Consider the following 56,971-nt stretch of genomic DNA (forward strand, 5'->3'; position numbering starts at 1 on the left):
GATACTCCAGCAAAGCTGAAACGGTGCATTGAATTAGGTTGTCATTCAGTAGTGGTTGGTGGCGCAATTACGCGACCGCTCGAAATTGCAAGTCGGTTTATTGACGCAATCAAATAATTACCAAAACTTGAAACGTGGCTAAAATTTAGGCGAAAGTGACCCTTAACTAAACGTTCCGGTTATTTTTAAATGGCTGGGAAAAAAATAAAGAAATGCTTTTCAAGGATGAAAAAATTGTTTTGACTTCAATAGCGGCAAAATACGTACCAAAAGCTAAAAGGCTTCCCGAGAACCCACAATTCTTAGGAAGTCTTTTTTAGTTTCCCGACTACTTTCGTCATTCCCGGATAAAAGCGTATAATTAAGGCTATTAGCATAGACCAATGAGGAGGTTCTCAATGAATATTCTTGAGGCGGTAGAACAAAAATATCCTTCGTTATCCAGGCAAGAGCGTAAAATTGCGTTAAAAGTAATCCAGCACCCTTCCCAGGTAAAAAAAATGAGCATCGGCATCCTCGCCAAAAAAGCTGAAGTTAGTACCGCGACGGTGACCCGGTTCGTTAAAAAAATGGGTTGCCAAGATTTTAGTGAATTTAAATTAGGCTTGGCAGAAGCAACGTCTACAATTACTGAGGACGTCGGCAATGCCCCGCTACCTGATCAGGTAACTAATTTTTATAACCAAATGATCACCGGAACCTGGAAAAAAATTAACCAAACTGCTTTAGACGAAGCCGTGCAATTAATCAAAAACGCCCCCCGAATTTTTGTGTTCGGCCTAGGTAGCTCGGGTTACAACGCCCAAGAACTATCCCAGCGGCTCCTGCGCATGGGGATCAACGCCTTTGCCCCAGCCGATAGTCATACGATGTACATCACCAGCAGTATTATGCAAAGTGACGATTTAGTAATCGTGCTTTCAGTTTCTGGAAACTCAGCGGAAGTCAACGAAGCTACTAAGCTAGCTAAAGAACACCAGCTCAAAGTTATTGCGATTACTGCTTTTGATGACAGCCCCCTAGCTACGATGAGCGATTGCAAACTATTTGTCCAGTACAGCGATTTTGTGGATAACACCCGCTTTATTAACTCCCAATTAGGGATTGTCTACGTAATTGACGTCTTGTCGACCATGCTGCTACACGACCCAGACTACAAGCAACATTACCAACAAACCGTAGAAGCAATTTTAAGTCGCAAATTGCGTTAATTAATTCATAACCACAAAAAAGGTAAGGAATTGAATTCGTAAATGAATTCTAGTTCCTTACCTTTTTAAATTTCAGCTAATTTTAATTTTGGCTAACCGTCATACTTCGGTCTACGCGGGAACGACCGGTCGTATAATCAAACCGCACTCCCGGTTGAACGTTCCAAATGAAAACGTTGAAGTTAAGGCTACCGTCCGTCGAAATTGCTTCCGAATGGTAGCCGATTGGCATCAAATCGTTGCCTTTAAATACCGTAGAAACCCGGTAAATCACCCGTTTGTTTTTCGCCAAAGCATCGCGTACCCGTTCTTCAAAAATCTGCATAGTTTGTTGGTTACTGAAGGCGGTCTGCGTAGCTAAGTTCTTGGGGTTGTCTAAGGAGCCTAATTTCCGAGGATTGAAGTTACCATTTTGGTCAAACTTGCCAGTTACCGAATAGGCTAATAAGTGGCCCCGGTTTTGAATTTCAACGCTACGTCCGTTGATTCGAACCCGTTTTTGATGCCAACCGGTAGGATTCCAAGTTTGGCTAGTCCGGGTACTTGATTTTACTAAATTAGCCCGGCTTAGGTATCCGGTTGCCTGAGTCGTCCGGTTCAAACGATCCAAATTACCATAATCAATCCGGTTGGTCTTCCAATCTTTCGGGTTTAACGTACTCCGGTTATGGTTGACATATATGTAAGCTGGATCCCCTGATTTAAACGTTAATTGCGACAACTGGCTGTCAGTCACGCTTTTCGTGGTCTGGGTATTTTGGGGCATTACTTGGTTAAGCAAGTTGTTCGTTACTTGATGAACGTCGTTACCTTTTAGAAACATCCCCAAAATGGCCACAATTAAAATTAACCACCAGTTATTAGAACTTCTTCTTTTCTTTCGTTTACTCATAATTCCCCCATTAATTTTAAAAACAAAAAAAGTTGGGGTTGGACACCTTAATCTTCCAGCCTCAACTTATTTTATTAAATTACTTTTTGGATTACTTTCTGAGCTTCAAGGCCAGCTCAATCGAACGATCCACCAGTACTGATTGGGAATCAACTACTGGATAAGAATGGTCGTGCGCCATTTCTTGAGCGTAAGAAAGTTCCGTGCAACCTAAGATAACTACTTGGGCGCCCCGTTCTTCCGTCATTAGCCGTAAAATCTGGTAGAACAATTGGGCATCCACTTTATTTTGGGCCTTAATATCTTCAAAAATTAACTTGCTTGTTAAGTCTTGAATTTCAGGAGTTGGCTTAACAACTTCGTAGCCTTCCGCAATTAATTCCCGATCGTAAATTCCATCCGTCGTGGTTCCCGGGGTGCCAATAATGCCAATCCGTTTAGCAGCTGGAAACTCTTTTTTAATTTGCTTAACCGTTTCACGCGGCATGTGCACGATTGGAATTTCAGTCGCCTTTTGCAAATCATCATAAAAATAATGAGCCGTGTTGCAAGCAATCACAAAAAAGGCTGGATTTAACCGGCTCTGTTGTTGAATATCTTCCAACAAGTCGGGATACGGGTTGGGCTGCGAGTGGTCCATTAAATAAGTGGAGCGATCCGGAACCGTAGCATGATTAACTAAAATGTAGTTTAAGTAATCTTGGTCCCGGTGCGCCGGCGTGCGGGCGTTCAACAACCGGATGTAGCTTTCGGTTGCGGGCGTGCCCATTCCCCCAATAATTGTGAAAAAGTCCTTCATTCCACTTACCCCTTATTTTCTTTAAAATACTTTCGGAAATTCTTGACGTAGTTATGGTTCATCCACCAAATTAAAAGACTGCGTTTGAAATTCATGTCTTCGTCATAAACGGCGGTAAATCCGTATTGATCGCGGTTAATCAAATCAAGTGCCGCCTTTTTTTCTTCATTATCCTTAGCATATTTCTTGAAGACCTTAACTGGCACACCTAGCCAAAGTTTCCGGTTTTCAATGACGTCGTTAGCATAAACCGGCTCCATATCTGCCAAAGTGTTGTTAACATAATCGTCAACCACCCAACGGGCCAAATTATATCCATTTAAGGTAACAAAGAAGCTACTCCGCCCTTGGCGAATGTTAATTTCAAATAGCTTGAACTTGCCATCACGGTGGTCATACTTCATATCAAAGTTTGCGTACCCAACGTAGTCAATACTTTCCAAGAATTTTTTAACGGTGTCGTAAATTTCTTGGTTAAATTCGGGCAAAATGGCCACGTAATTACCAATTGCGGATGGTGCCGGGTCTTCTAGCAACGGATGACCTAAACACATCATCTTTACCTGGTGATTTTGGTCAACGTAGGCGTTGAGCACCCGCATGTTACTATCGTCCCCCGGAATGAAATCTTGCAAAATCAAATCGGAAGTGTAGCCATTGTCGTAAATTTTAGCAATCACGTCGTCTAACTCGGCTTGGGACTGAATCCGGAAAGCTTTCTTCCGCCCTTCAAAATGAATATCCAACCATTCAACACTGTCGGCCGGTTTCAAAGCTACTGGGAAACCAAATGGTGAAGTGAACGTTTCACCACTTTCGTATTGGGCTTTCGTGATGAACTTGGTTGCCGGGTAAGGCAGATTATATTGATCACAAATTGAATAAAAACGTTCCTTATTGTTCAACTGTTTCAATAGGTCGTAATCAATGTATGGGCAAACAAAGGTCTGCGAAAGTTCTTCTTTATGCTTAGAAATTAATTCCGCGTAACCATCGCCCATTCCTAATAAGATTACTTTTTCATCCGAATCTTGGTACTTTTTAGCAATTTTCCGCATTGATTCGATAAATACCGGATCTTCAGAAAAACCAGGAATAATTTCAACGTTCACAATGTTAGTAAACCGGGTCGGTGCTAGCGTAGCACTAGCATAGGCCTGTACCCGTCTCCCCGTGATTTCATAAAAAGCACGGGTCATTCCGTAGGCGTTAAAGTCACTCCCTAAAAGAATTGGTGTAAAGTTGTTTACTGGTCTTTCCATTAACTGATTCCCCTTTTCACTTCTTGTGCAACGCCCATATCCGTTGGCCAAGGCGTGTCAACTCCCCGTACTTTTTGGTACGGATCTTCACCCTTCCCAGCTAGCACGACGATGTCATGAGGGCCGCTTTCTACAATTGCTTGGCGGATTGCTTCGCGCCGATCCAGCACTTGGTGAACTTCGACCGTTCCAGGTTCAATATGGGCCATAATTTGGGCAATGATGTCTTGTGGATCTTCAAATCCCGGATCATCCGTCGTTAAGTAAGCTACGTCAGCTTGTTCACTAAGGGCTTTTCCAAAGCCAGCCCGGCGTGAAATCCCCTTATCACCAGGACTTCCAACTACCACGATGGCCTTTCCGTCGTGATACTGGTGTTTAACAAATTTGAGTAACGCCCGTAAGCTCGCGTAGTTGTGCGCATAATCAACGAAAACGACGCCGTGTCCTGGAATTGCTAAATATTCCATCCGTCCTGGAATTACAATTTCACTTAACGGTTTTAATGCCGTGTCGCGGTCCGCACCCGCAAGTGCAGCCGCAATAATGGCGGCCGTCGCATTACTTTGGTTATAATCCCCAGCTACATTTAAGTCGTATTCTCCCGTAATTGCTAAAGCCGGCTTGGTGGAACTGGTAGCCGCAATCGTAAACCGATTATTAATTAAATCATCTTCCGCATTTTTGATGGTATAATCCACCCCACCATTGGCAGGATCTGCACTAAATAAGTAAATCTGCTTCGGATCCGTAGTAGCTTTTGCAGCTCCATATACGTCCTCAAAGCGATTAGTATCCGCATCAATAATGCACCTTTTAGAGTTCACCATCAACTGTAATTTGCAGTGGAGGTAATCTTCAAAATCTTTATGCTCATTGCGCCCAATGTGATCCGGCGTAATGTTGAGAAAAATTCCACAATCGTATTTCAAACCATAAACCCGGTCACGTAAGTACGCTTGTGACGATACTTCCATGACAAGGTACTTCATCCCATTATCCACGGCCTGACGCATATCGTGGAATAAATCCATCGATTCTGGCGTCGTTAAGTCTGACTTGAACTGATCCTCCGGTCGGGGACCTACAATCCGGTCAATGGTTGAAAACAGCGCCACTTGTTGCGGATACTGCTGGTTCAAAATTGCGTGGGCAAAGTACGCTGAACTAGTCTTCCCCTTCGTTCCGGTAATCCCAATGATAAACAAGTCATTTTGCGGAAATTCGTAGTAAGTAGCCGAAAGAACCGCCATGGCTCTCGTAACGTTGGTTACAATGATTGCAGTCATGCCGGTTCCTTCAGGATATTCGCGTTCCGCTACGTACGTGGTGGCCCCAGCTTCTCGAGCGGCTTTCAAATATGCTGGTTCAAAGTTTCCCTTACAAAAGAACATATCTCCAGGTCTTACTTTTCGTGAATCATAGGTAATTCCTGAATTGACAGTCGTCGTTGATGATTCAATTTTTTTCAATAGGTGATGTTCCGCAAGTACAGTTCTTACGGTACCTAATTCTAACTTCATCTGCTCATCCCCAACTAACTATTCTTGCGTTTTGTGTACTAATTCCACGGTCTTCGCAGTGGTATCTTCTGGGAAGTAAACTTCATACCAGAGGATGAACGTGTAAATCGTGAAGATCTTTTGCATACTGGATTTACCGTTAACGTGTTCTTCTAAGATGTGCATTAATGCTTCTGGTTTGAAGAACTTCTTCGCAACGTCTGAATTAAAGGCTTCTTCGATCCGCTTACGGTACTTATCTTCCTTAATCCAGTTGGCAATTGGGGATGGGAAGCCAAGTTTTTCCTTCTTTGCAACCCGTTCTGGTAGTTCAGCTTCAGCTGCTCGACGAAGGGAAACCTTGGTTTCATCCTTGTGAATCCGAGTCTTAATTGGCATGGTTGCGGCAAACTTAGCTACTTCCCGGTCAACTAACGGAGTCCGGACTTCAAGCGAGTTCGCCATGCTCATCCGGTCAGCCTTATGCAAGATATCAAATGGTAACCAAGTATTGATATCGAAATATTGCATTTGGGTCATTTCGTCCTTACCGCGCACCTCGTCAAAGATGTGTTGGGTGTAGGCACCTGAATCAACGTTGAGTTCAGGTTTAGCTAAGATTTCACTACGTTCTTGTTGGTTAAAGACGTAGTTAACCCGGTAGTAGCGTTCACTTAATGGTTGTGCCCCCCGCATTAAGAAGCGCCGACCGTGGAAACGTGGTAATCCTGAAACCATCTTAGCCAAGCCCGTCCGAATAAATTGCGGAACTAGTTTTTGATAGCGTTCGAAGGTGAAAGCTTCTAGGTAAGTGTTGTAACCACCAAAGAATTCATCGGCACCTTCCCCAGATAAGGCAACCTTAACGTTTTCCCGGGTTCCCTTGGAAAGGTAGAACAGTTGCATTGCCGATGGGTTAGATAGTGGTTCATCCATGTAGTACATGATGGTTGGTAAGATATCGAAGTAATCGTCGCCATCCATGTACAACGGCGTATTCTTTTGGTGAATTTCCTTCGCAAATTCGGTAGAGTAGCTCAATTCACTGTATTTGGAATCTTTAAACCCTAGCGAGAACGATTGAATTGGTTTCAATTTAGCGGCTTCCGCTAAAACATAACTTGAATCAATTCCGCTGGAAAGGAAGCTTCCCACTTCTACGTCGGCAATCATGTGAGCATCTACCGAATCCTTAACAATTTGCCGAATCTTTTTCGCATCGTCTTCCACCGTTTGGTTTTCGTCAATGTGATCGTAATTGAATTTGAAATAAGTGTGCGTTTCCGTCTTACCATTCTTGTGTAAGAAGTAAGTTCCTGGTAGCAACTTATAAACGTTGCGGAACATGGTTTCTTTTGACGGAATGAATTCAAAACTTAAGTGAATTGGCAACAATTCTTCGTTGAATTCCTTTTTAAAGTTTGGGTGATCCAAAAAGGCCTTGATTTCAGAAGCCCATAGGAAAGCATCCCCGTCATCATAGTAGTAAAGGGGTTTGATCCCAAAATGATCGCGCGCACCAAAAACTTCTTGCTTTTCAGCATCATAAATTACAAAAGCAAACATTCCGCGGAGCTTTTGTAAAAGTTCGGGGCCCCAAGCATCGTAACCATGGATCAATACTTCGGAGTCTACGTCGGTTTTGAACTCATAACCCAAGTCCTTTAGTTCTTGTCGAACCGTCTTGTAGTTATAAATTTCGCCGTTAAAGGTCAATACTTTAGTTTTAGTGTTATTTTGCATTGGTTGACGTCCGTGGGCGAGGTCGATAATTGATAACCGCCGAAAACCCATCGAAACGTGTTCATCTTGAAAATAAGCTTCATCATCCGGACCACGGTGTTTGATCCGGTCCGCCATTGATTTAATTGTGTCTTTATTGACATTAGTTTGGTTAACGTACCCAACAAATCCGCACATTTTGCAATCCCCTTTTATTCTTCAATCTGTCTATGTACTTATTTCCCTGTTTTTACATACACTTAATTTAAAAATGCCCGCATATGGGCGAAATATCATGTTTTCATCATATTCCAGTAATATATAACATTTTAGCAAAAATTGCATACCAATACTACTATCGTTAACTTTTCTTAACCGACTGCCCGGCTTTCTCCGGCACTTTCTTTGTCGCTTGAATTTTTAGTCAAAAAAATAAAGTGCTTTAGCCAGCTTCTACATCGACCAAAACACTTTAATTTAAATTATTTTGCACAAATTTTGTACATCCGTCACTTTAACACCTACCAATAAGGCTTATCTATGCCCGGAACAAGATTCGAACTTGCACATAGTTGCCTATACAGCGACCTGAACGCTGCGCGTCTGCCAATTCCGCCATCCGGGCTCAACAAATTAATTTTACACTAAACAACTATAAAAGTGAATAACTGATTTAAATCAATGAGGGATTATCATTTAATAAGTTTTAAATTATTTTCAACGTGTATATCATTAACAGTTCCAATCACTTTTCATGTATAATACAAATAAGCAAAAAAATAAGGTAGGTAATTGCTTATGGGGGAAATCCATCTTAACTGCATTGTCCGTTGCCGGTGTTCCACGGACTTAAAGCAGCCTTTTGTGGGGAAAGTTATCAAAATGGATGACGATGAGGCCGTTGTAACGATCCTTGAATATGATCCTTGCGAACGCTATGTGGCGTACGAAATCAACTACACTACTCGGGTAAAGCCGTGTGATTTACGCCCCGTGTCCATTAAAGTACACCGCTCGAAGTCAAACTAAATTTGACTCTTGCAAAATTAAAAAGTGAGGCCCATTTCGTTCTTTACGAAATCACCTCACTTTTTAACATTTTATCGGGTTCATTACTTTTACGAGTAGTCACCAATCAATTAACTGTTACTTATCAACTACTACTACCGTCCCGTAAGCATGTACCACCAAAAATTTAGGTGCACCGTTTAGTTCCACCACTTCACTGTTATACTTTAAGCCAATGATGCCATCACCACCACTCAACTCCGCTTTTTTCTTAATTTTCTCCTTGGATTCGTCAAACAATTGATCAAACATATTGTACTTATCAATATCTTCTGAAGACAGCATCAAACTAGCCGTTGCTTCAACCACGTCTTTAATTGTGTAACCAGCATTGATACCTGTTGTGGTAATAAACATTATTGTTCCTCCCGTTTTTTCGCAGCTTCTTTTTTTTGCTCTTCCACAAATTTTTTCATTCGTAATCTAACTTCGATTATGGTGGTAGTAATCATTGAAAATAAGAATCCAACTACCCAACTAATAACCAGTGGTGCGCCACTTAAATGAAAAAACTCGGTTGCAACAACTAAAATTACCGCCACCGCTAACGGCAACGTAATTCTTAATGACTTCATTTTTTTCTCTCCTTGCGTTGTTTACCATCGGTTAGATGCTTGGAAAAGTATTGTACATACCAGGATAAAATTATCCCGACAATCACAATGATAATTAATTTGTTCGTTTGGCTCAAATCAGATAACCAAGTTAAGACCATGATTATCGTTGACAGAATCAACAAAATCAAAGAAGTTCGATAATACGTTTTTTTCGGCATTTTAATCCCCCAAAATAAATTGATGAATGGCTTCCGCAACTCCGCTAGTGAAATCACCTTGGGTAACGTGCTTAGCCACCCGGCGAGCATCCGCAGTAGCATTCGCCACCACAACTGGCAAACCTACCTGGCTTAGCATGGCGATGTCGTTGTTATTATCCCCTAAAGCCATGATTTCATCTTTTTGAATTCCTAACCGTTTTGCTAATGCTAAGGTAGCCTTTCCCTTGTCTACGCCCCCAAGGTTAAATTCTGTATATCGATTTGAAGAAAAGGTGGCGTTCAAATCAAAGTCTACCTGGCCTAACACTTCCTTACGGATTGCTTCCCGCTTTTTTGGATCGTGGTTCATAGTAATAATTTTAACGATGGGTTGGCCCGCCAACGGTTCTAACGTTTTGTACGGGTACTCCTCAACCTTAACGCCTCGCCCGGTCATGTACGCAGTATCCTCAGGATCGGGATTGTATACGTAAACGTGGTTCAAAGTGTAAATGTGGGTAGCGTAGTCTAACCGTTGTTTGACCACGTCAAAAATTTGAGTTGCCTGAGTTGCCGACAATGCGTTAACTTGAAGTACTCGGCAATCTTTATTTTCCACAATCGCTCCGCCATTATAAGAAATTACGTATTCGTCCGGTTGATCGCGCAATCCCAATTGCTCTAGTAATGGCTGAACTGATTGAAATCCGCGTCCCGTGTTAGGCACAAATTTTACTCCTAATGCAGTAGCTTTTTTGATTGCTTGAATATTAACCTCTGAAACGCCAGTGGGGCCCACTAACGTTTCGTCTAAATCACTAACGACTAATTTTATCATAGTTTATCCTTCAATCCATTCGTTTACTTTAGACGCATAAGCATCTAAATAATATTATTTTTGGTTTTGTAGTGCCGCCTTGTCAGCTAATTTTAGTCGGCAGATCTAAGTTAGCTGAGTTGTTTGAGTTTGGCTCTTGAATGCTTAGCCTAAACGGGCTCCTGAACCCAATCTCTTCCGGCTAACCTAATTACGTGATCAATTGCCAAGAGCGCGATTAATCCAGGTTCTATGCCACCTAGTCAAAACGGGCAAAAAGCCTTAGCCTTCTCCGGTTAACCAAGCATGAAGACGAATCTCAAACCCAGATTCATCTTCATGCTCAGTTAATCCTCAAAGACTGCCCAAGGCTTTTCGCCCTCTCCATCATATCCCACCTTGGTAGCGCTTTTCAAACCTTTCTTTAATGGTCGACGGGGTTTATTTTTTACCCGGATCAAAACCAGCAAGCAGTTTTTTTATCAAAATTCAAGGTTGTTTTGCCCCGAAATTCTTTATACAATATGTTGTGGCTATCTGGAAATTTAGGAATATTTAGTACTAGATTTCGGCGGCAAAAAACAAAAAGAGGGGCATTTTATGGTGATAATTACAGCAGGAATGATCGGCGTTGGTAAGACTACTTTGACGGGAAAAATTGCTGAATATTACGGGACACAGGCTTTTTATGAACCGGTTGGCGATAATCCAGTTTTACCGCTCTATTATTCAGACCCAAAAAGTTACGGATTTCTACTCCAAATTTACTTTTTGAACAAACGTTTTCAAATGATTAAGAAGGCGTTGGCTGATGACAATAACGTCTTGGATCGCTCAATTTACGAAGACGCCTTGTTTACTCGCGAAAATAACAAGGAAGGTAACATTACCGACACTGAATTCGAAGTCTACATGAACCTTCTTGATAACATGATGAACGAGTTGCAAGAGCTCCCTAAAAAAGCACCCGATTTAATGGTCTACGCAGAAACCGACTTTGACACCATCCTCTACCGGATCCGTAAGCGCGGTCGTGACTACGAACAATTCGACAATAATCCAGAATTAGAGTCTTACTACTACAAAATGTGGTCAGCTTATAAAGAATGGTATGAAGAATACGATGCAAGTCCTAAGATGAAGATTGATTTACAAAAATATGATTTATCAAACGACGACAACACCAAAATCATTCTTAGTCAAATCGACCGTAAACTAAAAGAAATCCGGGTTGAGGAACCTGTTCATAAGGCAATTTAGTTTAAGTAACCATCTTAATGTATACCATTATTACGTAAAACATTTTATTCAGTTACTAACCAAATTTCCATCAAAAGCTAGAAAGGCATCTAAACTAATTTAGAGCGCTTTTCTAGCTTTTATTTTTACTTCCAAGCATGTGAAATAATTCCTATACCATTTCGCAATCACTTATTGTAAACGCTACCAAATGTGCTTATAATTTAATTGTACTAAAAATCAAAGGAGGAATCACCATGTCTAAACCACGCACCCGCTGGTACACTACCGTTAGCATAGTCGTTATGTTTCTGTTTTCCCTCACCGTCACTTCGGCCAAGGCCCAATCCAACCCCGCCGATCTAGACGGTCAATCTGCCACCACCATTACCAAACAACTCAAAAATCACCAATACGATGAGCAAGCGTTAATGCAGTATACATATCAAAAAATTAACCAGCAAAATCCCAGTCTCAACAACGTCATTTACCAAAATCCTTCCGACGCACTAAAACAACTGCAGTCCCTACAAAAAACTGATCGGCAACAGCCTTTTTACGGCGTCCCGCTTTTAATCAAGGGGTTGGGACAAGCATATCAAGGTTATCCCAACACCGATGGACTGCCTTTCTTAAAAAAGGAAACTTATCCCACCACCAAAGTATTCGTCAAAAAATTGCAAAAAATGGGTTTCGTGATCCTTGGAGAAACTAACTATCCAGAAATGGGCTTAATTAACATCACCAATTCTAATTTAAACGGGGTCGCCCACAACCCATGGAATTTACTATTTAATACCGGCGGTTCTTCCGGTGGTGCAACGGCAAGCGTAGCCGCTAACGAAGTTCCGATTGCGACTGGAAACGATGCCGGTGGCTCTCTACGAATTCCAGCTTCCTGGTCGGGTGTAATTGGTTTGAAACCCACTCAAGGATTGATCGTTGGTGACTCAACCACTCCTTCAGTCGTTAACTTCGCGGACACTCGGGATATCACCGATACCCAAACCCTTTTAAAGGGACTCACGAACCCCAAACAAGCCCAAATGTTACAAAAAGTTCCTAAGAATTTGAAAGATTTAACAATTGCTTACTCACTAAAATCTCCGGTAGGAACTCCGGTTAGTCAAGACGCTATCAATGCGGTACAACAATCGGTCAATTTCTTACGGCAACAAGGATTTAAAGTCGTCCAAAAAGATAGTCCGGTTGACGGAGTAAAAATGATGCAGACCTACTATTTAGGCGCACTTGAAGACGGAGCCAACGCCAGTGAAAAATTAGGCCGACCACTGACTAGTCAAGACGTTAAGGATAAGCTCGTCAGTCCCATGACTTACGCCCTTTACGAAGCAAGTCAGAAAGCTCCTAAGTCTACTACCAATACTTTCATGAAGGAATTAGCTCTCGTTCATCGCCAAATGACTGCGTTCCACAAGCAGTATCCAATTTACTTAACTCCAACAACGGCCACTACTGCGCCACTGAATAGCGATCCAGCTTACCTTCCTAAGTACGTTGATCAAATGATGAATATTAAGGATCTGCCTTTCCAGCAACAAATGCAGTTGATTTACGATTCCTGGCTCCATGGCTTAACTAAGACGCCGTTTACTCAATTAGCTAACCTTGCTGGGGAACCCGCACTCAGTTTGCCAACCTACGTGAGCCCGTCCGGTTTACCATTAGGTGTGCAGTTACAAGGCAGCCAAGGCAGTGATGCCACGTTGCTTGCAATTGGGAAGATTTTTGAAAAGGAACATCAATTTAAATTCTTAAACGCTAACTACCCAACTAGTGATGCGTCATCACAGCAAACCACCACCACTACTAAATCTTCCAATGCTAACTCACTGAAACAGTTGCCTCAAACCGATGAGACCTCAGTAGATTGGCCAATCTACATGGGGCTGATTCTATTAGGGAGTGGAATTATGGTTGGCTACCGGATTTACCGTCCCCGTCGTTAAGTTGATTTTTAAAATTGAATTTTAATGGCTTAGCAGCGAAATTAATGTTCGCTGCTTTTTGCTATGTATAGGGTATTTAACATTCTTAATTTCAATATCTATCGTGATTTAAAGCATACTAAAAAGCAGCGGCGGAAAATCGCTTTTCCATCCCCTGCTTTAATAATTTACTTAATTATTTTTTACAATGACCACGTCTGGTGCAGCATTTTCCACTACGTAGCTAGCAGTAGAACCCAAGATTACTTGAGCAACCGTGCCCATCCCCGTAGCACCTAACACGATCAAATCAACGTCATATTCTTTAGGTAGCGTGTAACTTAACATTGATTTAGGACTCCCCTGTTTAAAGACCACTTCAATGTCTTCTGCAGGCAACCCCTGTTGTTGGGCATCTTGCTTTAATTTTTCGAGGGTGGTTTTCCATTGATCTAACGTATCTTGTAAATCAATTCCTGTTTCAATAACGCCAAAGCCTAATGAAACACTTGCGGTGTTAGCATGTTGCTTTTTCATCACACTTGCAATAATCAGTTTTGCATGGTTTGACTTAGCAATCTCCACCGCTCGATTAAATGCAGCCATTGATTCTGGAGAGCCATCGTAGCCGAATAAAATTTTCTTATAATCCATAATACACACCAACCTTTCAAAGTCTATTATACCAATTTAGCGCTTTCAGCATAGTTTTTTATTTGAGTTTTCCCGAATTATTTATTAAAGACTTTGCGTTATACTAAAACCACGAGGTGATCAAAATGCTTAAAATCAATCGACAAACTTTAAAAAGCCACTGGCCCGTGCGCCAAAAACAGAGCCATAAGGGCACTTATGGTCATTTATTATTAATTGCTGGAAACGCACAATACGGCGGGGCGGGAATTTTAGCCGCCTCCGCTGCCGTTTACGCTGGGGGCGGCTTAGTAACCTTAGCAACCGCTAAAAATAATTTTACCGCGGTCCGCGCAACTTTAGCAGAAATCATGTTGATCGATTTTACCGACTTTGATCAACTTAGCCAATCCTTAGCAAACGCAACTGGCGTCGTGATTGGTCCTGGTTTGGGCACTGATTCTACTAGTCTGGCCGTCCTTAATTTCACCCTGGCCCATATTGCCGAAGGAGTACCGTTAATTATTGACGGATCGGCAATCGATTTAGTAGCCCAACACGATTTGCAAGTTTCCCACCACCCGACAATTTACACGCCTCACCAAATGGAATGGCAACGCCTATCGGGAATTAAAATCGCGGACCAGTCGGTGGAGCGAAACCAAGCCGTGGTAGATCAATTAAACGCCGCCGTCGTTTTGAAGCATTACCACACCGAAATTTACGCGCCCGCCGCGCCGGTTGCCCAAATAATGGCTGGCAACCCCGGGATGGCAACTGGGGGCTCGGGCGATTCCTTAACCGGTATTTTGCTTGCCTTAATTGCTCAAGCTAACTCGGTAAATGAAGGGGTTCGCTTGGGAACTTTCTTGCATAGTTATACGGCGGACCTCATTTACGAACATGAAGCAGTCGTGCTACCCCATCGGTTAATTCGCCGGCTACCTGCCGTTTTAAAACAGCTAACCCAACCATAAGTTTTGCTAAATAAAAATACCAGTGGTCAGGAATCTCTACGCACCCTTTCCAACAATTTTCTCAATTAGTTGGTTTTGCGTTTCGTACCTAACCACTGGTATTTTATTATTCTGTTTTTAATTTTTCAATTTCTTCATCGCTTAGTTCCCGATAGGTTCCCGGTAGCAAGCCTTCTTCTAACTGTAGCGGTCCAAAACTAATTCGTTTTAGGCTAACAACCCGCTCGCCAAGACTGCCAACCATCCGTCGCACCTGATGATACTTACCTTCCTTCAAGGTCACGTGAACGAGGGTTTGCTCATCCAGCGCGGAATAATTTAGGATGGTCAAGTCGGCCGGCTTTAATTGGGTACCGTCTTTCAAAACCATTCCGTCGGCAAACTGCTTAACTGCCGGATCGGTAATTTGGCCGGTCACCACGGCTTCGTACGTCTTTTGAACGTGCCGTTCGGGCGCTAACAGTTGGTGGGCTAAGGGGCCATTGTTGGTAATCAATAATAACCCTTCGGTATCCTTATCAAGGCGGCCTACTGGGAAGAGATCCTTCCGAAAATCAACTTTATTAAATAAATCCATCACCGTCTTTTGCTTGCGGTCTTCCGTGGCAGTCACCACACCAAGGGGTTTATTCATCATAAAGTAGAAGTACTGCTGATAAGTAATCACCTGTTCTCCCAAACGAACTTGGTCAACCACGGGGTCAACCTTCACCCGTCCAGATTTAGCCACCACGTCATTAACAAAAACAGCCCTTTCCTTAATTAATTTCCGAATCTGACTTCGAGTACCTACATTCATATCGTGCAAAAACTTATCAACTCGCACAGGATCCCCCCTACTTAATTTTAAGCATTCTTCGTAAGCCCGCAGCACGTCCGCCGATAATTTCATCAGCTAAGCGACTTTTAAGGACACAAACTACGTAAAAGAGCCCGCCTAACGTAGCCGCCACTAAAATCACGATCAGTGCTTGAACCTTATTAGTCGGATTCATCACTAGATACAACCCGTTGGTCACTACAAACGCAATGAAAAAGGTCCCAAAAGAATAAGTAATAATTTTCCCGATAAAGCCATTGATCTTATCATAATCTAACCCGTATTCACGGTTAATATGGCGTAAGATTAACCAGTTAACTACGGCAAATCCAATTGCGGTCGAAATTAGCGAACCCACTGCCGAGAAAATGGCTACCATCGGAAATTGGAAAATAAATTTAACGAGCATCCCCACCACAAAATACTTCACAGCTAGGACGTTTTCGCCAATTCCTTGCATCACGGCAGAAATTACCGTAAACAATCCCAAGACGATTGCCACGTAGGAGTTGAACTGCAAAATTGCGGTACCTACGTCGCTGAGATGGTAAAACAAAGTGTAGGCCGGTTGGGCAACTGCTGCCATCCCTAAGGCGGACGGAATCATCAAAAAGGCAAATAGTAAAATTGAGTCCGCCACTTGTCGGCTAATTTCCGCCCGGTCCCCCCGGGTCTTGGCTTCCGATAAAATCGGCACTGACGTAACCGCTAGTGCAGATGCCAACGAAATTACAATCATTACTAATTTGTTAGCGTTAAAGGCGAAAATCGCAAACATATTATTTAAAACGGTGGCCGAATAATCACTGACCGACCGCATAATCCGAAAGAAAGTGTATTGGTCAATCAACTGAAAAATTGTGATTGCTGAACCAATAATAATAAACGGAACTGCTTGCGCGATAATTTCTTTGTACAAACTAGTAGTCGATATTGCCAGGCCGTTCACACTATGTTGGGATAAATACCTTAGTCGCCTGCGATACTTAACAAAGTACCCAATCAACACCAGTAAACCGCCCAAGGCACCAATAAAGGCGGCAAACGTGGATTGGGCCACTCCATAAACCCAGTCACCATGGTTTTTGTACATAATTAAGTACGCAGTTACCAACATATAGGCCACCCGCGCTAGTTGCTCAATAAATTGAGAAACCGCCGACGGCCCCATTTCTTGGTATCCCTGGAAAAATCCCCGGGTTAAACTCATCGTGGGAATTACCAAAACGGCCCAAGCTAAGGCGTGGAGCACGGTAGTTACGTTTGGATCCCCGTCGTTTAAAAAGGGTGCTCCAAAGAACAAAATTGCCGCACAAACTACCCCCGTTCCTACCGATAGTAGTAACCCCCGCTTATACAAACGCTGACCTAACGCAAACTCGTTAATGGCGTTATAGTGGGCGACCTGTTTGGAAATTGCGGATGGGATTCCGGCAATTGCCGCGATCAAAAAGAAGCTATAGATATTATAGCCCTTGGTATACAGGGCGTTTGCTTGATCACTATAAACTCCAAACCAAATTACCCACGGGATAATATAAATCGCACCTAAAATTCGCGAAAAAATACTGCCCGCTGTCATCCAAGCCGACCCTTCCAGCATCTTAGCTTTGGAAGAAGAATTACCACTATTCTCCCTTAACGGTTGCGAGCCTAAGTATTGTGATTCCGCGGTATCAAATTCAGATGGTTTATCCATTTTAAAACCTACTTTCACTAGTCAATCTACATTATTTTAATACACTTAGCGACCCCCGACAATTAAATTTCAAAGACAATTACCTTTTGAATAGGAATACAAATCGATCATAGATTTGAAAACTAGTTTTTCTTTAATCGCCAGACTTTTTTAAAAAGACTTTTCAACTAAAAAGGGGTTAGAATCCACCCTGAATTCTAACCCCTAATTTAGTTTTTAACTACGTCGCGAATATAGCTTCGTTTCACACTAAACTTTATTTTGCAACGATGTTAACGATCTTATTCGGGATGACGATCACCTTTTTGATGTCTTTTTCCGCAGTCCATTGTTGGATGCGTTCATCCGCTAAAGCAATTTTTTCTAATTCAGCTTGGTCAAGGTCCTTTTCAACCTCTACCTTACTCCGTACTTTTCCGTTAACTTGTAGAATCACTTGCACGGTGTCTTGTACTAACTTACTTTCATCATAAGTTGGCCAAGTTTCGTAAGTGATGGTTTCGTCATGACCCATGATTTGCCAAATTTCTTCGGCAACGTGTGGAATGATTGGCGAGAGTAACTTCACAAGGTCTTCCATGTATACCATTGGTAATGCGTCCGCCTTGTATGCTTCGTTAACGAAGACCATCATTTGCGAAATGGCAGTGTTAAAGCGCATGTTTTCGTAGTCTTCCGTAACCTTCTTAACCGTTTGGTTGTAAATCAAGTCTAACTTGTGGTCGTTAATCATCGTGATCCGGTCTCGCAAATGATTATTATCGTCAATCATTAGCCGCCAAACCCGCTCGATCCACTTCCGACTACCATTCAAGCCTTCTTCACTCCAAGCCACGGATTCGGTCAACGGACCCATGAACATTTCGTAGAGCCGGAGAGTATCTGCACCAAACCGTTCTACGATGTCGTCCGGGTTAACTACGTTGCCTTTGGACTTAGACATTTTTTCGTGGTTGCTTCCCAAGATCATCCCTTGGTTAACTAGTTTTTGGAACGGTTCCTTAGTTGGCACTACTCCAAGATCATAAAGAACCTTGTGCCAGAACCGCGCGTATAGCAAGTGAAGCACCGCGTGTTCTGCACCACCAACGTACAAGTCTACCGGTAACCATTCCTTGAGCAGATCTTCGTCGGCAATCTTGTTTTGGTTCTTAGGATCCACGTAGCGTAAGAAGTACCAGGAACTCCCTGCCCATTGTGGCATGGTGTTGGTTTCCCGCCGGCCTTTCCGTCCATTTTCGTCAACCACGTTCAACCAATCCTCTAAGTTAGCGAGTGGACTTTCACCCGTACCAGAAGGTTTGATATTGTCCGTAGCAGGTAACCGTAACGGAAGTTCATCTTCAGGAACTAGCGTAGTTTCGCCGTCTTCCCAATGAATTACCGGAATTGGTTCGCCCCAGTAACGTTGGCGAGAGAAGACCCAGTCGCGCAACCGGTAGTTAACCTTTTTATGACCAGCTCCGTGTTCTTCTAACCAATCCAACATTTTATCAATAGCTTCTTGCTTGTTTAAACCATCTAAGAAACCAGAATTAATGTGTGGGCCATCGCCAGTATAAGCTTCTTCATCAAGGTTGCCGCCTTCAATAACCGGCACAATGTCAATCTTGAACTTTTTAGCAAATTCGTAATCGCGAGGGTCGTGAGCCGGAACCGCCATCACCGCTCCGGTACCGTACGAAGCCAATACGTAATCCGCAATCCAAATTGGGATTTTCTTGCCGTTAACGGGGTTAACTGCGTAACTACCAGTGAAGACTCCGGTCTTGTCCTTATTCAAATCGGTCCGTTCCAAGTCTGACTTAGTCGCGACCGCTTGCTTGTATTCTTCAACCGCTGCCTTGCTTTCAAGGGTGGTCAATTGGTCAACTAGCGGATGTTCTGGCGAAATAACTAAGTACGTTGCCCCATACAAAGTGTCGGCACGGGTGGTAAAGATTTCGATCTTTTGGTCACTATCTTCCACATCAAAGAAAACGCTGGCCCCAATCGAACGACCAATCCAATTCTTTTGCATTTCCTTAATGCTGTCAGGCCAATCTACTAAATCTAAGTCATCGATCAACCGGTCTGCGTAAGCAGTGATTTTTAAAATCCATTGTTTCATTGGCTTCCGGTAAACTGGGAAACCACCGCGTTCAGTCTTTCCGTTCACCACTTCTTCGTTAGCCACAACCGTACCACCCATTAAGTCGGGCGCCCAGTTAACCAACGTTTCTTTTTCGTAAGCCAACCCTTTTTTGTAGAGTTGTTCAAAAATCCATTGGGTCCACTTGTAATATTCGGGATCGGTCGTGTTAACTTCCCGTGACCAATCGTATGAAAAACCTAGGGACTGGATTTGACGTTTAAAGTTCTTAATATTGTGCGCAGTAAAGTCCTTCGGGTTGTTCCCCGTCTTCATTGCGTATTGTTCGGCAGGTAATCCAAAGGCATCCCACCCCATTGGATGTAATACCTTGTATCCTTGCATCCGCTTCATCCGGGACATAATATCTGTAGCAGTATAGCCTTCAGGATGGCCCACGTGCAGTCCTTGCCCAGATGGGTATGGGAACATATCTAAAGCATAGTACTTCGGCTTTTGTTCACTTTCAACCGTTTTAAAAGTCTCGTGTTTTTGCCAATAGCGTTGCCACTTAGGTTCAATTTCTTTATGATTGTAAGCCATATTTTCCTCCATTAATTATTTACTGGTTGCTTCCGGATTAATTTAACCGTGTTTGGTAGCCATTGCTAGATGAATTGGCGAATTTTTTAAAATAAAAAAGCCTAAAGACTCTCAAAAAGAATCTTTAGGACGAAAATTTCCGCGGTACCACCTAGTTTTGCTAACGCACACTCAAATCCATAACGCGGAACACGCCATCCCCTACTTAAAGTTCAAGGACAGATTTACAAAGACGAGTTCACTAAAGTTACTCCGGATTCGCACCAACCATCCGTTCTCTGACAGTAAACTTTTAGCTACTACTTCTTTAACCAGTAATATTTAGATAGCATTATCATAACAGTAACCACCAACGATTACAACTAGATATGGTAAAATTAATCTTAATTGTTAAAGGAGAATGAAATGCGATTTAAAAAGTTTGGTTGGTTAATTTTAAACTGGTTACCCCTGCTAGGCCTGCTGACCTTAGTTATCTCGGTCAGTAACCGTTGGAATTGGGTACATACATACGACCGTTATCTACAAAAAATCATTCACGGCTGGCAAAGTCCGGGGCTAACCCCGCTGGTCAAAATTTATACCCAATTGGGGAACGCAAAGCCCTTCATTTTTATCAGCATCGTGATCTTAGGAATGCTGCTATGGCGGGGATATGACCGCTTAGCCGCCTTCTTCCTTGCAAACGTGGTGCTCGGCAACGCGATCAACCACCTGATTAAGCTTTGGATTCGGCGTCCCCGCCCACATTTTCGTTTAATCACGATTGGGGGGTACAGTTTTCCCAGCGGGCATTCAGTGGCGGCAATGCTGCTATTTGGCAGTTTAATTTTCATCACTACCCAAACGGTCCGCTCCCCTAAATGGCGGATTAGCTGGATCTTAACCTGCATAATCCTGATGCTCCTTCTGGGATTATCACGCGTCTACCTAAACGTCCACTATCCCAGCGACGTTACGGCTGGACTACTACTGGATTTGGTAATCTTGCAAACCACCCACTGGATATTTTATCGAAAGAAGGAATCCCAACATGCTTGATAACGCAATGCAGTACAGCCATCGGTTGTTGGCAGAGGTCGTACAACCTGGTGACCACGTTGTTGACGCAACCATGGGCAACGGTCATGACACCCTTTTCTTGGCCAATTTAGTACAATCACAAGGACGAGTGTTCAGTTTTGACATCCAAGCAGCGGCCCTATCCGCGACGGAAGCACGGTTAGAAAAGCAGTTGCCTGATCACCAACACGTGCAACTAATCCAAGATAGTCACGACCAATTAGCACAATACGTGGATACCCCGATTTCCGGTGCCGTTTTTAACCTCGGCTACCTGCCTGGTGGTAACAAGCAAATCATCACCCATTCGGCGTCTACCATTGCGGCAGTACAACAATGCCTGCAACTATTAAAAGTTGGTGGTCGGGTCGTTCTAGTTTGTTATTACGGCCATCCCGGAGGTGCCGCTGAATTAGCTAAATTGCTTGAGTTTACTGCAAATTTAGATCAACACCAATTTACCTGTTTACGCTACGAATTCATTAACCAAGTCCATCAACCGCCAATCCTATTGGCAATTGAACGTCGAAAATAATTCTTTATATAAAAATGGGAAAGCATCCCTTCTGCAACTTTAATATCGTTGCTAGAAGTGGAGGACTTTCCCATTTTTGTTATTTATTTTTTTGAGTACGCGGCCGACTAAACGCATTAATTACGATTGCAACAATAATCAAAATGAAACCGCAAATGTAGATATTGTGTAACGCGCTGTATAAAATGTCGCGCAACGTCGGTAATAAATCAGCCGGTAGCTGTTTAGCAGTTTGTGGATTAATTACCTGATTCATCATCGTCATGTTAATCCGAGGATGGTGGGCAATGCCCATGTTGATCGTGCCGTTCATAATGATGCCAAATACGGACATCATGATGGTCTGACCCAACGTTTTTGCCAAGGTATTAAACGAGGTCGCCACCCCGATTCGATCCTTCGAAACTAGTTGCTGGGAGATTACCAAAGTCGATGTAATCGTAATCCCAAACCCAACTCCTAAAATGGCTGCGATAAAGAAGAAGGCGACGAACGGTGTCGAAGCAGGAATTACTGCTAATAAGAAGCTTCCGATTGCTAAGATAGTTAAGCTGATTCGCAAAATTTGGTTAGCCTTTAGTTTAACTAGCATCTTGCCAGCTAAAAAGGAACCAAAGATCCATAACACGGAGCTAGGCGTTACCGCAAATCCAGCTAACGAAGCGGGTAATCCCAAAATCCCCTGCGTCCAAGTTGGTAAATAGACTTCAAATCCGATCAACAATCCCGATACTAGCATGGTCGCAACGTTTTGAATAACAAACGTCCGGTCGTTGAACAAGTCAAGGAAAATAATCGGATCTTCCGCACGTCGTTCCTGCCGAATAAAGAGCGCGCCAGCCACCACGAAGATGATAAATGACAATCCCAAAATTAATTTAGAAGCGGTGCTTTCTCCTAACAACTGGAAGCCGTACATTAAGCCCAATAGCGACAACATTAGCCATACGCTGCCCCAATAGTCGATCTTTTTGCGGTGAACGCTAACTTCTTCTTTCAGGTAAAGCTGGATTAGGATAATTGTAATAATCCCAATTGGCACGTTAATAAAGAAAATCCAGTGCCAACTAAGGTTATCAACGATAAAGCCCCCTAATAGCGGAGCAATGATTGAGGCAATTCCCCAAGCAGAACCGTTAAGTCCCATTACCTTCGCGCGCTTTTCCAAAGAATAAATATCCGCGATAATCGTGTTGGAAACTGGCATAATTGAACCGGCCCCAATTCCCTGTAAAGCTCGCCAAATAATTAGCGTAGTCATCGAGTGGGCTAACCCACTTAACATTGAACCGATTAAAAAAATGATAATCCCGATTATAAAAACGCGTTTGCGTCCAAAAATATCAGATAATTTTCCGTAGATGGGGGTAAAAATTGCGTTCGTCAATAAGAAGATTGAAATTACCCAATTCATCAAATTAACTCCGTGCAAGTCCCCCACAATGGTTGGCATCGCGGTTGAAACGATCGTTCCTTCAATTGCCGACATAAAGGTGGCAACAAAAATCGCAACCGTGACCAACGCAACGTTTGTTTGCTTTTTCTTCATCATAACCTCACGTTTAAAATGTTCATTTTTATTTATAGTAATAATATAAAACAAGGCTGGGAAAAATTCCCAGCCTCTCCACAAATTTTTGTGCACCCTTTTAAACGATTACTTTAAAGAAACGCCATTTTAAAGTCCGTGATGCACCGGGTTTTTTCCCGTTTAAATTATTGATTTATTTTTGGAAAAATGCTTTTAACTCAGCAACCTTATCAGTCTTTTCCCATGGAAGATCCACGTCGGTCCGCCCAAAATGACCGTAAGCAGCCGTTTGCTTATAAATTGGCCGTTTTAAGTCAAGCATTTCAATAATGCCGGCTGGACGAAGGTCGAAGATTTGCCGTACTGCCTTAGTAAGGGCTTCTTCAGAAACTTTACCAGTTCCAAACGTGTCCACCATTACTGAAACAGGTTCAGCAACCCCGATGGCGTAAGCAATTTGAACTTCCGCCTTCTTAGCTAAGCCAGCTGCCACAATATTTTTAGCAATGTAACGAGCAGCGTAACTTGCAGAACGGTCTACCTTGGTTGCGTCCTTTCCAGAGAAAGCGCCCCCGCCATGGTGAGCTGCCCCACCATAGGTATCAACGATGATTTTACGACCGGTTAATCCGGCGTCTCCTTGGGGACCACCAATTACGAAGCGACCGGTAGGGTTAATGTAGAAGTTAGTCTTTTCATCGAGCAGTTCAGCTGGAATAACTTCCTTAATAACTTTTTCAATAACGTCTTTGCGAATTTGCTCTAAAGTTACGTCAGGATCGTGTTGGGTACTTAACACGACCGTGTCAACCCGCACTGGTTGATCATTGTCGTCGTATTCAACGGTAACTTCGGCCTTGGCATCGGGACGAAGATAACTAATGACCTGTTCTTTACGTAACTTAGCAATCCGTTGCATCAAATGATGGCTAAGCATGATTGGCAACGGCATTAATTCCTTAGTTTCGTCAGTAGCGTAACCAAACATGAGTCCTTGGTCACCGGCACCAATCCGGTTAAGCCGGTCTTCGTGTCCTTCGCGTGTTTCAAGCGAATCGTCCACCCCTTGGGCAATATCTGGCGATTGTTCATCAATGGCAACGATTACCGCACAGTTTTCGCCGTCAAAGCCATATTCGCCACCAACGTAGCCAATGTCCTTAATCGTTTTCCGAACGACCTTTTGGATATCAATGTAAGCAGTCGTGGAGATTTCACCAACCACCACTACCAAACCCGTGGTTACGGTCGTTTCACAAGCAACCCGAGCATCTGGATCATTTTTCAATAGTTCGTCTAAAATTGCATCACTAATTTGATCCGCAATTTTATCTGGATGTCCTTCAGAAACGGATTCTGAAGTAAATAAATGTCTTTCTGACATGTTAATTCCCCCTAAATTAATTTCGGTTACAAGGATCTTTTGGATATCGAATCCTATCGGGAACACTAGTAACTTATTAAGTTTAGCATAATCGTTCTTTCTTTTAAAGTTAGGTTGACGCTTCATCTAGTTTTGGATACGATTGAACACAGAGAAGATAAGGAGTTTTTCATGAATAAGATAAAAATACCTAAAATTAATTATCACGTTGACCGGAAAAGCTATTTACCAGCGATTTTGGCGGTTATCCTAACCAGCACCATTTGGTATTTTAGCGGTCATTTTAGTTCGGAGCCTTTCAAACATAATTTAACGGTCCAAATCATCTTTTTCTTAGCAAGCTTTATGGCTAATTTCATTACTTTTGACCAATTAACGAATAAAACCAATTTGCGACTAATTGCTCCACTAGCCGTAATTCCAGTTGCGTTCTTTATCATTTTATTAGTCAGTAAGGAGCGTTACGTTTCTCTTCTAGGGTTGCTAACTTTGGTACCGTTTGTCTCCGTTTTTTTACCTTTTCAAGGCAAAAACGGCGTAGGACTAATTAGTTTTGCGTTTAGCATTAGCGTTTTAAGTCCGATTGCCTTTTTCTATATTCGTAACGCATTTGTTAGCAGCATGTTTTTGAAAACTTGCTTATTATTGTGCTTAGTTTTTTTGATGATTCTATTCTCTGTTTTCGTGGCACATCCCGAACAGTTTATCTATCTTGAAATTGGGCTGCTGGTGGTCATCACCATTTTCGGCTTTGTACTATTTAAACAATGGAGCGCGGTACTTTATCCAATGATTGGCATATTGGGTTGGTATCTTCCCCGGGTTAAGCTTCCCCGCAATTTTATTTTGCTAGTTTTAATCATTTTAATCTGTGTCACCTTTTTATTTACGGCCGGTCATTAATTAATTAGCCATTAGTAATCAGTATTCTGGTTGCTAATGGTTTTTTATTGTTTAAGATAACTTGTTTATGTGAAAGGCTCACCTTCCTATATAAAGTATTGCAACGTGCAATTGATAGATATAGTAAAGCAACTGGGATTAATCGCCGTGTTTTCGATTATTAATCCTAGTTCTTTCATATCTCACTTGGAACTTTTCTACAATACAAAAAAGCCATCCGTTTAATAAACGAATGGCTTTTGCTTAAGTCTCTTTCAAAGACGGTCCTAACGAGACTCGAACTCGTGATCTCCTGCGTGACAGGCAGGCGTCCTAACCAACTAGACCATAGGACCAATTAATTGCGGGAGCAGGATTTGAACCTACGACCTTCGGGTTATGAGCCCGACGAGCTACCAGACTGCTCCATCCCGCGATAATATTAATATAAATATGACAAAAAATGACCCGTACGGGATTCGAACCCATGTTACTGCCGTGAAAGGGCAGTGTCTTAACCACTTGACCAACGGGTCATACTTATAATAAGAACTAACGGAGAAGGAGGGATTCGAACCCTCGCGCCGCTTGCGCGACCTACACCCTTAGCAGGGGCGCCTCTTCAGCCACTTGAGTACTTCTCCAAATGGGCCTAAATGGACTCGAACCATCGACCTCACGCTTATCAGGCGTGCGCTCTAACCAGCTGAGCTATAGGCCCATACTTAAAGCGGGTGACGAGAATCGAACTCGCGACAACAGCTTGGAAGGCTGTGGTTTTACCACTAAACTACACCCGCAAAATAAATATTAAATTTTCAATGGCGCGGGACAGAATCGAACTGCCGACACATGGAGCTTCAATCCATTGCTCTACCGACTGAGCTACCGAGCCATTACGGTCCTAACGAGACTCGAACTCGTGATCTCCTGCGTGACAGGCAGGCGTCCTAACCAACTAGACCATAGGACCATAATTGCGGGAGCAGGATTTGAACCTACGACCTTCGGGTTATGAGCCCGACGAGCTACCAGACTGCTCCATCCCGCGATAATTAAAAAGGAGGATGAGAGATTCGAACTCTCGCGTGGTTTGACCCACCTGACGGTTTTCAAGACCGTTCCCTTCAGCCAGACTTGGGTAATCCTCCATAATACAAATATACGTTTCACTGCCCTTACTAACAAAAATGCTAGATGGACCTTGTAGGACTCGAACCTACGACCGAACGGTTATGAGCCGTTTGCTCTAACCAACTGAGCTAAAGGTCCAAGTTCGTATATTAACCCTATCGCGGCGGAGGGGATCGAACCCCCGACCTCCCGGGTATGAACCGGACGCTCTAGCCAGCTGAGCTACACCGCGATCTATTTAATTAATAAATGTTTATCAACATTTAATCGGGAAGACAGGATTCGAACCTGCGACCCCCTGGTCCCAAACCAGGTGCTCTACCAAGCTGAGCTACTTCCCGTTTAAAACAATGCACCCAGTAGGAGTCGAACCTACAACCTTCTGATTCGTAGTCAGACACTCTATCCAGTTGCGCTATGGGTGCAATACAAATGCCGAGGACCGGGATCGAACCGGTACGGTCATCACTGACCGCAGGATTTTAAGTCCTGTGCGTCTGCCAATTCCGCCACCCCGGCATTTTATAAAAGTAGTAAATACTTACTACGAAGCGGAAGACGGGATTCGAACCCGCGACCCCCACCATGGCAAGGTGATGTTCTACCACTGAACTACTTCCGCATGATCGATATGCCGACTAGAGGATTCGAACCTCCGACCCTCTGTTTACAAGACAGATGCTCTGCCAACTGAGCTAAGTCGGCATTACCTTTATATAATGCCATATATTCAATTATATGTCACAGCACTTTTAGTGCTATGAGCCGTGACAGGCTCGAACTGTCGACCCTCTGATTAAAAGTCAGATGCTCTACCAACTGAGCTAACGGCTCAAGATAATGGAGGATACAGGGCTCGAACCTGTGACCTCCTGCTTGTAAGGCAGATGCTCTCCCAACTGAGCTAATCCTCCATAATTAGCATGGCAACGTCCTACCCTCGCAGGGGGCGATCCCCCAACTACTCTTGGCGTTAAGAAGCTTGACTTCTGTGTTCGACATGGGAACAGGTATATCCTTCTCACTATCGTCACCACACTCTGTGCTAACTTACGTTATCACTTGAGAAAACTTTTGTCCTCTCAAAACTGAATAATATCTACATTTCTTTCGAGTTACTTGCCACGTTCTACTTGGTTAAGTCCTCGACCGATTAGTACTAGTCCGCTCCATGTATCGCTACACTTCCACTTCTAGCCTATCTACCTGATCATCTCTCAGGGGTCTTACTTGCCCGAAGGCAATGGGAAATCTCATCTTGAGGCGAGTTTCACACTTAGATGCTTTCAGCGTTTATCTCATCCACACATAGCTACCCAGCGATGCTCCTGGCGGAACAACTGGTACACCAGCGGTGTGTCCATCCCGGTCCTCTCGTACTAAGGACAGCTCCTCTCAAATTTCCTACGCCCGCGACGGATAGGGACCGAACTGTCTCACGACGTTCTGAACCCAGCTCGCGTACCGCTTTAATGGGCGAACAGCCCAACCCTTGGGACCGACTACAGCCCCAGGATGCGATGAGCCGACATCGAGGTGCCAAACCTCCCCGTCGATGTGAACTCTTGGGGAGATAAGCCTGTTATCCCCAGGGTAGCTTTTATCCGTTGAGCGATGGCCCTTCCATACGGAACCACCGGATCACTAAGCCCGACTTTCGTCCCTGCTCGACCTGTCTGTCTCGCAGTCAAGCTCCCTTCTGCCTTTACACTCTGCGAATGATTTCCAACCATTCTGAGGGAACCTTTGGGCGCCTCCGTTACCTTTTAGGAGGCGACCGCCCCAGTCAAACTGCCCACCAGACACTGTCTCCCGCCACGATTAGTGGCGCGGGTTAGAGGGTTCATACAACGAGGGTAGTATCCCACTTGCGCCTCCTCCGAAACTAGCGTTCCGGATTCTACGGCTCCTACCTATCCTGTACAAGCTGTACAAACACTCAATATCAAGTTACAGTAAAGCTCCATGGGGTCTTTCCGTCCTGTCGCGGGTAACCCGCATCTTCACGGGTATTATAATTTCACCGAGTCTCTCGTTGAGACAGTGCCCAGATCGTTACGCCTTTCGTGCGGGTCGGAACTTACCCGACAAGGAATTTCGCTACCTTAGGACCGTTATAGTTACGGCCGCCGTTTACTGGGGCTTCAGTTCAAAGCTTCGCTTACGCTAACTCATCCCCTTAACCTTCCAGCACCGGGCAGGCGTCAGCCCCTATACGTCATCTTACGATTTTGCAGAAACCTGTGTTTTTGATAAACAGTCGCCTGGGCCTTTTCACTGCGGCTGATCTTGCGATCAGCACCCCTTCTCCCGAAGTTACGGGTCATTTTGCCGAGTTCCTTAACGAGAGTTCTCTCGCTCACCTTAGGATACTCTCCTCGACTACCTGTGTCGGTTTGCGGTACGGGTAGTTAAACTCTAACTAGAAGCTTTTCTCGGCAGCGTGACGTCAGGAACTTCGTTACTTAAATTTCACTCCCCATCACCGCTTGTCCTTAAGAAATCAAGCATTTGACTCGACTTCAGACTTACGGCTTGGACACCCACTTCCAATCGGGTGCATTCCTTAGCCTCCTGCGTCCCTCCATTGTTCAAACAAGTTTAACTAGTACAGGAATCTCAACCTGTTATCCATCGCCTACGCCTCTCGGCCTCGGCTTAGGTCCCGACTAACCCTGGGAGGACGAGCCTTCCCCAGGAAACCTTAGTCATACGGTGGATAGGATTCTCACCTATCTTTCGCTACTCATACCGGCATTCTCACTTCTAAGCGCTCCAACAGTCCTCACGGTCTGCCTTCGTCGCCCTTAGAACGCTCTCCTATCACGCCACCTAATGGTGGCATCCACAGTCTCGGTAATATGTTTAAGCCCCGGTACATTTTCGGCGCAGGATCACTCGACTAGTGAGCTATTACGCACTCTTTAAATGGTGGCTGCTTCTGAGCCAACATCCTAGTTGTCTATGCAACTCCACATCCTTTTCCACTTAACATATATTTAGGGACCTTAACTGGTGGTCTGGGCTGTTCCCCTTTCGACGATGGATCTTATCACTCACCGTCTGACTCCCGGACATAAATCGATGGCATTCGGAGTTTATCTGAATTCGGTAACCCATGACGGGCCCCTAGTCCAAACAGTGGCTCTACCTCCACGATCCTAATTCCGAGGCTAGCCCTAAAGCTATTTCGGAGAGAACCAGCTATCTCCAAGTTCGTTTGGAATTTCACCGCTACCCACACCTCATCTCAGCACTTTTCAACGTACACGAGTTCGGTCCTCCAGTGCGTTTTACCGCACCTTCAACCTGGACATGGGTAGGTCACTTGGTTTCGGGTCTACATCCGCATACTAATTCGCCCTCTTCAGACTCGCTTTCGCTTCGGCTCCGTCTCTTCAACTTAACCTGGCATACGAACGTAACTCGCCGGTTCATTCTACAAAAGGCACGCCATCACCCATTAACGGGCTCTGACTTCTTGTAGGCACATGGTTTCAAGAACTATTTCACTCCCCTTCCGGGGTGCTTTTCACCTTTCCCTCACGGTACTGGTTCACTATCGGTCACTAGGTAGTATTTAGCCTTGGGAGATGGTCCTCCCGGATTCCGACGGAATTTCACGTGCTCCGCCGTACTCAGGATCCTGAACTGAGGGAGTTTGATTTAACTTACGGGGCTGTCACCCTCTCTGGCTGGCCTTCCCAGGCCCTTCAGCTATCAAGCTCTTTGGTAACTCAAATGTTCAGTCCTACAACCCCAAGAAGCAAGCTTCTTGGTTTGGGCTGTTCCCGTTTCGCTCGCCGCTACTCAGGGAATCGAATTTTCTTTCTGTTCCTGTGGGTACTGAGATGTTTCAGTTCCCCACGTTTACCTTCACACATCCTATGAATTCAGATGCGGATAATAGTCGATTAAAACTATTGGGTTGCCCCATTCGGAAATCCCCGGATCAAAGCTTACTTACAGCTCCCCGAGGCATATCGGTGTTAGTCCCGTCCTTCATCGGCTCCTAGTACCAAGGCATCCACCATGCGCCCTTCCTAACTTAACCTAACTTTACCTACGGTAAAGCGATTAATTGAGTATTGCGATTATTTTGAACTAATCTTGTTTAACTCTTTAAAATTACGCGGTTTTCTCTCGGTTTAATTATGATTAATTAAAATTAGAAAATTATAGATATTATTCAGTTTTCAAAGAACAAAAGTAGAACAACTAACGTTGTTCAATGGAGAATAGCGGGATCGAACCGCTGACCTCCTGCGTGCAAGGCAGGCGCTCTCCCAGCTGAGCTAATTCCCCATGTATGGGCCTAAATGGACTCGAACCATCGACCTCACGCTTATCAGGCGTGCGCTCTAACCAGCTGAGCTATAGGCCCGATACGCATGTGTTTTGAGAGTAGACCTCTCAAAACTAAACAAAACTTTGACTCGTGTGCGGTTCCGTATTATTCCTTAGAAAGGAGGTGATCCAGCCGCAGGTTCTCCTACGGCTACCTTGTTACGACTTCACCCTAATCATCTGTCCCACCTTAGACGGCTAGCTCCTAAAAGGTTACCCCACCGGCTTTGGGTGTTACAAACTCTCATGGTGTGACGGCGGTGTGTACAAGGCCCGGGAACGTATTCACCGCGGCATGCTGATCCGCGATTACTAGCGATTCCGACTTCGTGTAGGCGAGTTGCAGCCTACAGTCCGAACTGAGAATGGTTTTAAGAGATTAGCTAAACCTCGCGGTTTCGCGACTCGTTGTACCATCCATTGTAGCACGTGTGTAGCCCAGGTCATAAGGGGCATGATGATTTGACGTCGTCCCCACCTTCCTCCGGTTTGTCACCGGCAGTCTCACTAGAGTGCCCAACTGAATGCTGGCAACTAGTAATAAGGGTTGCGCTCGTTGCGGGACTTAACCCAACATCTCACGACACGAGCTGACGACAACCATGCACCACCTGTCATTCTGTCCCCGAAGGGAACGCCTAATCTCTTAGGTTGGCAGAAGATGTCAAGACCTGGTAAGGTTCTTCGCGTAGCTTCGAATTAAACCACATGCTCCACCGCTTGTGCGGGCCCCCGTCAATTCTTTTGAGTTTCAACCTTGCGGTCGTACTCCCCAGGCGGATTACTTAATGCGTTAGCTGCAGCACTGAAGGGCGGAAACCCTCCAACACTTAGTAATCATCGTTTACGGCATGGACTACCAGGGTATCTAATCCTGTTCGCTACCCATGCTTTCGAGCCTCAGCGTCAGTTACAGACCAGACAGCCGCCTTCGCCACTGGTGTTCTTCCATATATCTACGCATTTCACCGCTACACATGGAGTTCCACTGTCCTCTTCTGCACTCAAGTCTCCCAGTTTCCAATGCACTTCTTCGGTTGAGCCGAAGGCTTTCACATTAGACTTAAAAGACCGCCTGCGCTCGCTTTACGCCCAATAAATCCGGATAACGCTTGCCACCTACGTATTACCGCGGCTGCTGGCACGTAGTTAGCCGTGGCTTTCTGGTTAAATACCGTCACTGGGTGAACAGTTACTCTCACCCACGTTCTTCTTTAACAACAGAGCTTTACGAGCCGAAACCCTTCTTCACTCACGCGGCGTTGCTCCATCAGACTTGCGTCCATTGTGGAAGATTCCCTACTGCTGCCTCCCGTAGGAGTCTGGGCCGTGTCTCAGTCCCAATGTGGCCGATTACCCTCTCAGGTCGGCTACGCATCATCGCCTTGGTGAGCCGTTACCTCACCAACTAGCTAATGCGCCGCGGGTCCATCCAGAAGTGATAGCAGAGCCATCTTTTAAAAGAAAACCAGGCGGTTTTCTCTGTTATACGGTATTAGCATCTGTTTCCAGGTGTTATCCCCTGCTTCTGGGCAGGTTACCCACGTGTTACTCACCCGTCCGCCACTCACTTCGTGTTAAAATCTCATTCAGTGCAAGCACGTCATAATCAATTAACGGAAGTTCGTTCGACTTGCATGTATTAGGCACGCCGCCAGCGTTCATCCTGAGCCAAGATCAAACTCTCATATTAAAATGATGAGTCTTTTTCAAGCTCATTAATTGTTTGTTTTTGCGAATTGACTTCGCATGTTTGTTCTCACTAAATCAATTTGATTTGCGAGTCCTCACACGATCGTTTGTCAAAATTTTGTTCAGTTTTCAAAGGTCTACCAGCGTTGTCGTACCAACGTTTATAACGTTTTTGACAACTATTTAAATATATCATCATGAGAATCAATTGTCAACAACTTTTTTTAAATTGTTTTAATTTGAAATCTCACTAACTGGCGAAAAACACCAGCTCATATATCTTAACATCAAGCATCAAAATCTGTCAACAACTTTTTTTGAATTAAGATTTTTTTAAATCGCTCAATGCCTTGGTGCACCCTTATCGAAGAGCACTTAAATATAGTATCAAGATTACTAAATCAGGTCAAGGCTTTTTTTAAAAAAAATAAAAAAACGAGCTTATTCGCTCGTTTTTTTAGGTGCTATCCGATTAATCCGATTTGGTTTTATTACCGTTGCAAACATTCCCGCAAACATTCCAAAATAGTAAGTGAGTAAACGCCAAATTATCATGGCTAAAACCAGCTTGCTACTATTATCTACAAATTGGGCAAAGATAACACTAAATCCATACTCCGCCCCTCCTGCACCTCCAGGAATGGGAAATAGTGAAATTACCATGAAGATCAGCACGTGCAAGCACGTCACCATAATCAGATGCACGTGAGTCTTTCCTAACGCTAATAGGATGAAATATGGAATTAGATAATAAAACAGTAGTTGCAAAAAGGTTAATAACGCTACCTTGGCTAATAACCGCCATTGCGACTTCATCCGTACGCTTTCTAAGTAGAAAGTATCTACCTTTGCATCAATCGACGTCTTCCACCTTAAATAACGCTCTGGTTTAGTGAATCGTTTAATCGGAATAAAGATAAGGTCAAACATTTTCTTGGTAAAGTTATGCCAGTACATAATCATCAATAACCCGATAATTACTGCTAAATGAATCAAAAAACCAAATAGCACAAACCAAGAAAGAAATTTAATCTTATCTTCCAAATACTGGAAGCCAATCAACAGGCTAAAAATAAAGTTCAATACAACCATTGATTGAAAAACCACGAACTTCATTAATAGTACTGAACTAGCTCGGCCGCCTTCAATACCACTCTGCATTAAAGCCACTAACTGAGCTGGCTGTCCCCCGGAAGAAAACGGCGTCAGTCCATTAAAGAGCTGCTCAATCAATGGAATTCGAATTGCATCTTTCCAAGACAGTCGGTCACCATTACTTTCTACCAATACTTTAGTTGCAACGGCTTCGAAGCCTAGATACAAGATAATACATAATAGGGCCACCAAAAGCCAGCCCACGTTTAGATTCAAAATATCATGCGAGACTTGGTGCAAATTAACCCCACGCAACGAATAGCCAAAAATTACCAATCCGGCCAAAATCATCACGACAAGGACAATCTTGTTTTTCCTTGTAATAATGATTCCCCCCTATTTAAGCAAAGATGAATAATATTTTAGCCAAATCTCTGCTAAATGATCTTCTGAATATTCTGCCGAAGCTTGGTCTGCACGCTGCTGATAATCCCTCAGTTGTGCCGGATTTTTGACTAACGCACTCAATTTTTGATCCATTTCAGCGTAATTGTCCGCCGCAATGTAATATCCCTTAATAATTGAATGATACAAGTCTAAATCACGTAACATCACCGGGGTTCCGCAACTGAAGGCCTCGAGAACCGACATCGGAAACAGTTCATTATAAGAAGGCAATAAAAATAAGTCCGCGGCATTATAGTATTCCACTAACTTATTCCGATCCACAATTCCAGTAAATTTTAAGTTTGCTGGAGGATTATCAACCACCTTTTTTAAATCAGCATACCCATCCGTTAACCTACCAAACGAAAATCCGCCTGCCCAGACAAAGTACATCTCTGGGTGTTGTTGAGCAAGCTTGATAAAATCCTTTACGCCTTTTCGTTCTTGCACTTGACCAATTCCTAGGATGGTAAAACGGTTTTGCACACCTAGTCGTTCCCTAACTTGGCGGCGCTGTTCGGCATCATACTGGTAAAACTCGTCCTTCCGAACAAAATTAGGTATGTAAGTAATAATTTCCCGTTTAATTCCGTACTTAACTAACTGATCAATAAAAGTTGGGTTCACTACTACAATCTGATCCATTCGTTTATAGAACGCGATAATGTATTTATAGAATAACCAACGAAAGGGTTGTGGAATCTTAAGACTCCCCTCGATAGTTTCTGGGAGAAAATGGACGTATCCCACCTTTACGCCCCGCTTTTTAGTAAAAGTGGACGCGAAAAATTGGGGATCAATCGTATGGTAATGACTGATATCCGCTTGCGTATAACGATTAATTGATAAATCAATTTCTTTAGGAAAATGCGTCTTCAGCAAACGAATCAATTCTTCATACGCACTACCAACTCCCTGTCCCTTAACCTTACTGGCGGACGAAAACATGTTCACCTTAATTGGCATAACCTAACTAACCCCTAACGTTAAACAAAATTATTCCAGTTCAGACTCTTTCTTTGAGCCATGTTCTAAATCGGCATGAGCGCTGATTGCACTATTATAGTAATCTACAATCCGCTTCCCAAAATAATCCGCGGAAATTTCATAGAGCTTCTTTTCCCGAGGACGTGGATCATTAAATTCATCCGGATGTTCAATATACCGCTTAATTGCTTGCACGAGCTGCGCTTCGGTATCAAAAACCTTCCCTAACGAAGGATCATCTAGCAACTCATCCGTATACGGCCCCGATTTGGCCACCACTTTTAAATGCGAAGCCATCGCTTCAATATATGTTAACCCCTGCGATTCCGAATCAGAAGCCGAAACAAATAGGTCGGCCGCTTGATAATAACGGTAAACTTGATCATTATTAATTTCGCCCGTAAATTTAACGTGCTTTTCCAAGCCTAAATCATGGACCTGGTTTTCCAGGCTAGTCCGCGCAGGACCATCCCCCACTATCAACAACTGGGCATCCGGAACTTCCTTTAAGATTGCGGGGAAGCAATCAATCACTTCTTGGATATTCTTTTCGTACGCCAAGCGACTTAAGGATAGCAAAACTGGTGTCTTTGCATCATACCCTAATGCTTCACGACATTGTTGGGGATTGCTATCTTTTTGGTACTGCTCCAAATTAACCCCCGTTGGAATGATGCGCGTGGGAACTTGAATCCCGTAACGTTGAATTGTTCGCTGCACCCGTTCGCTTGGAGCAACAATTCCGTCAATGTGATAACAAAACGCCCGCGTCATCTGCTTAACGTGGTACGGCTTGAGTAATTTCCCGTTGGCCACATAGTGTAAATAATCCTCATACATCGTGTGGTACGTATGGATTACCGGGATTTTCAAAGCTTTAGCAACAAACTTTCCCATCCAACCTAAGGAAAACTCCGTCTGGGTGTGGACAATATCAAGGTTAAGTTCCTTAGCAATCTGAGTAGCACGAATAAACCCACTGATTGCAATTCGACGGTCGGTAAATGACACAAACGGAATGCTAGTAAAACGAAATACGTTCCGTTCATAGACGTTTGTATCAACTTTCGGATCCGTCGTCGTGAAAATATAAACTTGATGTCCCTGTTTTTCTAACTGATCACGCAGCGTTTTAATTGACGTTGCTACCCCACTAACTTGTGGAAAATAGGTGTCAGTAAACAGTCCAATATTCACAGCGAATCTCCCTCTTTGTCCTAATTAAACTACTTTCTCTAATTATATTGGTTTAAAATGCGATATGCAAACAGCTGCCTCTACCTTATAAAAAACGTAAAACTAGTTGGTTGAATTGGGCGGGCTCTTCTGCCATCGGAATGTGGCCAACGTTTGGCATTACCTCCACTTGAATACGGGAATTGAGCTGTTTAAGTGCATCCCCCATCTGGGGATTAAAGAACGGACTCTTTTCCCCTAAGATAAACAATACTGGTTTTGTGGCTGCTCGCAAAACCGGACGCCAATCCTTTCTCGCGTGTCCTTTCACTAAAGAACGGTTTTTAGGCTGTGAAAAAGGATATTTAGAATCAATGGCCTTAGAATTCTTATAAACGTACCCCTCAATTCGGCGGTAAGCTGGCCGTAAAATAGGCTCGCTCATCAGTTGTTCAAAGTTAGCTTCGCTTAAATTTTTAAAACCGTAATGCCATTGATCATCGTTCATCATTCTAGGCGATTGATCAACGAAGATAGCCTTGCTAACAAAATCCCAGCCCCGGATCGATAAAATATTCCATAAAACAGCGGCCCCCATCGAATTGCCAATTCCAATTGGTTCTTTAATCTCTAAGGCATCCACTAATTGAAGTACTTCGTCAGCCAAATCGCCAATCTTCAAATCATAGTCAACCCGGTCCGAACGACCATGGTTAAGGTAGTCCAACCGAATCACCCGGTAACCATGTTGTAAGAAGAAATTAACTTGTCCCGACCAAATTTCCGTGTTTCCACCAAAGCCCGTTAAAAACAGGATGGGGATCCCTTCTCCTTGGTCTTCGTAATAGATGGTTTCTCCAGTTTTTAGTATAAATTCCATACGTCGCTCCTTATATAAAACAAAAAGGAACCGCGACCCAATGGTCAACGGTTCCCAGTTAACTTATTCAGCTTACTTGTTATTAACAGTTTCTTCAACTAACTTAATTACATCTTCGTTAGTTTCCGCTTCTGTGATAGCCTTTTCAGCTAACTTCTTCATATCGTCCGTGCTTAGCTTCTTCATCAATGAACGAGTCTTCAAAATTGAAGTAGCACTCATTGAGAATTCATCCAAACCAAGACCCATTAGAATTGGTACAGCGATTTGATCGCCAGCCATTTCACCACACATCCCGGTCCACTTGCCTTCCGCATGGGAAGCATCGATCGTTTGCTTAATCAAACGAAGCAGTGATGGGTTGTATGGTTGATAAAGATATGAAACCTTTTCGTTACCACGGTCTGCAGCAAATGAGTATTGAATCAAATCATTTGTACCGATACTGAAGAAATCAACATACTTAGCGAGCTTATCAGCGATCATTGCAGCTGCTGGGATTTCCATCATCATTCCGACTTGGATTTCACCAACCTTAGTACCTGCATCGATCATTTTTTGACGCTCGTCGTCGTAAATTGCCCGAGCCTTCTTGAATTCAGCTACCGTAGCAATCATTGGGAACATAATTGCTAGCTTACCGTATGCTGAAGCACGAAGAAGAGCCCGTAATTGGGTCCGGAACAAATCCGTGCGGTCTAAACTAATCCGGATTGCCCGGTAGCCTAAGAACGGATTCATTTCTTCAGGTAATGGTAAGTAAGGAAGGTCCTTATCTCCACCAATATCCATAGTCCGAACTACAACTTGCTTACCATTCATTCCTTCAACAACTTTTTTGTAAGCTTCAAATTGTTGATCTTCAGAAGGTAATTCAGAAGCATTCATGTACAAGAATTCAGAACGGAATAAACCAACTGCTTCACCGCCGTTATCCAGAACACCTTGTAAGTCATCTGGAGTACCAACGTTAGCAGCTAAGTCAAAGTGAACGCCGTCTTTAGAAACGGTCCGTTCATTCTTTAACTTTTCCCATTCAGCTTTTTGAGCTTTGAAATCTGCACTCTTTTGTTCGTATTCTTTGATTTCATCATCGGAAGGATTGATTAGCGCATCCCCAGTTAAACCATCGACAATCATCATATCGCCTTGCTTAACGCTAGTAGTAGCCTTTTCAGAACCCACTACCGCAGGAATTTCCAAGGTCCGCGACATAATGGCCGAATGTGAAGTCCGTCCACCAATATCAGTGATGAAACCTTTAACGTAACGACGATCCAATTGGGCCGTGTCACTAGGTGTTAAATCGTGAGCAACAATGATGACTTCGGAGTCGATCAAAGCTGGATTTGGCAATTCAACACCAAGTAAGTGACTCATCAACCGTTTAGTAACGTCACGAATATCTGCAGCCCGTTCTTGCATGTAAGCATTGTCGGTCATTGCTTCAAACATCGCGATGAAATTGTCAGTCACTTCTTTTGTAGCTTCTTCAGCGTTGATGGTATCATTTTTGATCTTATCTTCAATGTTACCAATCAACTCTGGATCTGAAAGAATCGTTAGATGAGCTTCAAAAACTTCTGCTTCTTCAGCTCCAAGATTTTCAGCAGCTTTAGCTTTAATAAGGGTTAGTTCCTTTTTAGACTGTTCTAAAGCATCATGGAGACGATTAATTTCAGCATCGACATCCGTAATAGTCTTCTTTTCGAAAGAAAGATCGGGATCCACCATTAAGTAAGCTTTAGCGATGGCAATTCCATCACTAGCTGCTATACCCTTTAATGTCCCAGTCATTATTCGGAAAGGCCTTCTTTCTTCATTGTGTCTTCAAGTGCAGCGATTGCGTCAGCTTCGTCGTCACCGTCAGCAGAGATTGTAACGTCTGCGCCTTGGCCAACACCAAGTGACATTACACCCATGATTGACTTCAAGTTAACAGACTTGTCCTTGTATGTTAATTGAATGTCCGAGTTGAACTTGCTTGCTGCTTGTACCAACAATGTTGCTGGACGAGCATGAATACCTGTTTCTGCAATTACATGAAAGTCGCGTTTTTCCATAATATATTTCTCTCCTTAGTAACACTAAATTTTGCTATAAATGAAGTTGCTTGTCGCGTCATCCATTTACAAGCCTTTGACAAGATAATATCAATTTACGAGCCTTAAAGCAAGCCCTTACATAAAACAAAAATCAACTACCTTATTGTTTTTTGTTATTCTCGTAGCGGTAAGTAATTGTTCCGCCACGCTGGGCTTCACCGATCAGCTGCTTGCGTTCCGGAAAATCCATAAAAACCGGTTGGAAGTCTTGAAACTCTTCAGCAGTGATCGTTAACTCATCGAGTACCCCATCTTTTAAATCATTTAAAAGCTTCAAATAATCACGCATTTTAACACCTCATTTAGCTTATTTATTCTATACCTTTATACTAATTTTTACAATACTGGCGCCTCCACAATAACTTTTTCCAATTTTGAATCAAACTCCTTGCACAATTTAAAAGAGCGTGTATAATTTAGTTATGGTCAATATTGGTCAAACTTTTTTGACGTAATGGCTGATTAGTTTCTTTCATAACTTCATTATAGAAGGGAGACAGCACATGCTTTGTCAAAATTGTCATAAGAACGAAGCAACCATTCATCTATATACTAACGTGAATGGTCGAAGGACAGAGGTTAACCTTTGTCAAAATTGCTATCAACTTTTGAAGAACCAACAACTTAATAACAATAATGGAAATGGAGGTGCGCGTATGGCACAAGATCCATTTGGATTTGGTAACTTAGACGACATTTTCCGTGCAATGCAAGGTGGCAACGTAAGTCGTCCGGAAGATATGTACGGACAACAAGTTCCCCCTACTCAAGCAGGCCGCGGCGGTGGAAACAACCCTAACGGCGGTAACGGAAGCTCTCTTCTAGGCCAATACGGTTTAAACTTAACAGATTTAGCAAAACAAGGAAAGATCGACCCCGTGATCGGTCGTGATAAAGAAATTGAACGCGTTATTGAAATTTTGAATCGACGGACCAAGAACAACCCGGTTTTAATTGGTGAAGCCGGAGTTGGTAAAACTGCGGTAGTTGAAGGTCTGGCACAACGGATTGTGGAAGGCTCAGTACCACAAAAATTATTGAATAAGCAAATTATTCGTTTGGACGTCGTTTCATTAGTTCAAGGCACCGGAATTCGTGGTCAATTCGAACAACGGATGCAGGAATTAATGAAGGAAGTTCAAAATAATCCGGACTTAATCGTCTTCATTGATGAAATTCACGAAATTGTAGGTGCCGGAAATGCGGAAGGCGGCATGGACGCCGGAAACGTTTTGAAGCCTGCCCTTGCACGGGGTGACTTCCAACTGGTCGGAGCCACCACTTTGAAAGAGTTCCGGGACATTGAAAAGGATGCGGCGCTTGCTCGCCGGTTGCAACCCGTTCAAGTCGACGAACCTAGTGAAGAAGAAGCAATCAAGATTTTGAAAGGTATCCAAAAGAAGTACGAAGATTACCACCACGTTCACTACACTGACGACGCGATCGTGGCGGCGGTTAAGTTGTCTAAACGGTATATTCAAGACCGGTACTTGCCAGATAAGGCAATCGACCTTCTTGATGAAGCCGGCTCAAAGAAGAACTTAACCATCAACGTAGCGGATCCGGAAACCATTCAAAAGAAAATTGACGAAGCCGAAGCTGAAAAGAAGAAGGCTCTGGAATCGGAAGACTACGAAAAAGCAGCCTACTACCGTGACCAAGTTTCTAAGTTAGAAAAGAACAAGGATGGCGCAACTAATAAGGAAGATGAACCAACCATTACCGCAGAGGATATGGAAAAGATCATCGAATCAAAGACGGACATTCCGGTCGGCGACTTGCAAAAACAAGAGCAAGAACAGTTGCAAAACCTTGCTAGCAACTTAAAAGCGCATGTTATTGGTCAAGACGAAGCAGTTGATAAGATTTCTCGAGCAATTCGGCGAAACCGGATCGGACTTAACGGAACCGGACGGCCAATCGGTTCGTTCCTCTTCGTTGGTCCTACCGGAGTTGGTAAGACTGAATTGGCTAAACAATTAGCTGATCAACTCTTTGGTTCCAAAGATGCCATGATTCGTTTTGACATGAGTGAATATATGGAGCCACATTCAATATCTAAATTGATCGGTTCGCCTCCAGGGTACGTGGGCTACGAAGAAGCTGGCCAATTAACCGAACAAGTTCGGCGGCACCCTTACAGCTTGATTTTGCTTGATGAAGTAGAAAAAGCTCATCCAGACGTGATGCACATGTTCTTACAAATTCTTGACGACGGTCGTTTGACTGATTCACAAGGTCGGACGGTCAGCTTCAAGGATACGATCATCATCATGACTTCTAATGCTGGATCAGGCGACGTTGAAGCCGACGTTGGTTTCGGTGCGGCAATGCAAGGTAAGACCCATTCCGTACTCGACAAACTTGGCAACTACTTCAAGCCTGAATTCCTTAACCGGTTTGACGACATCGTTGAATTCCACGCGTTGACTAAGGATAACCTAATGCAAATCGTGGACTTGATGATTGCCGACGTTAACAAGATGCTAGCAACCCAAGGCTTGCACGTGAACGTTACCAAACCAGTGGAAGAACGCCTTGTCGAACTTGGATACGATCCTAAGATGGGTGCTCGGCCATTGCGGCGGGTCATCCAAGAGCAAATTGAAGATCGGATCGCGGACTTCTACCTCGATCACCCAAGTGAAAAACAATTAATTGCTCGCATCAAGGACGACAAGATTGAAGTTGCCCCTGACGACAAAAAATAATTTCTGATTAGTTTCTTTTAAAAATGGGACCAGGATTTCATTGCTGAAATTCTGGCCCCGTTTTTTTGTTCTGTTTGGTGGGCTTTTGAGTCGCTGCGTAGCCGAAACGTGCTCTGGAACCTAGCTTTTTCCGGTTAACCAAATTAAGGCGCCGATTGCCTAAACCGCAATCAACGCCTTAACTTCGTTAATCCTCAAAAGCTGCCCAGGTTTCAGAGCACTCTTATAATATATCCCCATTAAAAATCGAATTCTTCACAATTACGTAGTCGACCTTTCTAATCGATTCCAAATCGCGTCCTCCCGCATATGAAATCGCCGACTGCAAATCTTCTCGCATTGCCTTCAACGTATCCGCTAAATGTCCGCGTTGATGAATCCAAATCTTCTTTCCTTCGACGTTTTTCGCCTCTCCCTTTTGGTATTGAGAAGCACTACCGAAGTATTCCTTATAGGTGACACCATCTTCCACCTTGGTTTCCCCTGGTGATTCGATATGTCCTGCAAATAACGAACCAATCATCACCATGGTTGCCCCAAAGCGAATTGATTTTGCAATGTCCCCGTGGTTCCGGATTCCGCCATCGGCAATCAGTGGCTTACGAGCAACTTTTGCACACCAACGTAAAGCTGATAGCTGCCAGCCGCCGGTTCCAAAGCCAGTCTTTAACTTAGTAATGCAGACCTTTCCTGGTCCAATTCCAATTTTAGTTGCGTCCGCGCCGGCACTTTCTAGTTCACGAACCCCTTCAGGAGTCCCGACGTTTCCAGCAATCACGAAACTTTCTGGTAATTTTTCTTTAATGTAATGAATCATGTCAATTACAGTTTGCGCATGCCCGTGGGCCACGTCAATCGTAATGTAGTCAGGGACTAAATTCTTAGCAGCTAATTCGTCAATAAAGTCGTATTCGCCGTCTTTAACACCCACACTAATAGAAGAAATCAATCCTTTAGCCTTCATTTTTTTGACAAAAGCTAACCGAGTTTCTGGTTCAAAACGGTGCATGATGTAAAAATAGCCATCTGCCGCTAACTTTTCCGCAATTTCTTCGTTGATAATGGTCTGCATATTAGCCGGCACTACCGGTAGCTTAAACGTATGTTTTCCCAATTCAACTGTTGGATCACATTCACTACGGCTGCGAACAACACACTTAGCTGGAATTAGTTGAATGTCTTCATAATCAAATACTTTCATTCTGGTCCCCTCGAATTGATTAAATTAATGGCCAATCGCCACCAAGCAATAATATACACTAACTTTATCAACAAAACAAGTTTAAAAAGTTCGTTTTCTCACCTAATAAATCGTTAATATATTTCTTATCATCTAATGATAATGTCATTATGCGAATTATTCACCATTTCTCCCGTGATTCTAGTGTAATTGATCCGTAAACAAAAAAGCACCCAACTTTTAAATCGTTGGATGCTTCTTGAAAGGCATTTGGTTGGCACTTTCTTTCGAAATCCCTTTGTCCGCAATGCTTCAAGCCATATAACAATGTCCCCGGCGAGAATCGAACTCGCAACCTATCGCTTAGGAGGCGATTGCTCTATCCAGTTGAGCCACGGAGACCTAACAATTTAGTATTGCATGAATTTTAAATTCTGTAAAGTTGTCCTGTCAGATTAGTAGCGCCATTCCTAAAAGGCATCCCTTATTCAGTCCCTAGACAACTAAAAAAACCGTCCCCAGTAATTATTAGATTTTTGTCTAACAAATATGGACGGTTCGTGATTTCTGAAACCTCGTTCAGAACAATGCTCGAATTTGAAAATTTTTCAAGCTGGTGTAACCTAGTATTTCAAAAAATTATCTAGGAAGCTTTGCCTTTTCAATGTTTTTCTTATCCAAGTCTTCGTACTTAATCCCCGTTACACTTTCCATGCCTTCGCGTGTAACGATTAATTGCTTACCAAATTTCCGAATTGTGCCCGTTGGGAAGCGTTCTGGATACTTGTTGTAGATTGTTCGTACGTAATCCTTTTGCTTGCCCCACATTAGGCTTGCTTCACGACTTCCGATTAATTCATCTGTGTTAAGGTCAATTTTTAAATTTTTTGACATACTCATTCCTCTTTTCTCTGCATTCAAATTCGCAAAATATCTTGTTATCTAAATGGTAAATCTTGTTTACACTTATATTAGCAAAAAAACTGTCGTATGGCTTGTAATAGGCTCAAACTTAATCTTTTTTAAAATACTAGCTACTCCCCCCTATGTATCACAAGATAATAAACAAAAACGGGCATACTGTATTTTACCACAAAGAAAAAGATCAAGAACAATAAATATAATAAAAAACTCCAAACCGGCTCTTTTTACCCGATTTGGAGTTCCTAGAGGAGGCTTAAGCTTTTTTAGTTGCTTCACTCATCCGTACTACAACCCGACCATGTAAATCGTGCAATTCCTCTGAACGTGAATTAGCAACGCTGGCTGGGTCAATTTCGATTAAAATTGAGTTTTCATAGACTTTTCCAACGGTTCCTGCAAAACCAGTTGGTAGAAGATCAGTTTTCTTCACCGTAACTTCATCGCCTACATCAAATGGTTTCTTTTCGTCAACTTTTTCCTTATCCGCCATTATTATCTCCTTTAATTCCCTGCATTAATGTTTTCACTCTCTACCTGACTATTACTTACGTTAGCAGCTCCATTAGCTGATAACGCCGCAGTTCCGGTTTCGGCGTGCTTCAAGCCGAGGCCTTTTCTTATGAAATCAGTCACCCGTTGTAACTCGGTGTGGGAAACAATTTCCATCGATTGTCCATTGACCATTTGACCACTGCCTTGAGCATGGGTTTCTTCAATGTTCTTCGATGCGGCCCGGTAATTCTTTGCCAAGTCCACTAGGTTACCAAACGTAAAGTCGGTCTGGGTTTCGTTAGCAATCGAATCGATAAAATCTTTGTTAAGCAATGCTGAAACCGAACTGCTCTTGCCAAGGATAGCAGTTAACACTGCCCTTTGTCTAGTCTGACGCCCGTAATCGTTTTGCGGGTCGTCGTAACGCATCCGGGAGTAAGCCAGCGCCTTCTTCCCGTCCATGTGAGTCTTGACACCCTTTTTAAAGGTATAACCATCATACGTAAAGCTGAGCGTTGGAGTAATATCAACTCCACCAACTTCGTCAACGACCTTTTGCATGCCGCCCATGTTAACTAAGACGTAGTAATCAATCGGAATGTTGAAAACCGATTGTACCGCGCGAATCGCAGTTCCTGCCTTACCAAACGCGTAAGCAGCGTTAATTTTAGACGGCGACTTTTCTTCGTATCCTGGAATGGTAACCCCTAAATCCCGCGGGATGCTAGTAATCGTCGTTTTATTTGTCTTTGGATTAATCGTAACCACCATCATACTATCGGTCCGTCCCTTATACGAACGACCGAGTGCTCCGGTATCCGTTCCCATTAATAGGATCGAAATTGGCTTTTTATTAGCAACTAAATCGGCGGTATTCCGTTGTTTTTTAATACCTGCACTACTGTAGGTACTATCAACCGCATTTTTGACGTTCTGGTACTTGCGCACCCCATAGAATATTCCACCAAGCAAAATAACTGCTATAACAATTAAAATAGTATTGCGCACCGTGTGCGACGCTCTTCTACGTTCTCTACGCATAAAATTATACCCACCTTTCAACAGTGACTATATTACACTATTTCAGGCCCTTTTTAACTAAAAAATTGATAATTAAGCAAAACTAAATAATATTTAATTTGATTTCTTTGCGCGGGGCTTCCCCTTCCGTTTCAAATGCTTCTTCTTCCCTTTTTTCTTAGGCTTTGAGGAAGCAACGGAGCTCACCTTAGTTGCTGCTTTACGAGTTTTAACATCCCGCAAAGGATCTTTTTGTGGCGCTTCTTCGGTAACTGGCGCAGACACTTGTTTTTCGTCCGCCGCTTGTTCGGCAACTTGCCGAGCTTTAGTAGCGGTCATTATCTGGCGGTTAGCAATTGCCAATTTTTCTGCCGGTTGGTCCAGCTCTCGCAAGATCTTCTTTAAGTTTCGGATGTCGTGGTCATCGCCCAGGCTAATCACAAAGCCCGCCTGGCCCATGCGTCCGGTCCGTCCAACCCGATGAGTGTAGGTAGTGGCGTCCCGCGGAATGTCGTAGTTAATTACGGCCGGGAGGTTTTCAATGTCCAATCCCCGAGCCGCAACGTCGGTAACCATTAATAAGGAAAGTTCCTTCTTCTTAAACCGGCGCATTGCGGCAGCCCGATCAATTTGTACCTGGTGTCCCGCAATTTTGCCGACCTTAACGCCTTCGTGCTTCAAAAGGGCGGTAATTTTTTCCATCGTCGCTACGTGGTTAAAGAATACCAACCCTTGGAACTTCTTTACCCGACTTAATTGGCGTAAAATTTGTGGTTTGTTCTTCGGTGAAGCAGTTAGCCAACCGTGTTGCACCGCCCCCCGGGTCTGGTCTTCAGCCCGGACGTCAATTACTTGCGGCGTTACGCCAAACCAGGTTTGCAAATCATCTATTGCAAGGTCGTTAGTGGCTGAAAAGAAGCTCAATTGAACGTCACTCGGTAATTGATCTTCAATCTGACGAACGTCTTCGAGAGCTTCCCCCGTCAAAATTTCGTCAGCTTCGTCAATTACTAAACTCTGAATTTCCTTCACCTTGAGGCGGCGCTCATTAATTAAGGTAAGCACTCGTCCAGGGGTTCCCACGATAATCTCGGGTTTCTTCTTTTTTAACCGTTCAATCTGTCGTTGCACGTTCGCTCCGCCGGTGATTGAGGTAGTCTTCAAGTTAATTAAACTTGCCCACTCGCGAAAAACGTCCGTAGTTTGGATCGCCAATTCTTGGGAAGGCGCCAATACTAGCAATTGCGGACCGTTGCCTGGAATCACTTTTTCCAGTAATGGCAAAGCAAACGCTAAGGTTTTCCCAGAACCGGTTGGGGAAAGTCCTAAGACAGTTTCCCCCGCCCGGAGCGGTTCGGCAACCCGTTCTTGAATTAAGGTTGGTTGCTTAAAGCCCTTTTCTTGAAAATGTTGTTGAAATAAATCGTTCATGAAAGTTTAATCCTCTTCTTTTTCATTGGTAAAGTATATCTTACCATTTTGCCGAAGGTTATAGAGCAATTTATTGACGTTTCGACTCAAAGTTAGCCATTCTTGGTAATCCTTTTGGTTCTGCGGATCATCCGGATCGTTAATTACCCGCGCAAAGTCAGTTGCTTCAGCAATCATCGGATTTTCGTCTGGAGTGGTGCTGATCAATTCCTTGTCTCCGGACGCATTCAAATATTCAACCCGGTTTAATTCAGCCGCGTTGTCCATAATAATGGTATCTTTCAAACCGTAAATTTCTGAGCCAATTTCTGAATTGACGTTCTTTCCAACGTTTAGAACCACGTCGTATTCTGGGTAACGTAAAATTGCGACGCCCTTACCATCGGCGCCAGTGCGCAATTTTTGATTGAAGTAAGCCACTTCGTCTGGCATTCCAAACCAAACCATCGCGTCGTATGCAAGGTAAACTCCGAGGTCTTGCAGCGCGCCTCCGGCAAATTTCAACGAGAAGATGTTTGGTTCGTTGCCGGATAGATAACTATCAAACCGACTAGAATACTTCGCGTAAGTTAGCGTTGCACCCTGGATTTCGTCCATTTCGGCAATCTTTTGGGTGATTGCTTTGAAATTAGGTTCGTGAATATGCCGAGCTGCTTCGAATAGTTTAGCTTGCGGGTGCGCCTTTAAAATTTTGTCTAATGCCATCCATTCGGTAGGATTGGCAACGATGGGCTTTTCCACTACCGCTACCTTATCAGCTTCCAAAACTTGTTTAGCTTGAGCGAAGTGCAAGCTGTTAGGTGAGGCAATGTAAACAGCATCAACTTCGTCATCGTTAACCAAATCGGCAATTTGGTCGTAGAACTTAGTTGCCCCGTTCTTATCCCCAAACTCGTGTGCCTTTTCGAGAGTCCGTGAATAAACCGCTGTCAATTTCCATTCTTTGCTAGCATGGGCAGCATCCACATACTGCTGGGTAATCCAATTAGTTCCAATAATTCCAAATTTAATCATGCTGTTTTCCTCCTTTAAATTTCTAACTCTATTCTACCTTAATTGAGGTAAGTTATTCAGCGTAGAATTGCAAAAATGTTTTCTCGACTGGTAAATTCGTAAAGAATTTTTGGTTGCCACAGATATTTAACCACGGAAAAATCACCGCCCTTGATAAGCGCTTTCATTAATCGTTGCGGGGTGCAATATTACAAAACGATTTCGATTACTTCAATTTTTTAACAAGTGCTAAAAACTAAGCCGTTTTACTACTTCGCCTACCCAAATAATGTTATATTTAAGTGGACAATAAAGAGAAGGAGTATGGGCGTATGAACTGGCAAAAAACAGCACTTGGTGACCTTTTTTCATTAATTCGTTTCGATTCTAAAAAAACCGATAAAACTGAAGAAACCGTCAGTCCGTTTTTCTTTGCCGGGACCTGGTTATATCACGAGCCCAATACTAATCGAGAACACGAATTAAAAATTTTACCTAACTACGACGTTTACCTGGATGGAAAATTATTGAAAACGGTGGTCGAAGATTTGGATAGTTACCGAATCACCTTCATTGACCGTTTTGGCTACCACCTCGTGGTTAAAGCCAATGAATACCGCCCAATCAGCGTTTACGATGAAGCTAACAATGAAACTTACGCAATCGTTGATGCAGAAAAAGAGCCTGAAAATCGTCCCGAAAAAGAGGATTGATTTTCAGGCTCTTTTTCATTTACTGAAAGTTGCCCATCATCTAGTACTTCTGCCATTCCTGACGTCCGCCGTTAAAATATGAAACTGGCAATTCAATTTCCCGGCGGTCGGTCTTCAGCGTCCGCTGATCATCGTATTCCACAAATTCTACGTGCCGGTCGGCCTTTTGAACTTTCTCGGCTTCCAACCAAAACCGGCTTTGTTTAACGTATTTGGGATATAGTCGTTGCCGAATTTCCGGAGTAGTCTTGATTACGACCGGTTGTCCATAATAATTAGCTAACCGCCGGACTAAATCGGCTAAGATGGGGCCCTGCTTCTTCCAATCCACCTTCTCCGCCGTATCTTCACCGTAGTAGCTCACCCGGATTACCACCGGGAGCTGCCCGGTATTACTTTTCACTTTGCGACTAATATATTGAAGCTGCTTTACCGCACTTCTTTCAAAACTAAAGTTATGCACCACCCCGACCTTAAGGTTAGTTGCACGTAACCGGTCGTAGTTCGTGTTAAACGAATCATCAAAGTACGTGGCGCCTGTCGTCGCATTTAAATAGACAAATTTTACTTTTTGCTTAGCCAAATCTTGAAAATTGATGATCCCATCTGCTTGATCAATCACGCATCCGCGGATTGAATATGGTGAAAGGGTCTGCTGTTCTTGCTGTTGGACGTGCCAAAAGATTCCCCAGCCTCCCGCAATTAGTAACGCCAACGCGACTACGATGGAAAAAATCAATCGGCGTTGACGTTTAATGGCTGCCTTAGCAAACCGGGGACGCTGAGCCGCGCGCAGATTTTGTTTCATCGTGCCGCCTCCTCATTGTTGAATATTGTACACTTATCCCCTATAATATTCGAATTATCATTAAAAATATTTTCAGAAAACACGAACGTTTCTGGCAACGTTCGTTCAGGGGGTTTTTATGAATAATTCAAAACCAAAGCAGCTGCAAAAAAACATCGGTTTATTTGCAGCTTTTTCAACCGTAATGGGCACGGTAATCGGCGCGGGGGTCTTCTTTAAAGTAGCCAGCGTCACCGCCAGTACCCAATCCGCGGGGCTTAGTTTACTAGCTTGGCTAGCGGGAGGAATCTTGACCATTTGTGGCGGGTTAACCAGTGCCGAACTTGCCGCAGCCATCCCGGTGACCGGAGGCGCGATTAAGTATCTTGAAGCCAGTTACGGCAAACTGACCGGCTTTTTAATGGGCTGGGCACAAACCTTGATTTATTTTCCGGCTAACATCGCCGCCCTTTCGATCATCTTTAGTACCCAATTAATCAATTTATTGCACTTATCCAATGGGCTTTTGGTGCCCATCGCCATGCTTTGTGGCGCGTCGGTCACCGGAGTCAACCTGCTGGGCGCTAAGTACGGGGCGCGATTACAATCGGTCGCCCTCATTGCTAAGTTAATCCCGCTGATCGTGATCGTAATTTGGGGACTGGGTTCCAGTAGTCCGGTACACCTCAGCCTGCTACCAGCAAACAGTCACTTTTCCCAAACCTTAACCGGATTTAGCGGCGGCTTGCTAGCCACCCTATTTGCTTACGATGGTTGGTTAGGAATTGGAGCAATTGCCGGCGAAATGAAAAATCCCAAACGCGACTTACCTTTAGCAATTGGCTTGGGGCTCACCGGAATTATGGTGGTCTACTTAGTGATTAATTTCATCTTCTTGCGGACCCTGCCAATCCACGAACTTGCTGGCAACCTTAACGCCGCCTCCGTGGCAGCCACCCACCTGCTAGGTAATTTGGGCGGTAAACTAGTTACCATTGGAATTTTGATTTCCGTATACGGCGCACTGAATGGATACACAATGACTGGAATTCGGGTGCCTTACGCAATGGCTTTAGAAAATTCGCTGCCATTCAGTCGGGCTTTAAAACGGCTTTCCCGCACCAGCGTGCCGTACGTAGCCGGATTACTACAATTAGTAATCGCCCTTTTGATGATTAGTGTCGGTTCCTTTGACTTATTAACCGACATGTTAATTTTCGTAATGTGGATTTTTAACGTTTTAATCTTTTACGCGGTGATTAAATTGCGCCGCACCCAACCTGAATTAGAACGGCCATACCGGGTGCCGCTTTATCCGTTATTGCCAATTGTGGCGATCCTCGGCGGGACTTTCGTATTGGTCATGACCATCATCAACCAACCGGTTCTAGCAATTACCGGAATTATTATAACTTTGTTAGGAATCCCCGTATTTCTTGCGACCAATCGCGCTAATCGTTAAGATAAATGCATAACTAAATTAGGAGGCTAACTAATGTTTATTATCAAGTACATCCCCTTTCTTGGCCTCGCGTTAATCATTTTGATCGGCTGTTTGATTGCTTACGAGCGGCGCCCTTCGTTAGACCGGGCCGTAGTTTTCGGTAGTTTAGCCGTGTACTTAGTTTGTGTAGCGTGGCTCTTATTTACCCCGGGACAATACTTCTTTGACCCGTACGCGTATTACGCTCGCTATTTCTATTGGCATCACGCTAAAATTATCTACTACCCTTCGGCATTGCGCTCGATGGGTTCGTACATGAACATCGTAATGACGATTCCAGCCGGCGTTTATCTCGGAATTTTATTCCACCGGCACCTAAACTGGCTGACTGTCATTCTTTGCGCAGGCCTAGTCGGAATTTTCAACGAAGGTAACCAACTAATTTTGGACATGATCATTAACATCCAACGTACCGTGGACATTACCGACGTTCTCACTAACGCGGCTGGAGTGGTAATTGGCTACCTTGCCTTTTACTGCTTGGTTCGTCCGTGGTTGAAGAATACTAGCTTTGCCTAATTGCTCGATACCAAAAAGAGCGTGGAACAAAAGTTGGTAGTTTGCAAGCACTAAAAAAAAGAGCGTTATGCCTAAATTTGGCATAACGCTCTTTTTTTGGTTAAGCGAAATAAAATAACTTTTGGCGCACGTTCCGACTTTATTAAAGTCAAAACGCCAAAATAATTTTTAGTTTTTTCTCAGCTTCTTTTATTATGCCGTCGCCGACTTCGGCGCAATCTTCGCCCGGTTCAAGAGTACCGAACTCGTAACTACGGATAGTGAACTAAACGCCATTGCTAAGCCTGCTAATTCCGGACTAAGGATAATTCCAGCGAGGTAGAAAACACCGGCCGCCACTGGAATGCCCAAAACATTGTAAATGAACGCCCAGAAGAGGTTTAACTTAATCCGGTTAAAGGTCTTGCGGCTCAATTCCAATGCTTTTGCAACGTCGCGCAAATCGTTTTTCACTAGCACAATGCCACCGGATTCGATTGCAATGTCGGTTCCAGAACCCATTGCGATTCCTACATCTGCGGTACTCAATGCGGGAGCGTCATTGATACCATCCCCAACGAAGGCAACCTTACCGGCCTTTTGGAAATTCTTTACCCGTTCGGCCTTATCCCGTGGAAGGACTTCGGCAATTACCGTGTCGATTCCGACCTGTCGCGCAATCGCCTTCGCCACCACGTGGTTATCCCCGGTTAGCATGACCGGTTGTAACCCTTGGGCCTTTAATTCGGCAATGGCTGCCTTAGAAGTGGGCTTGGGTGCGTCTTGAATGGCAATTAAGCCGATCACCTGGTTATCTAGCGCCACCACGACCACCGTTTTCGCCGCTTTTTGTAAATCCATCATCGCATCTTGCCACTGCTCATCGATGGCAAGGTCGTCCAATAACTTTTCGTTCCCTACTAAGGCAGTTTTGCCGTTTAGCTGCGCTTTTACCCCTTTGCCTTCCACGGCCGTAAAGTTAGTGACCGTCGCCGGGGCGATGTCCGCTTTTTGCGCCGCCTTAGTGATTGCGGTTGCTAAGGGATGTTCGGAAGATTGTTCGAGGCTAGCTGCCACCCGTAAAACCTGGTCACGGTCGCCAACCACGTCGGTCACTTCTGGAGTTCCGTTAGTAACCGTGCCGGTCTTATCAAAGATGATGGTTTTAACTTCGTTGACCTTTTCCAGAACTTCACCGTTTTTGATTAAAATTCCCATCTTAGCACCCCGGCCAGTACCGACCATTAACGCCGTGGGGGTAGCCAAACCAAGGGCACATGGACACGCAATCACCACGACCGAAACCGCAAAGATTAACGCGTGTGCTAGCGTAGCCCCGAGGAAGACGTACCATACTAAGAAAGTCGCGATTGCCAAAATCAAGACCACCGGCACGAAAATATCGGAAACCCGGTCGGTCAAATTCTGGATTGGAGCATGGCTATTTTGGGCCTTTTTCACCAATTCAACAATTTGCGCCAACATGGTGTCGTTGCCAACTTTGCTAGCTTTAAAGACGAAGGTTCCGGTGTTATTAATCGTCGAGCCAATCACGTGATCGCCAGCCTTTTTAGTTACCGGCATGCTTTCCCCCGTCACCATTGATTCGTCAATCGTTGAGGAACCCGATTCAATCACTCCGTCAACGGCAATTTTTTCGCCTGGCCGTACCCGAATCTGGTCGCCCACGGTCACTTCGCTGAGCGGCACCTTGACGTACTTTCCGTCGCGGAGCACTTCGGCTTCCTTAGCTTGCAAATTAACCAGCTTTTCGACCGCTTCCGAAGCATTGTTCCGCATTTTTTCTTCAAAAAACTGGCCCAATAAGACGAAGGTGGTGACGAATGCTGCACTTTCAAAGAAGACCGCTTGGCCGGTAATCATCGCGTAAATACTGTAGAAGTACGCCGTCGCGGTCCCAATTGCCACCAGCGTATCCATGTTGGAATGGTGTTTTTTAAACGAAGCCCACGCACTTTGCGCAAATGGGCGCGCGGACAACGCCATTACCACGGTGGTTAAGGCTAACATCGTCCAGTGGCCACCGGGAAGCATGAATCCCCACGGTTTCAAGATCATTTCGACCAACATTGGCAACGAAAAAATTAACGAAATCCAAAAACGAGTTGTAATTTTCATTACTCAATCACCACTTTTCCGCTAAACATGTCCATTCCACAACTAAACGAGAATTCTCCCGCGTTGTCCGTATTGATGGTGACCGACTTGGTTTCGTCAAGCGGTAACTGTTCTGCAAATCCTAGTTGCGAAGAATGCACCACGTCCAAACAGCCTTGTGGACTGGTCCGCCGAAAGTTAATTTGTGCAGGGACCCCCTTTTGAAAATGCACTTCGGCCGGTTGATAACCACCGGCGACCGTAACGTTAACGACTTGCGTTTGCTCTTTCATTTAAATGACCTCCCTTAGCTATTTAACTTCGACTTTGCCATGGAACATATCCATTCCGCATGCCCACGGATATTCGCCAGCCTTGCTGGTATCGATTTTGATTGGCACGGTTTGGTTTTGTGGTAAGGCTTGGTTAATCCCAAAGTCCGCGAAAACCACCCGGTCCAAACAGCTTGACGGATCCTTCCGGGTAAAGTTTAGAACTGCCGGAACGCCCTTTTTCAAGACAATCTTTTCGGGAGAGTAACCTCCGTTAACCTCCACATCGACCGTCTGGGTATCGCCAGTAACTTCCGCCACTTCCGATTGGGCTTCGTGTTTACCGAAGAACCACCAAACGATAAAACCAATTAGCGCTAATCCTACTATTAAAACAATCAATCTCGTCATCATCTAATCCCCCTCTTTCATGGTGCAAGTTTCGTCACAATCCGTTTCTGGAAGACAATTGCATTCCACCTTTGCTGGCGCGGTGGTTGCTTTTTGTTGCAATAACTCCTGTAAATTGCTAATATCCTGCTTACTTAAGGTAGTCTGGGCAACTAAATTGGTGATTACCTGCCCCTTCTTCATGTTGCACATGTGGTCAAAGAGCTCGGTAGTCGTCGCCTCCATCGCCTGTTTTTCGGCAATGGTGGGATGGTAAATAAACTTCCGACCCAGCCGTTCGGTACGCAACGCGCCCTTGGCCACTAACCGGCGTAATAGCGTTTTGATGGTGGAAGCCGTCCACTTTTTTGATTGCTGCATCAAGTGGACAATTTCCGTGCTTTTCGCCTCACCGAGCGTCCAAACGATCCGCATAATTTCCCATTCGGCACCGCTAAGTTCCGTTGCGGTATTTTCCATCGTGGCATTCCTCCCTTTTACGTTTACATTTGTAACCTTCATGATTAGTATAAAAGGCAGGTTTACATTTGTCAACGTAAAAGCTCCTTTCTTCTCATGACCCGCTATAGTATTCTATTAAAGGGGAAAATTTAACAACTGGAGGAGCTTTTATGCCAAAGTACCTAAAATGGGGATTAATCATCCTCTTTTTTCCAATTTCATTGAGTTATTATGCCTACCGGTGGAGTAAAGACCACCTTTGGGCAAAAAGTAATTATCCGCGAGTCTTTTCGGGATTGACCGTCTGGGCAATTTGGCTGATGCTTTTAGTGATCGCCCAAAGTACATCCTTTGCCAATGCCGTATCATTACTAGGATTTGCTGGATTGATTTCGTTTGTAATTGCCCTAATTATTGATTTATTTCATAAGAAATCAGCCCGGCCCGCAATTGTTCCCGTAATCTTGAGTGCAGTTTTATTTGTGGGGGCAGCGCAGTTTATCCCGGATACGGAGTCTAGTTCATCCGCTGCTCAAGTAGAAAGCACCCACGTGGTCCATAAGGTGGCGCGCAGTGACCAAAAAGATTACCAAGCCGCTAAGGCAAAGCACGCCGCACTCGTTGCCCAACTAAAAAAGGTTAAGCACGAGAACGCAACCTTAGCTAGCGAGAAAGCGGAGGCCACCACCGCAATCGCCACTTCCAAAGCCAAGCGCGAAGAAGCTTCCTCACGCTCGGCCGCGGCAAGCAAAGCAGCCGCAGCCCGCGCCGAGAGTGAAAGTAAGGCAGCCGCGGCCTCATCTAAAAAGGCGGCCCAAGCACAACAAAAAGCGGCCGCTGCCCAACAAAGTCGCCAGGCCGCTCGGCAACAATCCGCAGCGCAAGCAAATGATGACGAAGGCGATACATACACCGGAACCGCCCAGGACATTATTGGTAACGTTAATTCCCACATTTACCACGTCCCTGGGCAAGCTGGTTACCACATGAATTCAGCTAACGCAGTTCACTTCCATTCCGAAGCGGAAGCCCAAGCTGCAGGTTATCGAAAGGCGTTGAGATAATGAAATTAAAGGCAAAATTACTATTAGTAGTCGTGCCATTTTTGATGGGGAGCGTGGTTTACCACCCTACTCCAACGGTTCAAGCAAAGACCGTGGTGAAGTACACCCACCCGCACCGCAAAGCCACCCGTAAACTTCAGAAGGAAAACCGGGAGCTGAAGCAAAAGATTGCAAAAGCACAGGCTAAAAATGACCGGCTCACCAAACAACTAAACCACAAGAAGAAACAACTTCATCAATCGGCGGCTGCCAAACAAACCGATACTGCTAACCTAGCCAAGCTAAATTATGCTGGGCAACAAGAAGTCATCGTTAACCACAATCAGCCGAAGTTTTCCAAGGCTGATCTAGCTATCGACAAAGGGGCTTGGCAACGTTACGGCAACCTTGACCACCTCAACCGGGTGACGGCTGCCAATGCCATGCTAAACCAATCCTTGATGCCCACCGCCAAACGCGAACCGTTAACCGTAAACCCCACCGGTTGGCACAATAAGCGGATTGCTTCGGGATGGTTATATAATCGCAGTCACTTAATTGGCTACCAATTAACCGGCCAAAACAATAACTTAAAAAACCTAATGACCGGAACCCGTTCATTGAATTCGCCAGAAATGCTCGCCCATGAAATGGACATCGCCTACTACCTAAAACAGGACCCTAAACACTACGTTCGTTACCGCGTCACCCCCATTTTCAACGGCGACGACTTATTAGCCCGCGGCGTCCAAATGGAAGCCCAATCCATCGACGACAACGACATCCATTTCAACGTCTTCATCTTCAACGTTCAAGACGGCGTGAAGTTGAATTACGCGGACGGGACTAGTTCGGTGGAGAAATAAGAAAAATCCAGATTGCTTAGGAAAGGTTGTTCCTGAGAATCTGGATTTTTTAAATATTCAATTTATCACAATAAGTAACAGCCCCTATTCAAACATAGCAGCCACACTCATTAAGGTGTGGCTGCTTTTTTGTAACAATCACAAATCAATCTCTATTTATTCCATTAAATTTATCAATAAATAACAAGGTAATGGTTATGCTTATCTGGAATAATATGTTATGTATATAGGGGGGAGAACAATGACTAGTCCAGAAAAGTTGAATCAGAAAGTAAAAATATTAAAACGT

The 56,971-nt window shown here is 44.0% G+C and carries 47 protein-coding genes, 23 tRNA genes, 3 rRNA genes, 1 riboswitch and 1 other annotated feature (2 of these 75 cut by a window edge); of the genes, 15 read left to right on the forward strand and 58 right to left on the reverse strand.

Annotated features, from left to right (window positions below):
• Together I6H64_RS05715 and I6H64_RS05720 are read left to right on the forward strand one after the other, a co-directional pair.
• Positions 1-117, forward strand: partial view of an N-acetylmannosamine-6-phosphate 2-epimerase gene (locus I6H64_RS05715; RefSeq protein WP_008842223.1) — the final stretch only. 573 nt of this gene lie to the left of the window's left edge; 117 of the gene's 690 nt are visible here — the last part of the coding sequence; its start codon lies off the left edge, out of view; the stop codon is at positions 115-117.
• A gap of 281 nt (positions 118-398) precedes the next feature.
• A complete protein-coding gene (locus tag I6H64_RS05720) occupies positions 399-1,211 on the forward strand; it encodes a MurR/RpiR family transcriptional regulator (protein ID WP_002830695.1) in 813 nt (270 codons plus the stop codon).
• 82 nt (positions 1,212-1,293) lie between these two features.
• Here the strand turns inward: I6H64_RS05720 and I6H64_RS05725 are convergent, their stop codons facing one another.
• The 9 genes from I6H64_RS05725 to I6H64_RS05770 all read right to left on the reverse strand — a co-directional run bounded on the left by I6H64_RS05725 (position 1,294) and on the right by I6H64_RS05770 (position 10,051).
• A complete protein-coding gene (locus I6H64_RS05725) occupies positions 1,294-2,103 on the reverse strand; it encodes a DNA/RNA non-specific endonuclease (RefSeq protein WP_002830694.1) in 810 nt (269 codons plus the stop codon).
• A gap of 91 nt (positions 2,104-2,194) precedes the next feature.
• A complete protein-coding gene (locus I6H64_RS05730; protein WP_002830693.1) occupies positions 2,195-2,902 on the reverse strand; it encodes an aspartate/glutamate racemase family protein in 708 nt (235 codons plus the stop codon).
• A 5-nt stretch (positions 2,903-2,907) separates the two neighbouring features.
• Positions 2,908-4,164 carry a carboxylate--amine ligase gene (locus I6H64_RS05735; protein ID WP_008842222.1) on the reverse strand — a complete coding sequence of 419 codons (1,257 nt, stop codon included), beginning with the start codon at positions 4,162-4,164 and terminating at the stop codon, positions 2,908-2,910.
• Positions 4,164-5,687 (reverse strand): UDP-N-acetylmuramoyl-L-alanyl-D-glutamate--2,6-diaminopimelate ligase, encoded by a 1,524-nt coding sequence (locus I6H64_RS05740; RefSeq protein WP_036685783.1) that lies wholly within the window; start codon positions 5,685-5,687, stop codon positions 4,164-4,166. Before I6H64_RS05740 ends, I6H64_RS05735 begins: the two co-directional genes overlap by 1 nt.
• Before the next feature lie 18 nt (positions 5,688-5,705).
• A complete protein-coding gene (asnB, locus tag I6H64_RS05745; protein WP_002830690.1) occupies positions 5,706-7,586 on the reverse strand; it encodes an asparagine synthase (glutamine-hydrolyzing) in 1,881 nt (626 codons plus the stop codon).
• A gap of 343 nt (positions 7,587-7,929) precedes the next feature.
• Positions 7,930-8,013 (reverse strand) — tRNA-Leu (locus I6H64_RS05750).
• Between the two features lie 521 nt (positions 8,014-8,534).
• On the reverse strand, positions 8,535-8,813 hold the full coding sequence (locus tag I6H64_RS05760; protein ID WP_008842220.1) for a heavy metal-binding domain-containing protein: 279 nt from the start codon (positions 8,811-8,813) through the stop codon (positions 8,535-8,537).
• Positions 8,813-9,031 carry a hypothetical protein gene (locus I6H64_RS05765; RefSeq protein WP_008842219.1) on the reverse strand — a complete coding sequence of 73 codons (219 nt, stop codon included), beginning with the start codon at positions 9,029-9,031 and terminating at the stop codon, positions 8,813-8,815. Before I6H64_RS05765 ends, I6H64_RS05760 begins: the two co-directional genes overlap by 1 nt.
• A gap of 201 nt (positions 9,032-9,232) precedes the next feature.
• A complete protein-coding gene (locus I6H64_RS05770) occupies positions 9,233-10,051 on the reverse strand; it encodes a Cof-type HAD-IIB family hydrolase (RefSeq protein ID WP_008842217.1) in 819 nt (272 codons plus the stop codon).
• A gap of 579 nt (positions 10,052-10,630) precedes the next feature.
• Here I6H64_RS05770 and I6H64_RS05775 point away from each other — a divergent pair.
• Both I6H64_RS05775 and I6H64_RS05780 read left to right on the forward strand, forming a co-directional pair.
• Positions 10,631-11,290: a deoxynucleoside kinase gene (locus I6H64_RS05775; protein WP_005919122.1), complete on the forward strand. Its 660-nt coding sequence runs from the start codon at positions 10,631-10,633 to the stop codon at positions 11,288-11,290.
• A gap of 236 nt (positions 11,291-11,526) precedes the next feature.
• The gene (locus I6H64_RS05780; RefSeq protein ID WP_056985213.1) at positions 11,527-13,239 is read left to right on the forward strand and encodes an amidase family protein; all 1,713 of its coding nucleotides are present in this window, start codon (positions 11,527-11,529) and stop codon (positions 13,237-13,239) included.
• Positions 13,240-13,410: 171 nt separating this feature from the next.
• Here the strand turns inward: I6H64_RS05780 and I6H64_RS05785 are convergent, their stop codons facing one another.
• Entirely contained in the window at positions 13,411-13,872 is a 462-nt protein-coding gene (locus I6H64_RS05785; RefSeq protein ID WP_005919128.1) for a universal stress protein, read from the reverse strand.
• Positions 13,873-13,997: 125 nt separating this feature from the next.
• On the opposite strand from I6H64_RS05785, the gene I6H64_RS05790 reads away from it, so the two are divergent.
• The gene (locus I6H64_RS05790; protein WP_036685781.1) at positions 13,998-14,828 is read left to right on the forward strand and encodes an NAD(P)H-hydrate dehydratase; all 831 of its coding nucleotides are present in this window, start codon (positions 13,998-14,000) and stop codon (positions 14,826-14,828) included.
• Positions 14,829-14,934: 106 nt separating this feature from the next.
• Here the strand turns inward: I6H64_RS05790 and I6H64_RS05795 are convergent, their stop codons facing one another.
• From I6H64_RS05795 to leuS, 3 genes are all read right to left on the reverse strand, one after another.
• Entirely contained in the window at positions 14,935-15,654 is a 720-nt protein-coding gene (locus tag I6H64_RS05795) for a pseudouridine synthase (protein WP_008842212.1), read from the reverse strand.
• Between the two features lie 10 nt (positions 15,655-15,664).
• Positions 15,665-17,347: a putative polysaccharide biosynthesis protein gene (locus I6H64_RS05800; RefSeq protein ID WP_036685779.1), complete on the reverse strand. Its 1,683-nt coding sequence runs from the start codon at positions 17,345-17,347 to the stop codon at positions 15,665-15,667.
• A gap of 256 nt (positions 17,348-17,603) precedes the next feature.
• On the reverse strand, positions 17,604-20,021 hold the full coding sequence (leuS, locus tag I6H64_RS05805) for a leucine--tRNA ligase (protein WP_036685777.1): 2,418 nt from the start codon (positions 20,019-20,021) through the stop codon (positions 17,604-17,606).
• Between the two features lie 122 nt (positions 20,022-20,143).
• Positions 20,144-20,345 (reverse strand) — a binding site (T-box leader).
• Between the two features lie 81 nt (positions 20,346-20,426).
• Between leuS and I6H64_RS05810 the strand changes: the two genes are divergently transcribed.
• Together I6H64_RS05810 and mnmM are read left to right on the forward strand one after the other, a co-directional pair.
• Positions 20,427-21,062, forward strand: coding sequence for a phosphatase PAP2 family protein (locus I6H64_RS05810; RefSeq protein ID WP_008842209.1), 636 nt, complete (start codon positions 20,427-20,429; stop codon positions 21,060-21,062).
• Positions 21,055-21,618, forward strand: a complete 564-nt coding sequence (gene mnmM, locus I6H64_RS05815; protein ID WP_008842208.1) for a tRNA 5-(aminomethyl)-2-thiouridylate-methyltransferase MnmM — start codon at positions 21,055-21,057, stop codon at positions 21,616-21,618. The genes I6H64_RS05810 and mnmM overlap by 8 nt, the downstream gene beginning before the upstream one ends.
• A gap of 79 nt (positions 21,619-21,697) precedes the next feature.
• Here the strand turns inward: mnmM and I6H64_RS05820 are convergent, their stop codons facing one another.
• Positions 21,698-23,167, reverse strand: coding sequence for an MDR family MFS transporter (locus tag I6H64_RS05820; protein WP_002830670.1), 1,470 nt, complete (start codon positions 23,165-23,167; stop codon positions 21,698-21,700).
• Positions 23,168-23,342: 175 nt separating this feature from the next.
• Complete coding sequence (metK, locus tag I6H64_RS05825) at positions 23,343-24,533, reverse strand: methionine adenosyltransferase (RefSeq protein WP_002830669.1); 1,191 nt, start codon at positions 24,531-24,533, stop codon at positions 23,343-23,345.
• Positions 24,531-24,610: riboswitch (SMK box riboswitch) on the reverse strand. Its footprint overlaps the gene before it by 3 nt.
• 94 nt (positions 24,611-24,704) lie before the next feature.
• Between metK and I6H64_RS05830 the strand changes: the two genes are divergently transcribed.
• Positions 24,705-25,436 (forward strand): hypothetical protein, encoded by a 732-nt coding sequence (locus I6H64_RS05830; protein WP_005919149.1) that lies wholly within the window; start codon positions 24,705-24,707, stop codon positions 25,434-25,436.
• 261 nt (positions 25,437-25,697) lie between these two features.
• Here the strand turns inward: I6H64_RS05830 and I6H64_RS05835 are convergent.
• From I6H64_RS05835 to I6H64_RS05985, 31 genes are all read right to left on the reverse strand, one after another.
• Positions 25,698-25,771, reverse strand: a tRNA-Asp gene (locus I6H64_RS05835).
• Between the two features lie 6 nt (positions 25,772-25,777).
• Positions 25,778-25,851 (reverse strand) — tRNA-Met (locus I6H64_RS05840).
• A 28-nt stretch (positions 25,852-25,879) separates the two neighbouring features.
• A tRNA-Glu gene (locus tag I6H64_RS05845) sits at positions 25,880-25,951 on the reverse strand.
• A 20-nt stretch (positions 25,952-25,971) separates the two neighbouring features.
• Positions 25,972-26,059: transfer RNA gene (locus I6H64_RS05850), tRNA-Ser, on the reverse strand.
• A 3-nt stretch (positions 26,060-26,062) separates the two neighbouring features.
• A tRNA-Ile gene (locus tag I6H64_RS05855) sits at positions 26,063-26,136 on the reverse strand.
• An 8-nt stretch (positions 26,137-26,144) separates the two neighbouring features.
• Positions 26,145-26,215 (reverse strand) — tRNA-Gly (locus I6H64_RS05860).
• A 22-nt stretch (positions 26,216-26,237) separates the two neighbouring features.
• Positions 26,238-26,310, reverse strand: a tRNA-Phe gene (locus tag I6H64_RS05865).
• Between the two features lie 4 nt (positions 26,311-26,314).
• A tRNA-Asp gene (locus tag I6H64_RS05870) sits at positions 26,315-26,388 on the reverse strand.
• Between the two features lie 4 nt (positions 26,389-26,392).
• Positions 26,393-26,466: transfer RNA gene (locus I6H64_RS05875), tRNA-Met, on the reverse strand.
• Between the two features lie 10 nt (positions 26,467-26,476).
• A tRNA-Ser gene (locus tag I6H64_RS05880) sits at positions 26,477-26,566 on the reverse strand.
• Between the two features lie 47 nt (positions 26,567-26,613).
• Positions 26,614-26,687 (reverse strand) — tRNA-Ile (locus I6H64_RS05885).
• 20 nt (positions 26,688-26,707) lie between these two features.
• A tRNA-Met gene (locus I6H64_RS05890) sits at positions 26,708-26,781 on the reverse strand.
• Positions 26,782-26,816: 35 nt separating this feature from the next.
• A tRNA-Pro gene (locus I6H64_RS05895) sits at positions 26,817-26,890 on the reverse strand.
• A 10-nt stretch (positions 26,891-26,900) separates the two neighbouring features.
• Positions 26,901-26,974, reverse strand: a tRNA-Arg gene (locus tag I6H64_RS05900).
• An 8-nt stretch (positions 26,975-26,982) separates the two neighbouring features.
• Positions 26,983-27,068 (reverse strand) — tRNA-Leu (locus I6H64_RS05905).
• A 31-nt stretch (positions 27,069-27,099) separates the two neighbouring features.
• Positions 27,100-27,171, reverse strand: a tRNA-Gly gene (locus I6H64_RS05910).
• Between the two features lie 10 nt (positions 27,172-27,181).
• Positions 27,182-27,254, reverse strand: a tRNA-Thr gene (locus I6H64_RS05915).
• Positions 27,255-27,310: 56 nt separating this feature from the next.
• Positions 27,311-27,383 (reverse strand) — tRNA-Lys (locus I6H64_RS05920).
• 7 nt (positions 27,384-27,390) lie between these two features.
• Positions 27,391-27,463, reverse strand: a tRNA-Val gene (locus I6H64_RS05925).
• 7 nt (positions 27,464-27,470) lie between these two features.
• Positions 27,471-27,587, reverse strand: a 5S ribosomal RNA gene (gene rrf, locus I6H64_RS05930).
• Between the two features lie 95 nt (positions 27,588-27,682).
• Positions 27,683-30,603: ribosomal RNA gene (locus I6H64_RS05935) — 23S ribosomal RNA — on the reverse strand.
• A gap of 178 nt (positions 30,604-30,781) precedes the next feature.
• Positions 30,782-30,854: transfer RNA gene (locus I6H64_RS05940), tRNA-Ala, on the reverse strand.
• Positions 30,855-30,859: 5 nt separating this feature from the next.
• A tRNA-Ile gene (locus I6H64_RS05945) sits at positions 30,860-30,933 on the reverse strand.
• Between the two features lie 80 nt (positions 30,934-31,013).
• Positions 31,014-32,589, reverse strand: a 16S ribosomal RNA gene (locus I6H64_RS05950).
• The 16S, 23S and 5S rRNA genes sit together here with 21 tRNA genes alongside, the layout of an rRNA operon.
• A 440-nt stretch (positions 32,590-33,029) precedes the next feature.
• Entirely contained in the window at positions 33,030-34,067 is a 1,038-nt protein-coding gene (locus I6H64_RS05955) for a lysylphosphatidylglycerol synthase transmembrane domain-containing protein (protein ID WP_463357544.1), read from the reverse strand.
• 12 nt (positions 34,068-34,079) lie between these two features.
• Positions 34,080-35,096, reverse strand: a complete 1,017-nt coding sequence (locus I6H64_RS05960; RefSeq protein ID WP_008842203.1) for a glycosyltransferase family 4 protein — start codon at positions 35,094-35,096, stop codon at positions 34,080-34,082.
• Between the two features lie 30 nt (positions 35,097-35,126).
• Positions 35,127-36,314 carry a glycosyltransferase family 4 protein gene (locus I6H64_RS05965; protein ID WP_002829774.1) on the reverse strand — a complete coding sequence of 396 codons (1,188 nt, stop codon included), beginning with the start codon at positions 36,312-36,314 and terminating at the stop codon, positions 35,127-35,129.
• Between the two features lie 85 nt (positions 36,315-36,399).
• A complete protein-coding gene (locus I6H64_RS05970; protein ID WP_008842202.1) occupies positions 36,400-37,173 on the reverse strand; it encodes an alpha/beta fold hydrolase in 774 nt (257 codons plus the stop codon).
• Between the two features lie 72 nt (positions 37,174-37,245).
• On the reverse strand, positions 37,246-38,970 hold the full coding sequence (ptsP, locus tag I6H64_RS05975) for a phosphoenolpyruvate--protein phosphotransferase (protein WP_008842201.1): 1,725 nt from the start codon (positions 38,968-38,970) through the stop codon (positions 37,246-37,248).
• On the reverse strand, positions 38,970-39,236 hold the full coding sequence (locus I6H64_RS05980; RefSeq protein WP_002829779.1) for a phosphocarrier protein HPr: 267 nt from the start codon (positions 39,234-39,236) through the stop codon (positions 38,970-38,972). Before I6H64_RS05980 ends, ptsP begins: the two co-directional genes overlap by 1 nt.
• 142 nt (positions 39,237-39,378) lie before the next feature.
• Positions 39,379-39,567, reverse strand: coding sequence for a hypothetical protein (locus I6H64_RS05985; protein WP_008842200.1), 189 nt, complete (start codon positions 39,565-39,567; stop codon positions 39,379-39,381).
• A 214-nt stretch (positions 39,568-39,781) separates the two neighbouring features.
• Here I6H64_RS05985 and I6H64_RS05990 point away from each other — a divergent pair, with 214 nt between their 5' ends.
• Complete coding sequence (locus I6H64_RS05990; protein ID WP_002829782.1) at positions 39,782-41,989, forward strand: ATP-dependent Clp protease ATP-binding subunit; 2,208 nt, start codon at positions 39,782-39,784, stop codon at positions 41,987-41,989.
• Positions 41,990-42,212: 223 nt separating this feature from the next.
• On the opposite strand, the gene I6H64_RS05995 is transcribed toward I6H64_RS05990, so the two are convergent.
• The 7 genes from I6H64_RS05995 to I6H64_RS06025 form a co-directional block, all read right to left on the reverse strand.
• The gene (locus I6H64_RS05995; RefSeq protein WP_005917413.1) at positions 42,213-43,190 is read right to left on the reverse strand and encodes a GMP reductase; all 978 of its coding nucleotides are present in this window, start codon (positions 43,188-43,190) and stop codon (positions 42,213-42,215) included.
• A gap of 307 nt (positions 43,191-43,497) precedes the next feature.
• A tRNA-Arg gene (locus tag I6H64_RS06000) sits at positions 43,498-43,571 on the reverse strand.
• Between the two features lie 237 nt (positions 43,572-43,808).
• Entirely contained in the window at positions 43,809-44,063 is a 255-nt protein-coding gene (locus I6H64_RS06005) for a helix-turn-helix domain-containing protein (RefSeq protein ID WP_002829785.1), read from the reverse strand.
• Positions 44,064-44,346: 283 nt separating this feature from the next.
• A complete protein-coding gene (locus I6H64_RS06010) occupies positions 44,347-44,583 on the reverse strand; it encodes a hypothetical protein (RefSeq protein WP_002829787.1) in 237 nt (78 codons plus the stop codon).
• 11 nt (positions 44,584-44,594) lie between these two features.
• The gene (locus I6H64_RS06015; protein WP_004166567.1) at positions 44,595-45,626 is read right to left on the reverse strand and encodes an LCP family glycopolymer transferase; all 1,032 of its coding nucleotides are present in this window, start codon (positions 45,624-45,626) and stop codon (positions 44,595-44,597) included.
• A 93-nt stretch (positions 45,627-45,719) separates the two neighbouring features.
• Complete coding sequence (locus tag I6H64_RS06020; protein ID WP_008842199.1) at positions 45,720-47,036, reverse strand: DEAD/DEAH box helicase; 1,317 nt, start codon at positions 47,034-47,036, stop codon at positions 45,720-45,722.
• A 6-nt stretch (positions 47,037-47,042) separates the two neighbouring features.
• Positions 47,043-48,050: a Gfo/Idh/MocA family protein gene (locus tag I6H64_RS06025; protein WP_008842198.1), complete on the reverse strand. Its 1,008-nt coding sequence runs from the start codon at positions 48,048-48,050 to the stop codon at positions 47,043-47,045.
• A 311-nt stretch (positions 48,051-48,361) separates the two neighbouring features.
• Between I6H64_RS06025 and I6H64_RS06030 the strand changes: the two genes are divergently transcribed.
• The gene (locus I6H64_RS06030; protein ID WP_002829792.1) at positions 48,362-48,742 is read left to right on the forward strand and encodes a DUF4828 domain-containing protein; all 381 of its coding nucleotides are present in this window, start codon (positions 48,362-48,364) and stop codon (positions 48,740-48,742) included.
• A gap of 40 nt (positions 48,743-48,782) precedes the next feature.
• On the opposite strand, the gene I6H64_RS06035 is transcribed toward I6H64_RS06030, so the two are convergent.
• On the reverse strand, positions 48,783-49,550 hold the full coding sequence (locus tag I6H64_RS06035; protein WP_008842197.1) for a GH25 family lysozyme: 768 nt from the start codon (positions 49,548-49,550) through the stop codon (positions 48,783-48,785).
• Positions 49,551-49,668: 118 nt separating this feature from the next.
• Between I6H64_RS06035 and I6H64_RS06040 the strand changes: the two genes are divergently transcribed.
• Together I6H64_RS06040 and I6H64_RS06045 are read left to right on the forward strand one after the other, a co-directional pair.
• Positions 49,669-50,991 carry an APC family permease gene (locus I6H64_RS06040; RefSeq protein ID WP_002829794.1) on the forward strand — a complete coding sequence of 441 codons (1,323 nt, stop codon included), beginning with the start codon at positions 49,669-49,671 and terminating at the stop codon, positions 50,989-50,991.
• Between the two features lie 33 nt (positions 50,992-51,024).
• Positions 51,025-51,552, forward strand: a complete 528-nt coding sequence (locus I6H64_RS06045; protein WP_005917432.1) for a VanZ family protein — start codon at positions 51,025-51,027, stop codon at positions 51,550-51,552.
• 192 nt (positions 51,553-51,744) lie between these two features.
• On the opposite strand, the gene I6H64_RS06050 is transcribed toward I6H64_RS06045, so the two are convergent.
• Genes I6H64_RS06050 through I6H64_RS06065 form a run of 4 tightly spaced genes read right to left on the reverse strand, consistent with a single transcriptional unit; the run spans position 51,745 to position 54,791 of the window.
• Positions 51,745-53,670 (reverse strand): copper-translocating P-type ATPase, encoded by a 1,926-nt coding sequence (locus I6H64_RS06050; protein ID WP_008842196.1) that lies wholly within the window; start codon positions 53,668-53,670, stop codon positions 51,745-51,747.
• On the reverse strand, positions 53,670-53,942 hold the full coding sequence (locus I6H64_RS06055; protein WP_008842195.1) for a cupredoxin domain-containing protein: 273 nt from the start codon (positions 53,940-53,942) through the stop codon (positions 53,670-53,672). Before I6H64_RS06055 ends, I6H64_RS06050 begins: the two co-directional genes overlap by 1 nt.
• A gap of 18 nt (positions 53,943-53,960) precedes the next feature.
• Positions 53,961-54,335, reverse strand: coding sequence for a cupredoxin domain-containing protein (locus tag I6H64_RS06060; RefSeq protein ID WP_002829798.1), 375 nt, complete (start codon positions 54,333-54,335; stop codon positions 53,961-53,963).
• A complete protein-coding gene (locus tag I6H64_RS06065) occupies positions 54,336-54,791 on the reverse strand; it encodes a CopY/TcrY family copper transport repressor (protein WP_005917440.1) in 456 nt (151 codons plus the stop codon).
• 152 nt (positions 54,792-54,943) lie between these two features.
• Here I6H64_RS06065 and I6H64_RS06070 point away from each other — a divergent pair, with 152 nt between their 5' ends.
• From I6H64_RS06070 to I6H64_RS06080, 3 genes are all read left to right on the forward strand, one after another.
• Positions 54,944-55,837, forward strand: coding sequence for a TgpA N-terminal domain-containing protein (locus I6H64_RS06070; protein ID WP_008842194.1), 894 nt, complete (start codon positions 54,944-54,946; stop codon positions 55,835-55,837).
• Positions 55,837-56,682: a DNA/RNA non-specific endonuclease gene (locus tag I6H64_RS06075; RefSeq protein ID WP_008842193.1), complete on the forward strand. Its 846-nt coding sequence runs from the start codon at positions 55,837-55,839 to the stop codon at positions 56,680-56,682. Before I6H64_RS06070 ends, I6H64_RS06075 begins: the two co-directional genes overlap by 1 nt.
• A gap of 241 nt (positions 56,683-56,923) precedes the next feature.
• Positions 56,924-56,971 carry the 5' end (the start) of a hypothetical protein gene (locus I6H64_RS06080; RefSeq protein WP_008842192.1) on the forward strand. The gene runs 159 nt beyond the window's last position, so only the first 48 of its 207 coding nucleotides appear in the window; it begins with the start codon at positions 56,924-56,926; its stop codon lies off the right edge, out of view.

This window comes from Pediococcus acidilactici (genome assembly GCF_016127815.1).
Lineage (GTDB): Bacteria > Bacillota > Bacilli > Lactobacillales > Lactobacillaceae > Pediococcus > Pediococcus acidilactici.

What these genes read in the sequence shown, in the direction of transcription:
- I6H64_RS05720 (WP_002830695.1), top strand. Translation starts at nt 399, where the DNA reads ATGAATATTCTTGAGGCGGTAGAACAAAAATATCCTTCGTTATCCAGG.
- I6H64_RS05725 (WP_002830694.1), bottom strand. Translation starts at nt 2,103, where the DNA reads ATGAGTAAACGAAAGAAAAGAAGAAGTTCTAATAACTGGTGGTTAATT.
- I6H64_RS05730 (WP_002830693.1), bottom strand. Translation starts at nt 2,902, where the DNA reads ATGAAGGACTTTTTCACAATTATTGGGGGAATGGGCACGCCCGCAACC.
- I6H64_RS05735 (WP_008842222.1), bottom strand. Translation starts at nt 4,164, where the DNA reads ATGGAAAGACCAGTAAACAACTTTACACCAATTCTTTTAGGGAGTGAC.
- I6H64_RS05740 (WP_036685783.1), bottom strand. Translation starts at nt 5,687, where the DNA reads ATGAAGTTAGAATTAGGTACCGTAAGAACTGTACTTGCGGAACATCAC.
- asnB (WP_002830690.1), bottom strand. Translation starts at nt 7,586, where the DNA reads ATGTGCGGATTTGTTGGGTACGTTAACCAAACTAATGTCAATAAAGAC.
- I6H64_RS05760 (WP_008842220.1), bottom strand. Translation starts at nt 8,813, where the DNA reads ATGTTTATTACCACAACAGGTATCAATGCTGGTTACACAATTAAAGAC.
- I6H64_RS05765 (WP_008842219.1), bottom strand. Translation starts at nt 9,031, where the DNA reads ATGAAGTCATTAAGAATTACGTTGCCGTTAGCGGTGGCGGTAATTTTA.
- I6H64_RS05770 (WP_008842217.1), bottom strand. Translation starts at nt 10,051, where the DNA reads ATGATAAAATTAGTCGTTAGTGATTTAGACGAAACGTTAGTGGGCCCC.
- I6H64_RS05775 (WP_005919122.1), top strand. Translation starts at nt 10,631, where the DNA reads ATGGTGATAATTACAGCAGGAATGATCGGCGTTGGTAAGACTACTTTG.
- I6H64_RS05780 (WP_056985213.1), top strand. Translation starts at nt 11,527, where the DNA reads ATGTCTAAACCACGCACCCGCTGGTACACTACCGTTAGCATAGTCGTT.
- I6H64_RS05785 (WP_005919128.1), bottom strand. Translation starts at nt 13,872, where the DNA reads ATGGATTATAAGAAAATTTTATTCGGCTACGATGGCTCTCCAGAATCA.
- I6H64_RS05790 (WP_036685781.1), top strand. Translation starts at nt 13,998, where the DNA reads ATGCTTAAAATCAATCGACAAACTTTAAAAAGCCACTGGCCCGTGCGC.
- I6H64_RS05800 (WP_036685779.1), bottom strand. Translation starts at nt 17,347, where the DNA reads ATGGATAAACCATCTGAATTTGATACCGCGGAATCACAATACTTAGGC.
- leuS (WP_036685777.1), bottom strand. Translation starts at nt 20,021, where the DNA reads ATGGCTTACAATCATAAAGAAATTGAACCTAAGTGGCAACGCTATTGG.
- I6H64_RS05810 (WP_008842209.1), top strand. Translation starts at nt 20,427, where the DNA reads ATGCGATTTAAAAAGTTTGGTTGGTTAATTTTAAACTGGTTACCCCTG.
- mnmM (WP_008842208.1), top strand. Translation starts at nt 21,055, where the DNA reads ATGCTTGATAACGCAATGCAGTACAGCCATCGGTTGTTGGCAGAGGTC.
- I6H64_RS05820 (WP_002830670.1), bottom strand. Translation starts at nt 23,167, where the DNA reads ATGAAGAAAAAGCAAACAAACGTTGCGTTGGTCACGGTTGCGATTTTT.
- metK (WP_002830669.1), bottom strand. Translation starts at nt 24,533, where the DNA reads ATGTCAGAAAGACATTTATTTACTTCAGAATCCGTTTCTGAAGGACAT.
- I6H64_RS05830 (WP_005919149.1), top strand. Translation starts at nt 24,705, where the DNA reads ATGAATAAGATAAAAATACCTAAAATTAATTATCACGTTGACCGGAAA.
- I6H64_RS05960 (WP_008842203.1), bottom strand. Translation starts at nt 35,096, where the DNA reads ATGCCAATTAAGGTGAACATGTTTTCGTCCGCCAGTAAGGTTAAGGGA.
- I6H64_RS05970 (WP_008842202.1), bottom strand. Translation starts at nt 37,173, where the DNA reads ATGGAATTTATACTAAAAACTGGAGAAACCATCTATTACGAAGACCAA.
- ptsP (WP_008842201.1), bottom strand. Translation starts at nt 38,970, where the DNA reads ATGACTGGGACATTAAAGGGTATAGCAGCTAGTGATGGAATTGCCATC.
- I6H64_RS05980 (WP_002829779.1), bottom strand. Translation starts at nt 39,236, where the DNA reads ATGGAAAAACGCGACTTTCATGTAATTGCAGAAACAGGTATTCATGCT.
- I6H64_RS05985 (WP_008842200.1), bottom strand. Translation starts at nt 39,567, where the DNA reads ATGCGTGATTATTTGAAGCTTTTAAATGATTTAAAAGATGGGGTACTC.
- I6H64_RS05990 (WP_002829782.1), top strand. Translation starts at nt 39,782, where the DNA reads ATGCTTTGTCAAAATTGTCATAAGAACGAAGCAACCATTCATCTATAT.
- I6H64_RS05995 (WP_005917413.1), bottom strand. Translation starts at nt 43,190, where the DNA reads ATGAAAGTATTTGATTATGAAGACATTCAACTAATTCCAGCTAAGTGT.
- I6H64_RS06005 (WP_002829785.1), bottom strand. Translation starts at nt 44,063, where the DNA reads ATGTCAAAAAATTTAAAAATTGACCTTAACACAGATGAATTAATCGGA.
- I6H64_RS06010 (WP_002829787.1), bottom strand. Translation starts at nt 44,583, where the DNA reads ATGGCGGATAAGGAAAAAGTTGACGAAAAGAAACCATTTGATGTAGGC.
- I6H64_RS06015 (WP_004166567.1), bottom strand. Translation starts at nt 45,626, where the DNA reads ATGCGTAGAGAACGTAGAAGAGCGTCGCACACGGTGCGCAATACTATT.
- I6H64_RS06020 (WP_008842199.1), bottom strand. Translation starts at nt 47,036, where the DNA reads ATGAACGATTTATTTCAACAACATTTTCAAGAAAAGGGCTTTAAGCAA.
- I6H64_RS06025 (WP_008842198.1), bottom strand. Translation starts at nt 48,050, where the DNA reads ATGATTAAATTTGGAATTATTGGAACTAATTGGATTACCCAGCAGTAT.
- I6H64_RS06030 (WP_002829792.1), top strand. Translation starts at nt 48,362, where the DNA reads ATGAACTGGCAAAAAACAGCACTTGGTGACCTTTTTTCATTAATTCGT.
- I6H64_RS06035 (WP_008842197.1), bottom strand. Translation starts at nt 49,550, where the DNA reads ATGAAACAAAATCTGCGCGCGGCTCAGCGTCCCCGGTTTGCTAAGGCA.
- I6H64_RS06040 (WP_002829794.1), top strand. Translation starts at nt 49,669, where the DNA reads ATGAATAATTCAAAACCAAAGCAGCTGCAAAAAAACATCGGTTTATTT.
- I6H64_RS06045 (WP_005917432.1), top strand. Translation starts at nt 51,025, where the DNA reads ATGTTTATTATCAAGTACATCCCCTTTCTTGGCCTCGCGTTAATCATT.
- I6H64_RS06050 (WP_008842196.1), bottom strand. Translation starts at nt 53,670, where the DNA reads ATGAAAATTACAACTCGTTTTTGGATTTCGTTAATTTTTTCGTTGCCA.
- I6H64_RS06055 (WP_008842195.1), bottom strand. Translation starts at nt 53,942, where the DNA reads ATGAAAGAGCAAACGCAAGTCGTTAACGTTACGGTCGCCGGTGGTTAT.
- I6H64_RS06060 (WP_002829798.1), bottom strand. Translation starts at nt 54,335, where the DNA reads ATGATGACGAGATTGATTGTTTTAATAGTAGGATTAGCGCTAATTGGT.
- I6H64_RS06065 (WP_005917440.1), bottom strand. Translation starts at nt 54,791, where the DNA reads ATGGAAAATACCGCAACGGAACTTAGCGGTGCCGAATGGGAAATTATG.
- I6H64_RS06070 (WP_008842194.1), top strand. Translation starts at nt 54,944, where the DNA reads ATGCCAAAGTACCTAAAATGGGGATTAATCATCCTCTTTTTTCCAATT.
- I6H64_RS06075 (WP_008842193.1), top strand. Translation starts at nt 55,837, where the DNA reads ATGAAATTAAAGGCAAAATTACTATTAGTAGTCGTGCCATTTTTGATG.